Below are 57,671 nucleotides of genomic sequence, written 5' to 3' on the forward strand. Positions count from 1 at the left end.
GTCGGTCATGGTCGCGTGGGCGTGGGCGTGGGCGTGGGCGTGGGCGTGGGCGTGGGCGTGGGCGTGGGTGTGGGCGTGGGCGTGGGGGTCACTGCGCCGTCGCGGCCTGACGCTCGACGGCCTGGACGAACACCTCGGTGGGTTGCGCGCCGCTGATGGCCTCGTTGCCGATGAGGAACAGCGGAACGCTGTTCGGGGCGCCCAGGCGACGGGCGTCGGCGAGGTCCCGGCTGATCTCGGCCGCCACCTCGACCGAGCGCATGTCGGCGTCGAACTTCTCCAGGTCGGCGACCCCGGCCCGGCGGGCGAACGCGGTGAGCTTCTCCGGGGACACCTCGAGATGGCCGCGTTCGGGTGCCGCTCCGTAGACGACGTCGTAGAACGGCCAGAATCGTCCCTGCCGCGCGGCGGCGCGACCGGCACGCGCGGCGAGTTCGGATTCCGCACCGAAGATCGGCATGTCGCGGTACTCCATGCGCAAGGTGCCGTCGTCGACGTACTTCTGCAGCTCCGGCCGGGTGGTCCTGGCCCATTGGGCGCAGAAGGGGCACCGCCAGTCGGAGAACTCGATGAGCACGACGGGGGCGTCGACACGCCCGATGGCGAGGGGGTCGTCCTTCTCCCGTCGCTGCATCGACGCGATGAGCGCCTCGGTGTCCCCGGGCGCCGTGGTGCTGCCGTCCGCCGTGGTGCTGCCGGGAGTCGCCGGGGCGGTGGGGGTGGTCGTGGCGGCCGAGTCCGCGGCCGGTGCCGGATCGCGTTGCAGGGTGCCGAGAGACAGGGCCCCGACGAGCACCGCCGCGCCCACGACCCCCGCGATCAACGGGGCGCGGCCACGGCGGGGTCGCTGCCGAGACGCGTCGGTGCGGACCTGCGGCACCCCCTCCTCCGAGGTCGAGGACGCCCCGGGCGCGCCGTTCTCCACCCGGTCCTGCGGTCGACCCGAGAGGTCGTGGGGGCCGTGTCCGCCCCGCGGGTCGGAGCCGGGGAACGGGTCGTTCACCCCCGCTCCTCCGTGCGGACCCGGCGGACACCGAGGACGGACCGGGCGATCGCGACGGCGACGTCACGGTCGCGGGTGGAGCCGGTGCCGCGGATCGTGACGACGCCGTGCTCGACGTCGAGCGACCACGACTGCTGGCCGTAGTCGGCGAACACGGAGAGGAGCTCGTCACGCAGTTCCTCGTCGCTGCGCCACAGGGCCCGGATGATGTCGCTGCGGCTCACGATGCCGACGAGTTGCTCGCCGCGCACGACGGGGATGCTCTTGATCGAGGTGTCGACGAAGACGTCGACGAGATCGGCGACGTCGGCGCCCTCCGAGGTCGTCACCGGGTCCGTCGTCATGATCTCGGTGATGTGCCGCGGCAGGGGAGGGCTGTCGGGCAGCTGGCTCGCCCGCGCCCGTGCGTCCGGCTCGACGGCCCGGCGCAGGACGTCGATCTCGCTGAGGACGCCCATGAGGTGGTCGTCGTCGTCGACGACGGGCAACAGCGTGACGCGCTTGCTGGCCAGCAGGGTGATGGCGTCGTCGAGTGCGGCCTCCGCGTGGATGCGGACGGCGGGCGCGGTCATGATCTCTCGGACCAGCATCGGTGTCTCCTGTCGGGTGTCGGGAGGGCGGCGCGGCGGTCGGAGCCCCGGGGCCACCCCCCGGCCAGTCTGTCACCAAGGTCGCCGTCGTTACGCTTGCTCGTGCGAGTCGTGGCGAGGCGCCGCGGCCTCCACACACCACCCCCCACACGAGCCCCCGGGTGACGGCACCCGTGCGGCCGGTGGCAGGACGAGAAGAGGCAGGTCATGAGCGACGGATGCGGTAGCGGTGAGGGCGGCAACGGCGGCGGAGGGTGCGGCGGGTGCGGGGGCGCGTGCGGCGGGCCCTACGTCCCCGAGCTCGACGCCCGTGAACTCGACCCGGTGATCCGTCAGTCGGCCATCTTCGGCGTGCTCATGGGGCTGCCGCCCCAGGGACTCGTGCGCGTCGTGGTCAACTCCGACCCCTCCGGCATCGCCGATCTCCTCGAGGAGCGACTGCCGGGGCAGTACTCCGCCGACGTCGACCCCGTCTCCGAGGACGAGTACCGCGTGCTGTTCGCGCGCGTCTGAGTGGCATCCCCTGCCGCCGAACGACATTCGCGGCGGGGAAGCTCGCCCCACTGCGCCCACGGCGCTGGAGGTCCCCCCGGCGGGTGAGACGGACGTGCGACTTGAGGGTGACCCGGCTTCATCCGGAAGTCGGATGACGAGCCCCCGGGTGGCCGCCGTAACGTCTGTCGTGCGGTGGCAGGCCGCACCGAAACGGTTCGACATCTCGAATCGACGGGGAAGTCGTCCGGGCGTGGAATCAGGGGTCACGCCCGGTCGCTTCCCCGTTCTGGTTTTCGAACGGCGAACGGCCGGTGCCCGGAGTGGGGAGTTCCTCCCTCGTCCGGGCACCGGCCGTTTCGTCATCCTCGACGCCTTCTCGACGCTTCCTCGGTCGAGTTCGCGTCGATCAGCTCGGCTTCGGCGCTCCCTTCCGCGCGTACCGCATCCATGTGATCCCGATGCACATGAGCGCGAAGACGATCCCGATGACGTAGAACGCGACGGGGCCCAGGGTGCTGACCCCGATACCGAAGAAGAACGGGCCGAACGCCGCGATGGCCGCGGTCCAGCCGATGACGCCGCCGGCCTGGCGCTTCTCGAAGATCATCGGCATCTGCTTGAACGTGCTCGCGTTGCCGATGCCCGAGAACAGGAAGATCGCGAGCATGCCCCACAGGAACTGCATGAACCCGGCGTGGAGGGTGTCGGCGGAGGTCGTGTCGGGCGTGAGCGCCGGGATCGTGAACGCGATGGACGCGACGAGACCGATGCCGGAGACGAGGGTCCAGATCGCGCCGCCCATGCGGTCGGTGAGCGGGGCGAACCCGAACCGGGCGAGCGCACCGATGAGCGGGCCGAGGAAGACGAACGAGGCGACCTCGGGCACCGAGTACCCCGGGATGAGCACCTGGGTGGCGGCGCCGGTGCCGGAGACGATCTCCGGGTTGCCGATGCCGTACAGGTTCGACATGAGCAGGCCGAACTGCGCGGACAGGCCCGAGAACGTGCCGAACGTCATGATGTAGAGCAGCGTCATGTACCAGGTGTCGACGTTGCCGAAGATGTCGAACTGCTGACGCACGTTGGCCTTGATGGGGACCGACTTGAGCATCGTCCAGGCGAGGATCGCGCCGACGACCATGAGCGGGATCCACACGAACGCCGCGTTCTGGAACCACACCTCCTTGGGTGCCTTGCCCGGCACGGCCATCTGCTGGCTGCCCCCGAACACGGCAAGGGCGCCGATGGCGATGAGGTAGGGCGTGAGGAGCTGCACGATGGAGACGCCGAGGTTGCCGAGCCCGGCCTGGATGCCGAGGGCCGTTCCCTGCATGCGCTTGGGGAAGAAGTAGGACGTGCTCGGCATGAAGCCGGAGAAGGCGCCGCCGCCGATGCCCGCGAGGAACGCGAGGACCATGAGCTCCCAGTAGGGCGCGCTCGGGTGCTGCACCCGTACGCCCCAGCCGAGGGTGGAGAACACGAGGAGCAGGGTGGTGAGGGACACCATCTTGCGGGTGCCCATGATCGGCGGCAGGACCATCCACACGATGCGCAGCAGACCGGCGGCGAGGCCCGGCATCGCCGCCATCCAGTAGAGCTGGTTCTTGGTGAAGGAGTATCCGAGGGCGTTGAGCTTGGGGATGATCGCGCTGGGGAGGAACCAGGCGATGAAGCACAGGGTCAGGCAGAACGTGGTGACCCAGAGGGTGCGCCACGCCAGACCGGAGTCCCAGGTCGCCTCGTCCTCGGGATCCCAGGACTGCAACCATTCCCCGCCGGCGCGGGAGCCCGAGGTGGAGGCCTCGGACGGAGTGCTGCTCATGAGCGGACCTCGCTGTCGTGAAGGGTGGGGGTGGTGGTGAGGTGGTCGTCGATGTCGCGGGCGATCTCCGGCGCGTGCCGCTCGTGCATCTGCAGGATCGTCACGTGCATCCAGGTGGCGCAGATCGCCGTGAGGACGAAGATCACGAAGAAGGTGGAGGTGGGAAAGCCCGACCATTCCTTGGTGTAGGCGAACAGCGGCGGCAGGAAGAAGCCGCCGAGGCCGCCGAGCATCCCGACCAGGCCGCCGACCGAGCCGACGTTGTCGGGGTAGTACTCCGGGATGTGCTTGTACACCGCGGCCTTGCCGATGCCCATCGCGCAGCCGAGCACGAACACGAGCAGGACGACGGGCACGAGGCCGATGGCATAGGCGAGGTGCTGGGTCTGGCTCCCGTCGGCGTGGCTGATGACGACGTGCCCGTTGGGCATCATGAGGACGCCGCTGCTCAGCAGCATGAGCCCGAACGTCAGGTACATCACCCTGCGGGCGCCGAACCGGTCGGACATCCAGCCACCGACCGGCCGAAGCAACGAGGCGGGAAAGATGAAGGTCGCCGTGAGCAGCGCCGCGGTCTGCAGTGAGACGCCGTAGTTGGAGACGTAGTACTTCGGCATCCATGCCGACAGGGCCACGTAGGCGCCGAATACGGCGACGTAGTAGAGGCTGAAGCGCCACACCCGCACGTGCCGGAGCGGGGCGAGCATCTCCGAGAGCGGCTTGCTCGCCCCCGACATGCGGTCCTGACGGGGGACGATGAGGAACGTCGCCACCGCGAGGACGACGAGCAGCACCGAGTAGATGACGGGGACGAGCCGCCACCCGCCCTCGATGAACCCGAAGTAGGTCACCCCGGCCGTGCCGGTGATGAGGGCGGGGCCGATGAACTTGGTCACCGAGGCGCCGACGTTGCCCGCGCCGAACAGGCCGAGGGCGAAGCCCTGCCGCTGTCGCGGGAACCAGGCTGCGTTCCAGGCCACGCCCACCGTGAACAGGTTGCCGGCGAAGCCGACGAGGAACGCGAGGAGCAGCAGCATCCCGTAGGAGTTCGCGTGGGCGACGAGGTAGGCCGGGATCGCGGTGAGCAGGAGGAAGGCGATCATCACCTTGCGGCCGCCGATGCGGTCGGTGAGCATCCCGGCCGGCAGGCGCCACAGTGACCCGTTGAGGACGGCGACGGCGGAGATCCACGCGAGCTCGGGGTCGGTGAGGCCGAGCTCCTTCTGGATCGGGATGCCGAGGATGCCGAACATCAGCCACACCGCGAACATCACGGTGAAGGAGATGGTCGACATCGTCAGCACCCGGGCGGCGCCGGGGTGCCGACCCTGTGTCGGGGGTGCGGCGCTGGGGTTGTCGGTGGCGTCGTGGCCGTGCGTCATGGGGTCCTTCCCGGTCCGTGCTCAGGGTCTCGACTGGTTATACCCGATATTCTCCTGCAAAAATGAGCGGTGGTACCTCAGATCGCACGGGCGAGTCCGCCCGACGGGAGTACCGTTTCTCAGTGCGGCGTGCGCAGGGCAGGGTCGTGAGCTGCTGGAAGAGGGAGGGCCGACGTGTCGACCATGAGCGTCCAGTCCCATGAGGACGGCCCGAGCGTGCTCCCCGTCGCCGACGCACTCCGTCGCGTCGCCCGGTTGAGCCCCGCACAGCGCACGATGCTGACCCGTCTCGGCGAGGCGGGGGAGCCGGTGACCGTCGCCACGATCGCGACCGACGTCGGGGTGCGGGCGAGCACGGCCCGCGAGACCCTCGACGGGCTCCTCGCCTCCGGGCTGATCCGCCGGGAGCGGATGCCGATCACGGGGCCCGGACGGCCGTCGTTCGGCTACGTCGCCGCCGCGCCCACGGGGATCGAAGGGCCGATGGGGATGTTCGTCGGCCTCGTCACGGCGACCGCGGACACCCTCCGAGACGCGGTGCCGGACCCGGTCGAGACCGCCGGCGCCATCGGCGAGGCGTGGGCCGATCAGATGGTCGGCGGCGCGTTGCCCGACCATGCCACCCACCCCGACCAGGCCTACGCCGATCTCGACCTCGGGGAGCACCTCGACAAGATCGCGTACTTCTTCACCGCGCTCGGGTTCGGCGCGTCGGTCGGCGACACGCGGCAGGACATCTGCCTGCGGAGTTGCCCGTTCCTGCGCGACGGTGTCGTCGACCCCCTCGTGTGTCAGATGCACCGGGGCATGACCCGCCGGGTCATCGACCGCACCTCCCGGGGCCGCGTCCAAGCGGACCTCCGCCCCTGGGTCACCCCCGACACCTGCCTCGTCGAGTTCACCGACGCGGACGGTGAGAGCACGACACCCTGAGGCGAAGCCGCCCAGCCCACACCCCGCCGCCTGGTCCCGAGCCCGCCGCAATTCCGAGACGGCAGATGGGATGGCAGGGGGAGTACTGCCCAGGCGCTAGCTGAGCCGCCATCCCATCTGCCATCTCGGGTTTCGGGGTGGGTGAGGGGAAGGGTTTCTCCCCTCGCTGGGAGTGTGCGCCGCGGCGGGTCCGTGCTCGGCTCCATGTCGTAGCCCATTTCGCCGGTCCCTGCCTGTAATATCGAGGCGGGTCGTCCCCGACGAAGGAGTCACCGTTGAGCACCACATCCGCCCCGCGCCCGTCCGCGGGAATGGACACCTCGGCCACCGATGCCCTGCTGCGGATGGGACGGAGGTTCCACTCCAAGGCCACCGTCGCGCAGGACCTCCGCACGATCACGCGCGAGGGTGGGCGCGACGCCGACGTCTTCTACCGCGACCGGTGGAGTCACGACAAGGTCGTCCGCTCCACGCACGGCGTCAACTGCACGGGCTCGTGCAGCTGGAAGGTGTACGTCAAGGACGGCATCATCACGTGGGAGGCGCAGCAGACCGACTACCCGAGCGTCGGCCCCGACAGTCCCGAGTACGAACCCCGCGGCTGTCCGCGCGGCGCCGCGTTCTCCTGGTACACCTACAGCCCCACCCGGGTGCGCTACCCCTACGCCCGCGGGGTCCTCCTCGAGATGTACCGCGAGGCCAAGGCCGCGCACGGCGGCGACCCGGTCGAGGCGTGGCGCTCGATCGTCGAGGACCCGGCCAAGGCGCGCCGCTACAAGCAGGCCCGCGGCAAGGGTGGTCTCGTGCGGGTGACGTGGGAGGAGGCCGTCGAGATCGCGGCCGCCGCGCACGTCCACACGATCAAGGCCTACGGCCCCGACCGCCTCGCCGGGTTCTCCCCGATCCCCGCGATGTCGATGGCGAGCTACGCCGCCGGCTCCCGGTTCTACTCGCTGCTCGGCGGCACCGTCCTCAGCTTCTACGACTGGTACGCCGACCTGCCGCCCGCCTCCCCGCAGATCTTCGGCGACCAGACCGACGTGCCGGAGTCCGGCGACTGGTGGAACTCCGCCTACCTCATGATGTGGGGCTCGAACGTCCCCGTCACCCGCACGCCCGACGCCCACTTCATGACCGAGGTGCGCTACCGCGGCACGAAGGTCGTCACGGTGAGTCCCGACTACGCCGACAACGCCAAGTTCGCCGACGAATGGCTCTCGGTGCAGCCCGGCACGGACGCGGCGCTCGCGATCGCGATGGGCCACGTCATCCTGCGGGAGTTCTTCGTCGAGACCACGACGCCCGAGTTCGCCTCGTACGTCGCGACGTACACCGACCTGCCGTTCCTCGTCCACCTCGAGGAGCGCGAGATCGACGGGCGACAGAGCCTCGTCGCGGGCAAGTTCCTCACCGCCTCCGACCTCGGCGACACCAGTGAGCACGCCGACTTCAAGACCGTCCTCCTCGACGGCGCGGACGACCCGGCCGGTCGGCCCGTCGTCCCGCCGGGCTCGATGGGCTACCGGTACGGCGAGGAGGGCGAGGGGCAGTGGCACCTCGACCTCGGCGACATCCGGCCGCTGCTCACGGCCGCGGCGGGCGAGTCTCGCGGCGTCGAGGTCACGCTGCCGCGCTTCGACACCCTCGACGGCGCCCCCGGCACCGTGACCCGCGGGGTCCCGGCGCGCGAGGTCGACGGACACCTCGTCTGCACCGTCTTCGACCTCCTCCTCGCCCAGTACGGCGTCTCCCGGCCCGTTCTGCCCGGGCAGTGGCCCACGGGCTACGACGACCCCGAGGGCGTCGGCACGCCCGAGTGGGCGGAATCGGTCGCCGGCGTCCCCGCCGCGCAGACCATCCGCATCGCCCGCGAGTTCGCCTCCACGGCGAGGGACTCCGGCGGTCGCTGCATGATCCTCATGGGCGCCGGCACCAATCACTACTTCCACTCCGACACGATCTACCGCGCGTTCCTCACCCTCACCAACCTCACGGGGTGTCAGGGGAAGAACGGTGGCGGCTGGGCGCACTACGTCGGCCAGGAGAAGGTGCGCCCGCAGATGGGCTTCGCCCAGATGGCGTTCGCCCTCGACTGGCAGCGCCCCGCCCGCCAGAACATCTCCGCGGCGTTCTTCTACCTCCACACCGGCCAGTGGCGCTACGACGCGTTCGGCGCCGACGCGACCGCCGCCGCGACCGGCAGGGGCCTGTGGAAGGGCAAGTCGCCCGCCGACCTGCTCGCCGCCTCCGCGCGCATGGGCTGGATGCCGAGTTACCCGACGCTCTCGGGCAACATCCTCGACCACTGCGACGCGGCCAAGGCCGAGGGCATGGCGCCCAAGGACTACGTCGTCCGGGAACTCACCGAGGGTCGGATGCGGTTCGTCGCCGAGGACCCCGACGGCCCCGACAACCACCCCAAGGTGCTCACCGTCTGGCGCTCCAACCTCATGGGCAGCAGCAGTAAGGGCAACGAGTACTTCAACAAGATCCTCCTCGGCACCGACCACTCCCTGCGCGCCACCCCGGCACCGGAGGGGCGACGCGGCAGCGAGGTCCAGTGGAACGAGGAGCTGCCCGAGGGCAAGCTCGACCTGCTCACCTGCCTCGACTTCCGCATGACGAGCACGACGCTGTTCTCCGACCTCGTCTTCCCGGCCGCCACCTGGTACGAGAAGTACGACCTCAGCAGCACCGACATGCACCCGTTCGTCCACAGCTTCAACCCGGCGATCCAGCCGCCGTGGCAGGCCAAGAGCGACTTCGCCACGTTCCAGCTCCTCGTCGAGAAGTTCAGCGAACTCGCCCGCACCCACCTCGGCACGCGCACCGACCTCATCCTCGCGCCGCTCCAGCACGACACCCCCGACGAGCTCGCGGTGCCCCGCGGCGTCGTCAAGGACTGGCGTCACGGTGAGTGCGATCCGGTCCCCGGGCGCACGATGCCCAAGATGATCGAGGTCGAGCGCGACTACCCCGCCGTCGCGGAGAAGTGGGCCGCGATCGGTCCCCTCGCCGAGTCCCTCGGGCTGCCCGTCAAGGGCATCAACGTCAAACCCACCGAGGAGGTCGAGGTCCTCAAGGGGCGCAACGGCACCGTGCGGGGCGGGGTCGCCGACGGGCGCCCCTCCCTCGCCCGTGACGTCGACGTGTGCGAGGCGATCCTCGCGTTCTCCGGGACGACCAACGGCCGCATCGCCACCGAGGGCTGGACGCAGTACGAGAAGCGCACCGGCCGGCGCCTCGCCGACCTCTCCGAGGACGAGGCGGGCAAGCGGATCACGTTCCGCGACACGCAGATCGCGCCGCAGCCCGTCATCACCTCACCCGAATGGTCCGGCAGCGAGCACGGCGGGCGCCGATACTCCGCGTTCGTCGTCAACGTCGAGCGGCTCAAGCCCTGGCACACCCTCACCGGGCGCATGCAGTTCTACATCGACCACGACTGGCTCATGGAGACCGGCGAATCGCTGCCGGTCTACCGCCCGCCGCTCAACATGAACCTCCTCTACGGCGAGCCGCGACTCGGCGAACCCGGCGAGGACGGACTCGGTCTCACCGTGCGGTTCCTCACCCCGCACAACAAGTGGTCCATCCATTCGGAGTACCAGGACAACCTCCTCATGCTCAGCCTCGCCCGCGGCGGCCAGGCCATCTGGATGAGCGACAAGGACGCGGCCAAGCTCGGCATCGCCGACAACGACTGGATCGAGGCCGTCAACCGCAACGGCGTGCTCGTCTCCCGTGCGATCGTCTCCTCCCGCATGCCCGAGGGCACGGTGTACATGCACCACGCCCAGGACCGCACCGTCGACGTCCCCCTCGCCGAGGCGAGCGGTAAACGCGGTGGCATCCACAACTCCGCCACGCGGATCCTCTTCAAGCCGAGCCACGTCGCCGGCGGGTACGCGCAGATCTCCTGGGCGTTCAACTACTACGGCCCCACCGGCAACCAGCGCGACGAGGTCACCGTCATCCGCCGCCGTTCCCAGGAGGTGCAGTACTGATGGCCGCCACCACCGCCAGGACCGCTGGCCCCGGCCACCCCTTCGACCTGCGGTTTTCCCCCTCTATCGATGACGTCATCGCGGTGGGCCGCTCCTACCCCACGGAGGTTCTCCCATGCGCGTGATGGCACAGATGGCGATGGTGATGAACCTCGACAAGTGCATCGGCTGCCACACCTGCTCGGTCACGTGCAAGCAGGCGTGGACCAACCGTTCCGGCACCGAGTACATCTGGTGGAACAACGTCGAGACCCGCCCCGGCCTCGGCTACCCGCGCACGTACGAGGACCAGGAACGCTGGCAGGGCGGCTGGGTGCTCACGAAGAGCGGCCGGCTCAAGCTGCGCGCGGGTGGCCGGCTCAAGAAGCTGCTCCAGATCTTCGCCAACCCGGTGCTGCCGAGCCTCGAGGACTACTACGAGCCGTGGACCTACGACTACGACACCCTCGTCAAGGCGCCGCTTCAGGAGCACACCCCCGTCGCGCGGCCGTACTCGCTCATCACCGGCAAGCCGATGAACATCGAGTGGTCGGCCAACTGGGACGACAACCTCGGCGGCAACACCGAACTCCTCCAGCGTGACGTCGTCCTCAACCGGGTGCAGAACGACGTGAAGATGGAGTTCGAGAAGACGTACATGTTCTACGTCCCTCGGATCTGCGAACACTGCCTCAACCCCAGCTGCGCGGCGAGCTGCCCGAGCGGGGCGATCTACAAGCGCGAGGAGGACGGCATCGTCCTCGTCAATCAGGACGCATGTCGCGGCTGGCGTCAGTGCATCACCGGCTGTCCCTACAAGAAGGTCTACTTCAACCACCGCACGGGCAAGGCCGAGAAGTGCACGTTCTGCTTCCCGCGCATCGAGGTCGGCATCCCGACCGTGTGCTCGGAGACGTGTGTCGGGCGGCTTCGCTACATCGGACTCGTGCTCTACGACGCCGACAAGGTGCTCGAGGCGGCGACGGAACCCGACGAGACGCGTCTCTACCAGGCCCAACGCGAGTGCTTCCTCGACCCCCACGACCCGGCGGTCATCGAGGCGGCCCGCCGCGCCGGCATCGCCGACGACTGGATCGAGGGCGCTCAGCGCTCCCCGGTCTGGCGGCTCATCCACGACTACGAGGTCGCGCTGCCGCTGCACCCGGAGTACCGCACGATGCCGATGGTCTGGTACATCCCGCCGCTGTCGCCCATCGTCGACGAGGTCGCCCGCGCGGCCGACGCCTCCGTCGACGTCGAGTCGACCGACGTGCTGTTCACCGCCATCGACACCCTGCGGATCCCGACCGCCTACCTCGCCGAGCTCTTCACGGCCGGCGACGTCGAGATCGTCGAACGGGTCCTCAAGAAGCTCGCCGCGATGCGGTCCTACATGCGCGACATCAACCTCGGTCGCGACCCCCGGGCGGAGATCCCCGCGTCGGTCGGCATGAGCGAGGAGGCGATGTACGACATGTACCGCCTGCTCGCGATCGCCAAGTACGACGAGCGGTACGTCATCCCCAGTGCCCACGTCGAGGACGCCCACCGTCTCGAGGAACTCGCGACCGACTGTTCGGTCGCCGAGTACGGCGGCGGCGACTCCCCCTTCGGTGCGGACTCCGGCCGTGGTGGGCCGGTGCCCGTCGCCATCCAGACGCGCCGGGAGATCGCGACCCGCATGTCCTCCGACGAGATGGGTCACCCCGCCGACCGGGAGCCGGGGTTGACGCAGTGAAGATCTCCCTGCCGCTGTTGCGTCGCCGCCCGAGTCTCGGCGCGGACGACGCCGACAACGCCGCTGACACCCCCCTTGCCGACGGGGGTGGGGTGCACGCCGGTCTCGGTCTCGGCATGAGGCCCTCGCCGTTCCCCCGGCCGACGCACGAGGACGAGGGGCTCGGCACGCCGTGGATCCCGTCGACCGGCGACGGCGGCCCGGCGCTGCCCCCGAGCGCGACGGTCCTCGAACGCTCGCACGGGGTGCGGGTGGCCGAGTCCGATCGGATCGTGCACCAGGCCGCCGCGCTCCTGCTCGACTACCCCGACGAGGAGCTCCTCGCGCAGGTGCCGGTCATCCGGGACGCCGTCGCGCACGAGGTCACGGGGGCCGCCGCCGCCCACCTCCTCGCCCTGGCGGACCACCTCACCGCGACCCCGCTCGCGGAGGTGCAGCAGCAGTACGTCGAGACCTTCGACATGCGCCGCCGCTGCTGCCTGCACCTCACGTACTACGCGTACGGGGACACCCGCCGCCGCGGCATGGCGCTGCTCGACCTCAAGCAGACCTACCAGCGCTGCGGGGCGACGCTGCGCGAGGACGAGCTGCCCGACCACCTCTGCGTCGTGCTCGAGTTCTCCGCCGCCGTGCCCGCGGTGGGTCGCACCCTCCTGCTCGACCACCGGCCGGGACTGGAGTTGCTGCGCCTCTCGCTCACCGACCGCGACTCGGTGTACCGCCACGGCGTCGAGGCCGTGTGCGCCACCCTGCCGACCCTCGTCGGCCGGGATCTCGACGCCGTCCGCACCCTCATCGCCTCCGGCCCGCCCGACGAGCAGGTCGGCATGGAGGCGTACGTCTCGGGTGGACACATGACCGGAATGAGGAGCTGACATGGGTGTGCTGTTGTGGGTGGCCGTGCCGTACCTGGCCATGGCCGTCTTCGTCGTCGGGCACTGGTGGCGGTACAAGTACGACAAGTTCGGGTGGACGACCCGTAGTTCGCAGATGTACGAGAGCCGCCTGCTGCGCATCGGCAGCCCGCTGTTCCACTTCGGCCTGTTGTTCGTCATCGCGGGTCACGTGCTCGGCCTCGTCATCCCGAAGACGTGGACGGAGGCCGTGGGCGTGAGCCAGGAGGCCTACCACGTCATGGCCGTGTCGGTCGGCGCCGTCGCCGGCGTGTGCACCGTCGTCGGGATGCTCATCCTGCTCGCCCGGCGTCGCTTCACCCCCGCGGTGTTCAAGGCGACGACGGCGAACGACAAGATCATGTACCTGCTGCTCGCGGCCGTGATCCTCCTGGGGCTCGCGAACACCGTCGTCGGCAACATCGTGTCGCACTACGACTACCGCGAGGGCGTCTCGATCTGGTTCCGCCAGCTGTTCGCCTTCCGGCCCGACCCCGGGCTCATGTCGGCCGCGCCGCTCACCTTCCAGCTGCACGCCCTCCTCGCGTTCCTCCTGTTCGCGCTGTGGCCCTTCACCCGCCTGGTCCACGTCTTCAGCGCCCCGCTCGGATACCTGTGGCGGCCCTACGTCGTCTACCGTTCCCGGCCCGGCACGCGCCTCGGCGCTCGTGACTCCCGTCGCGGCTGGGAGCGCAGCAGCCTTCCCGAGTCCCGCGCGGGCGGCTCGCACCCCGCCTCCCGCCGCTGACGGAGCAGGATCGCAGATGAGGATGTGGCCTCGTGGTTGCCCAGGCAGCCGCGAGGCCACATCCTCATCTGCATCGTTGCCGGTGGGGTCTCGGGGTGTCTCAGCGGATGAGGCCGGCGTCGCGCGCGGCGGCGACGGCGGCGGTGCGTGAGTCGACGCCGAGCTTCTCGAAGACGTGGACGAGGTGGGTCTTCACCGTCGCCTCGCTGATGAAGAGCTCCTTGGCCGCGGCCCGGTTGGACAGGCCGCGGGCGACGGCCTCGACGACGGCGAGCTCGCGGTCGGTGAGCTGCGCGTGGGGAGACTGCATCCTCGTCATGAGCCGCCCCGCCACCCGGGGGGCGAGTGCGGTCTCGCCGCGGGAGGCGGTGACGACCGCGTCGATGAGGTCCGCGGGCGGGGCGTCCTTGAGCAGGTAGCCCGCAGCACCGGCCTCGACGGCGCGGACGATGTCGCGGTCGGTGTCGTACGTCGTGAGGATGAGGACAGGCGGCCCACCCGCGGCGCGGATCCGCCGGGTCGCGGTGACGCCGTCCATGCCCGCGCCCATCTGCAGGTCCATGAGGACGACGTCGACAGACAGCGACCGCAACAGCTCCAGGGCGCGCTCGCCGTTCTCCGCCTCACCCACCACGGCGAGGCGGCCCGACGTCGAGAGCAGCGCACGCAGCCCGGCTCGGACGACGGGGTGGTCGTCGACGATGAGCACCGCGATCGGCGGTGAGTCCGCGGGGATGGTGGGGCCGGCGGGGCTGGCTGGGTCGGAGGGGTGGGTCATCGCGAACTCCCGTGGGTGGTCGTGGGATCGGGCCCCGACGTCACGGGAGCTCCCTCGTGAGGGCGCCTGTCAGGTGCGGCCGTGGGCCCCGGCAGCGGGAGCGTCGCGGTGAGGGTGGTGCCCTCGCCGGGGGCGGAGTCGACGACGAGGGTGCCGCCGAGGGTGGCGAGGCGCTCGCGCATCGCCCGGAGCCCGAAACCGGTACCGCCGAGCGGTGCGGCGTCGAGCCGGGCGGGGTCGAACCCGCGGCCGTCGTCGACGACGTCGAGCATGACGGCGTCCCCGGTGTTCGTGAGCGACACCGCGACTCGGTTCGCCCCGGCGTGCAGCCGCACGTTCGACAGGGCACTCTGCGCGACCCGCAGGAGAGCGACCTCCCCGGAGGTGCCGAGCGAGGTCATGTCGCCGTCGACGTCGATGCCGGTCGTGCTGCCGGTCTGCTCACGCATCCGGTCCAGGAGCCGCCCGAGTGCGGTCGGCAGCGGCGCCTCGTCGAGCGAGGCGGGGGTGAGCGCGTGGACGACTCGGCGCGCCTCCTCGAGGTTGTCGGCGGCCGTCACCTCGATCTGCCGGAGGACGTCGACGCGGGCGTCGGCTCCGCCCGCGAGCCCGGCCCGAGAGAGCAACACGATCGAGGACAGCCCCTGGGCGAGGGTGTCGTGGATGTCGCGGGCGAGGCGGTGCCGCTCGGTGAGGATTCCGGCCTCCCGTTGTGTGGCGGCGAGTTCGTCGTGGACGGCGACGAGATCGTCCTGGGCCGCGACGAGTTCGGCGACGAGGCGGCGGCGCTGCTCGCTCTCGGCGAGGATGCGCCGGTAGATGAGCCCGGCCCCGGCCGCGACGACGGCCCCGACGATCGGGCCGATGACCCGCCCCGGGCCGGAGACCCCTGCGGCCATCTGCGACACGATGACGACGCCGGTGATCCCTGTGATGGCGGCCAACGCGGCCGGCGTCGGCAGCAGGTGGATCGCGAGGAGGAACAGCGCGAACGCCACCCACGAGAAGTCGGGCGACAGTCGCAGGAGTCCCACCCAGCACAGGATGAGGACGACGAACCACGCGAGGCCGCCGCGGGCGCTTCGGGCGGTCTCGGGGACGGAGTCCTCGTCGTCGGTCTCGCGGCGCCGCCGCACCCGCTCCTGACCGGCGCGGCTCATCACGGCTCCGACGACGTACCAGACCGCCGTGAGCGCGGCGCCGACGAGGGCGCTCGGTCCTCGCCCGCCCGAGGGATCGTCGAGGTGCACGGTCCGTGCCGCGCCGAGCACGAGGAGCAGCGCGAACAGCAGGTGCTGGCCGTACTCCAGGTACCGGGACGCGCTCGCCTCCAGCGTCGGCACCCCGTCGCGCTCACCCGTCACGCCTTCATTGTCACCTGCGAGAACCCCCTCGAACCGGAGGGGAACGCTCACGCCGGAGCCCCTCGCCTCCGGTGTGAACGTCAGCCTCCGGTGTGAGGGGATCGTCGGGGGCTCGTCATCGGTCACGGGCGTGGAGCGACGTCGTGGCGGGCGATGAATCGGAACCGGTCGCCGCGGAACACCGACCGCGTCCGTTCGATCGGCCGGCCGGTCTCGTCCCACGCGGTGCGGTGGATGAGCAGCATCGGCAACCCCACCTCCACGCCGAGCAGGTCGGCCTCGACGGGGTCGGCGAGGGCCGTCTCGATGATGTCCTCGACCTGCGCGAGGCGACGTCCGTACGCCTCCGCCAGGGTCGCGTACAGCGACCCACGCCGGGCCAGCTCCCCCTCGAGATCAGTGAGCGGTCCTGGCACGTGGGCGATCTCGTGCGCGATCGGCTCGCCCGCCACGGTGCGGAGCCGGTCCACCCGATGCAGGATCGCTCCCGGGGCGACGTCGAGATGGGAGGCGAGGTCGGCGTCGGCGGGGATCTGCGTCACCGACAGGACGATGCTCCCGGGGCGTCGTCCCTCGGCCTCGAGGTCCTGGCTGAAGGACGTGAGAGGGCGGATCTGCAGGAGTTTGGGGCGCCCGACGAAGGTGCCTCGCCCCTGCGTGCGCTCCAGTCGCCCCTCGGCGACCAGCTCGGCGATGGCCTGACGCACCGTCGTGCGGGACGTCGAGAACCGTTCGGCGAGGTCTCGTTCGGTGGGGATCGCCATCCCAGGAGGTGCGCCGTCGATGAGGGCCAGCAGGTCCTCCTTGACCCTGTAGTACTTGGGGACTCGCATCTGGCGCCGCCCTCCTCCCCTCGTCTGGTGCCGTGTCGACGCCGACCGCGTGTCGCGCGGGCCGCGGGTGCTGTGGGTGCCGTCGGCGGCCGGCTCGTGAGTGTCCCACGGGCGTGGAGTGGCGACGGGCGGCGGCTGTGTCCTGGCGTCGGGACCAACGTCCGCGATGTGTGTGGGTCATTGACCGCTCATTGGTCTAGACCAATAATCGCATGACGGAGGGCCTTCACGGCCTCCCTTGCCACGCCGGAGGCATCGATGCGACCGATTTCATGTGGGCGCGATCACACTCGGTGTAGCAGGCACCTACTGACAAGGAGGTCGACGTGGCCACGACACCCGTGACGACGACAGAACCCGCCCGCCGGCGCCGAGGTTTCGCCGGCCTCCAGCGGCTCGGCACGAGCCTCATGCTGCCCATCGCGTTGCTCCCGGCGGCCGGCATCCTCCTGCGGCTCGGTCAGGACGACCTCCTGGGCGCGATCGACACCCCGGTCATCGGGCCGTTCTTCGACGCGATGACCGCGGGCGGGCAGGCGATCTTCACCAACCTGCCGCTGCTGTTCGCGGTCGGCGTGGCGATCGGGTTCGCGCGCAAGGCCGACGGGTCGACCGCGCTGTCGGCCGTCGCCGGGTACCTCGTGCTCGACGCGGTGTTCACGGCGATGTCGCCGATCATCCTCGCCGGGGAGGTCGACCAGGCCGGTGAGCAGGCGGTGATCAACTACAGCGTCCTCGGCGGCATCATCGTCGGTCTCATCACCGCCAAGCTGTTCGACCGCTACCACGACATCGAGCTGCCCACCTACCTCGGATTCTTCGGCGGCCGCCGGTTCGTGCCGATCGTCGTGTCGTTCGCCGCGCTCGTCGTCGGGTTCGCGATGAGCTGGTTCTACCCGATCTTCGAGACCGGCCTCACCGCCGTCGGGGCGTTCATCGCGGGATCGGGAGTGATCGGGGCGTTCGTCTACGGGTTCGCCAACCGGATGCTCATCCCGTTCGGCCTGCACCACATCATCAACGTCTACGTCTGGTTCGTGTACGGCACCTACCCGACGGCCGACGGCGTCGTCTCCGGCGAGCTCGCCCGCTTCGCCGCCGGCGACCCGACCGGTGGCCACCTCACCGCGGGCTTCTACCCGATCCTCATGTTCGGTCTGCCCGGGGCCGCCCTCGCGATGATGCACGTCGCCCGCCCCGAGCAGAGGAAGGCCGCCGCGGGCATCCTCGGCGCCGCGGGCCTCACGGCGTTCCTCACGGGCATCACCGAACCCCTCGAGTTCTCCTTCATGTTCGTCGCCTTCCCGCTGTACGTGCTGCACGCGCTCCTCACGGGCCTGTCGCTCGCTATCGCCTACGCGCTGGACATCCACCTGGGGTTCTCGTTCTCCGCCGGCCTCATCGACCTCCTGCTCTACGGGCGGGCGCCCGCCGCGAGCAACATCCCGCTGCTCCTCGTCATGGGCCTCGTGTTCTTCGTCGTGTACTACCTCGTGTTCCGGTTCGCGATCGTCACGTGGAACATGCGGACGCCGGGTCGCGGCGACGTCGACGTCGTCACGGCGAACACCGGCGCCGTCGAGGACCCGTCGGCCTCCTCGGCGAGCGGCGCGGGCCTGGCCGGGGCGCTCATCGAGGCGTTCGGTGGGCGGGAGAACATCCGCCACGTCGACGCCTGCATCACCCGGCTGCGGATCGAGGTCGCGGATCGGGCGCTCGTGTCCAAGGACCGGTTGCGAGGGCTCGGCGCCGCCGGGGTCGTCGAGGTCGGCGACAACGTCCAGGCCGTCTTCGGCCCGCAGGCGGACGCGCTCAAGACCGACATGCGCGCCGCGCTCGCCGGGACCCCGTCGACGGCCATCGCCCCGACCCCCACGGCCGTCGCCGCGCACCGGGAGGCCGCGCATCCCGGCGCGGTCACCGTGCTCGCTCCCGTCGACGGTCGCGTCGTCCCCCTGTCGCAGGTGCCGGACACGACCTTCGCGCAGAGCATCGTCGGTCACGGCCTCGCGATCGAGCCCGTCGAGGAGAGCGTCGACGTCGTCGCGCCCGTGAGCGGCACGATCGTGCAGTCGTGGCCCCACGCGTTCGCCGTCCAGACCGAGGAAGGCACGGGCGTCCTCGTCCACCTCGGCATCGACACCGTCAGCCTGGAGGGCGAGGGATTCACGCGGCACGTCGACGTGGGTGCGACGGTGCGCGCCGGTGATCTCGTGACGACGTACGACGTGCCCGCCGTTCGCGCCGCCGGTCGGGCGACCGTCGTACCGGTCGTCGTCCTCGACGCCGCGGCCGAGGACGTCGAGGGCGAAGCCGACCGCACCGTCGAGCGCCTCGACGAGTTGTTCACGGTGCGTCGCCGTTGACCCCCGCCTCCGCCGGGACGTCCCGCACGTCGGGAATGCCCCGGTGGAGGCGCCACCCCGTGGCGCGTCGCGGACGCAGGAGAGTCGGGAGAACCGAGGAGGAGTCAGGAGAGCCATGGAGACCGTCATCCTCGACGACCCCGCCGCGCTCGGCCGGGTGGCGGCCGACGCCGTCGTCGCGTTGCTGGAACGCCGCCCCGACGCGGTCCTCGGGCTCGCGACGGGATCCTCGCCGCTGCCGGTGTACGAGGAACTCGTGCGCCGCCATGAGGCCGGGAAGGTGAGCTTCGCGCGGGCCCGGGCCTTCACGCTCGACGAATACGTCGGCCTGCCGGAGGACCATCCCGAGCGGTACCGCACCGTCATCGAACGCGAGTTCACGAGTCGCGTCGACCTGCGGGCCGACGCCCTCCACAGCCCCGACGGCACGGCGGAGGACATCCCCGCCGCGTGCGCCGCCTACGAGGACGCGATCCTGGCCGCCGGGGGAGTCGACCTCCAGATCCTCGGGATCGGCTCCGACGGACACATCGCGTTCAACGAGCCCGGTTCCTCCCTCGCCTCCCGCACGCGGATCAAGACCCTCACCCGTCAGACCCGCAGCGACAACGCGCGGTTCTTCGACGACGACGTCGACGCCGTGCCCACCCACTGCCTCACCCAGGGCCTCGCGACGATCATGGCCGCCCGCCATCTCGTCCTCCTCGCGACCGGACGCGGCAAGGCCGAGGCCGTGCACCACCTCGTCGAGGGGCCGGTCAGCGCCATGTGGCCCGCGACGATCCTCCAACACCACCCCCACGTCACCGTCCTGCTCGACCCCGCCGCCGCCGGGCGTCTGCAGCTCGCGCCGTACTACCGCGAGACGTGGGCGAGCAAACCCGACTGGCAGGGGATCTGATGGACCTCGGCACCTCCGCTCCGACCCGTCCCGCTCATGGTGGCGTACGTCTCGTGCTCACGGCCGAGGCCGTCGTCACCGGCACCGAGGTCCTCCGGCCCGGGTGGGTCGAGATCGACGGGCCGCGCGTCACGGCGGTCGGCTCGGGACCCGCCCCGGCCGCCGCTGCGGGGTCTGCGAGCCCGGCAGGCCAGTCCGCCACGAGGCCCGCCTCGGCGCCGGAGGGCCATGACGCGGGCGTCCAGGTTCTCGATCTCGGCGCGGTGACGATCGTCCCGGGGTTCGTCGACATGCACTCCCACGGCGGCGGCGGGGCGGCCTACACCGAGGCCACCCCGGAGGCGGTGGCGGTCGCGACGGGCCTGCACCGACGCCACGGCACGACGCGGACGATGGCCTCGCTCGTCTCGGCGCATCCGGACGAACTCCTCCGGCAGGTCGTCGGGCTCGTCGACCACGTGCGCGCGGGGGAGATCATCGGCATCCACCTCGAGGGGCCGTGGATGGCGCCGACCCGGCTCGGCGCCCATGACCTCGCGACCTTGCGCGCACCGGACCCCGCCGAGATCGACCGTCTCCTCGACGTGGGCGAGGGCACGATCCGGATGGTCACGCTCGCGCCCGAGCTGCCGGGCGGCCTCGAGGCGACGCGACGCCTCGCCGAGGCCGGTGTCGTCGTCGCGGTCGGTCACACCGACGCGACGTACGAGGAGACCCGCGCCGCGATCGACGCCGGCGCGACCGTGGCCACGCATCTGTTCAACGCGATGCGGCCGATCGAGCACCGTGCTCCCGGTCCGGTCGTCGCCCTGCTCGAGGACCCCCGCGTCACCGTCGAGACGATCGCCGACGGTGTCCACCTCCACCCGGCGGTCTACGCCACCGTCTGCCGAGAGGCCGGCGGTGACCGGGTCGCCGTCGTCACCGACGCGATGTCGGCGGCCGGGATGCCCGACGGCCGTTATCTGCTCGGCTCCCTCGACGTCGACGTCGTCGACGGCACCGCCCGGGTCTCGGGCACTCCGACGATCGCGGGGAGCACCGCGACGATGGACCGGCTCTTCCGCTTCGCCCTCGCCCACGGGGGAAGTGCCGGCGACGTGGCGTTGCTGCAGGCCGTGCGGCAGTCGGCGACCGTTCCGGCCGCGACCGTCGGCGCCGACGGTGGCAGCCTCGCCGTGGGGTCGCCGGCCGATCTCGTCGTCCTCGACGCCGACGCCCACGTGGTCCGCGTGATGGTCGCCGGGTGCTGGGTCGGGGCCCCGTGAACGGGGCGACGACTCCACGGCCGGGGCGAGGACGGGACGTCGAGGAGACGGTGGGAGCCACGCCGGCCGGGGCGTCGGACGGCCGTGGCGGGTGCCGCGAGGTGTCGGCGCGGTATCGATGGGGTCTCGATGAGTCCTCGCCGTGGTGGGGCCGGGCGAGAAGCCCACGCGCGCGGTGCGTGTTCGCCCGTACGATGAACCGGGCCTCGGAGCATCCGAGGCGCCCTGTCAGACACGTGAAAGGTGCCCCGTGCGTCGCAGTCGACTCGCCCTCCTGTCCCTGACGACCGCCCTGGCACTGGGCGCCTGCGGAGGCATCCCGCCCGAGCCGTCGGTGTCGGGGGGCACGCCGCAGGGCGGTCAGGCTCAGATGACCGAGCCGTCCCCCACGCCCACGCCGACCCCCAAGGAGCTCCCGGGAGGTGGTCGGGAGTTCTTCCCCACCTACCGGCTCGTCGGCTACTCCGGTGTCAAGGGCACGGGTCCGGGCCTCGGGCGCGCGGGCGTCGGCAACATCGACGACCGCATGCAGGAGATCCTCGAGCGGTCGAAGCCGTACGCCACGGACGGCAAGAAGATCATGCCCGTCCTCGAGGTCATCGCGACGACGGTGCAACCGTGTCGTCTTGCGCCCAAGTGCCGCACGGTGAGCAGCGACGAGAAGATCCAGGAGCACCTCGACGCGATCCGCAAGGTCGACGGCGTGCTGCTGCTCGCGATCCAGCCCGGCCGCTCCGACTTCCTCACCGAGGTCAAGAAGTACGAGAAGTTCCTCAAGGAGCCGGACGTCGGCGTCGCCCTCGACCCGGAATGGCGCATGGGGCCCGACCAGGAGCCCATGCGGACGTTCGGCAGCACCGACGCCAAGGAGCTCAACTCCGTGAGCGCCTACCTCGATCAGCTCATCGAGGACAACGGCCTGCCGGAGAAGATCATGCTGTACCACATGATCCGGGTGAACTGGGTGCGCAACCATGACGCGCTCGAGGACCGCAAGAACCTCGCGTTCGTGCTCAGTGTCGACGGCATCGGCGACCAGCAGCTCAAGGAGGGCACCTGGAAGGTGCTCATGGGTGTCAAGCCGGCGTTCGTCCACCCCGGGTTCAAGCTCTTCTACCAGGAGGACACGGCTCAGAAGGGCTGGAAGCTGATGACCCCCGAGCAGGTGCTCGCGCTCACCCCGACCCCCGACTACGTGCTCTACGAGTGAGGCCGAGACGGGTCGGTCGCCCACCGCCCGTTCGCGCACGATCCAGACCCCGGCTCGATACGTCGAGCCGGGGTCTCGTCGTGTCGAAGAGCGCGTCGGAGGGTACCCGGCGTGCGTTCGCCGGCCCTCGACGGTGACGACGCCGTCGGTGGGCGCGACGTCCCCGCCGGTACCGACCGCCTCGGTGGAGCCGTCACGAGCCTCGACGAGGGACGTCCACGAGGGGCCCACGACCAGGGGCCCACGACGAGGGGCGGGGGAATCGACGGCGTCAGAGGAGACCGAGGAGGTCCATGCGAGGGGCCTCGGCGGCGACGACGGCCTTGGCGACCTCGGGATGTCCCCGGTACCAGGCGATCTGGGCGTCGCGGATCTCATCGAGCGTGAGTTCCTTGCCGTTGACGCGCCAGGTGTCGGTGTCCGGCTCCGGCGTGCCGAGGGCCTCGGCGATGCGGGGGTCGACGGGGGAGCGGTACTGGCCGTACAGCAGCGTGGTGGGGTCGACGACGGTGTCGTCGACGCCGAGCGCCGCGAGGATGTCGCGGGCGAGCCTGAGCAGCAGTGTGTTGCCGGGGCGGTCGACCGTGTGCACCGCCTCGAGGCCGGCCCCGCGCACCGACCCGGCGATGGCGCAGTCGGTGTGCGACTCCTCCCGGCGGATGCGGAGGAGCTGCCACGCCGCGAACTCACGGATCACCTGAGCGGAGGGGAACGTGTGCCGGGCCTGTTCAGGTGGGACCGTCTTCTCCGCCGCCGCCACCGAACGCAGGTCGTGGTAGGGCACGAGCGGGGGGGCGGGCAGTCCGGCCGCGGGGTCACGACCGACCTGGAACGGATGCAACCCGGCGTACCCGACCCGCGGGAACGTGACGATCGGGATCCCGGGCCGCAGGTGCTTGAGCAGGTCATCGAATCCGATGGGCAGTCCTCGGTATCCCCGTGGCAGCCGTTCACAGATGAACGCGTCCGCGTGGTTGAGCAGACGAGCGAACGTCGGGAGGTCGGCCGCGGTCAGATCGTCCGCGGACGTCGCACTGACCGCCACGTAGGGGGCATCCGCGTCCGAGACGAGCAGGCGCCGCAACGGGTCGGCCTGCGGACCGCCGTGGATGACCCACAGCGGCCTCACGTCACGGTGCGCGGAGGGCGCAGCGCGACCTGGCTGCGAGTCCACGTCGACCGGAGCGTTCATGGGGCGAAATTACCCCGGTGGGCGAAAGCGTATGCACCGCATGTCCCCGAGGGTCGAGGCGTGGTCACCCACGCGGGAGTTCGCGCACCCACCCCGACGCGCTCGACGGCGCCGCGTGCCGCGACGTGGCGGCCGGCCGTCGGTGGCGCCCGTGGGTGTGGCTGCGGTGTGGGGGCGTTTCGCCGGTGCGGCGAAAGCGCAGCCGGGGGCGTCTCGGTGCGGCGGGGGTGTCGGTGGCGAAGGGGGCGTCTCGCCGGCACCGCGGGACGCCTGTGCGCCGTGGTGGCGTGGGGCATCACGCCCGGCGCCCTCCCGGCGAACTCCCGGACCGCCTCTCGGGGGATCGGTGCCGCTCGTATGGTGAGGTCATGCCCGTCGACACCCCTCTGCCCGGCCACCGCCCCCACCCCGTCCGCGGGTCCCTCGACGCCCACGCCCGTGGACTGTGCGAGTTGATCGACGCCGCTCCCTCTCCGTATCACGCGGCCGCCGAGGTGACGCGGCGCCTGGTTCAGGCGGGGTTCATCGAGGTCCTCGAGACCGACGCCTGGCCCCGCGAGCCCGGCCGGTACGTCGTGCGCCGCGGCGGGTCGGTCGCTGCGTGGTCCACCGCGCACCTCGAGGCGGACGCGCCTGCCTCCACGCCGTTCCGCGTCGTCGGCGGCCACACGGACTCGCCCAACCTCCGCATCTCCCCACGCCCCGACAAGGGCGTGCTCGGGTGGGAGGAACTCGTCGTCGAGGTCTACGGCGGGCCGCTGCTCAACTCCTGGCTCGACCGCGACCTCGGGCTCTCCGGGCGGGTCGCCGTGCGCGACGCCACCGCGCCCCTCGGGGTCTCCGAGCGTCTCGTGCGCGTCGACGAGCCGGTGTTGCGGGTGCCGCAGCTCGCGATCCACCTCGACCGGGAGGTCAACTCCGGCCTCGCCCTCGACCCACAACGGCACCTCACCCCCATCTGGGGCGCGAGCGGGGAGGCGCCGTCGTTCCACGCGTGGCTCGCCGCGCTGCTCGACGTGGCCGATCGCGACGTCCTCGGTTTCGAGGTGATGACCCACGACCTCACCCCGTCGGGGCCCCTCGGCCGTGAGGGCGACCTGCTCGCGGCGCCGCGGCTCGACAACCTCGGGACCTCCTACGCCGGCACGGTCGCGCTCGTCGATGCCGTGGCGGCCATCGAGAGCGCCGGAGGAGCCGGCCACGTCCCGCTGCTCGTGCTGTTCGACCACGAGGAGATCGGGTCGACGACGTCCTCCGGCGGCGACTCGACATTCCTGCCCGCGGTCCTCGAGCGCGTCGTCCTCACCCGCGGCGGTGACCGCGAGGACCATCTGCGCGCGCTCGCGGGGACTCTCGTCGTCTCCGCGGACATGGCCCACGCGACGCACCCCAACTACGCCGAGCTGCACGAGCCCAACCACCGGATCACGGTCGGCGGCGGCCCCGTGCTCAAGGTCAACACCCGCGGCCGGTACGCCTCCGACGCACCGGGATCGGCGGCGTTCGCGCTCGCCTGCGAACAGGCCGGTGTCCCGATGCAGGTGTTCCGCAGCCGGGGCGACATGCCGTGCGGGTCGACGATCGGCCCGATGTCCGCCGCCCTCACCGGCGCGACCACCGTCGACGTCGGGGCCCCGATGCTGTCGATGCACTCCGCCCGCGAGCTCACCGGCGCGACGGACCCCGGGATGTACGTCGCGGCCCTCACCGCCTGCCTCGATCCCCACTGACCCTCGCCCTCCGGCCCTGCCCCCGAGCCCAGCCCAGCCCACCTGGGACCGGACCGGATGACGTCGTCGCCCCCGGGGGGAGCTGGGTCGAGGTCGGGAGGGGCGGGGTGGATGGTGGGGGCGTCGCCGTCGGTCCTCCCGCCGGACGACCTGGGTGCCGGACCCCGGGACCCGGGATCCCCGCCGTGGGGTGGGCGGCAGAATGGCGGCGTGACGCCCTCGACCGACCCTGCCCCGCCCGCCCTCCCCACCGAGGAGGTGACACGGCTGCTGGCGTTCGACCGGTCGCACGTGTGGCATCCGTACTCCTCGGCCCTGCGGCCCTCGGTGATGACGTTCGCGGAGTCGGCCTCCGGGGTTCGTCTGCGGTTGCGCTCGCCCGAGGACCCGTCCCGCTCCGTCGAGGCGATCGACGCGATGGCGTCGTGGTGGTGCGCGATCCACGGGTACGCGGTGCCCGAACTCGACGCCGCGGCGCGGGCGCAGCTCGACGCGATGAGCCACGTGATGTTCGGCGGGCTCACCCACGCGCCCGCCATCTCCCTCGCCGAACGCCTCCTCGCCCTCGCCCCTGGCGCGGACGGCACGATCGGCGGCACCGGGGCCGACGGGGATCCCGGGCTGCGCGAGGTGGGGGAGGGCGAGCGCCTCGAGCATGTGTTCCTCGCCGACTCCGGGTCGGTGTCGGTCGAGGTCGCGCTCAAGGCCGCGTGGCAGTACCACGCCCTCACGGGACGACCGCGCCGGCGGATGTTCACGATCCGTGGCGGCTACCACGGCGACACGTTCGGCGCGATGAGCGTGTGCGACCCGGTGGGCGGCATGCACTCCCTGTTCACCGGAGTCCTGCCCGAGCAGATCTTCGCGCCGCGCCCGCCCGCCGGGGTCGACCGTGCCCCCGACGACCCCGGGATGGTCGCGTGGGAGCAGCAGACCCGCGCCCTGTTCGCCGCCCACGCCGATGACATCGCGGGGGTGATCTGTGAACCCGTCCTCCAGGGCGCCGGTGGCATGTACGCCTACAGCCCTCACGCCGTGCGGGTGCTCGCCGACCTCGCCCGCGGCAACGACTCCGTGCTGATCTTCGACGAGATCGCCACCGGGTTCGGACGCACCGGGACCTTCTGGGCGGCGGACCGCGTCGGCGTCGTGCCCGACGTCCTCTGTGTCGGCAAGGCCCTCACGGGCGGCTACGCGACGATGGCCGCGACGCTGTGTACCGCCCGGATCGCACGGGGCGTGAGCGCCGAGCCCGCCGGTGCCCTCATGCACGGACCGACGTTCATGGGCAACCCCCTCGTCGCCGCCGTCGCCGGTGCGAGCCTGGACCTGCTGCAGCGCGACGATCCCCTGCCGCGCGTCGCCCGTGTTGAGGAGGGACTGCGGGAGTCCCTCGCTCCCGCCGCGTCGTTCGCGTCCGTCGCGGACGTCCGGACCCTTGGTGCGGTCGGCGTCGTCCAGCTTCACGAGCCCGTGCGGGCCGCCGAGGTCGCCGCCGTGGCCCTCGATCACGGGGTGTGGGTGCGTCCGTTCCGCGACTGCGTCTACACGATGCCGCCGTTCGTCACGGACACCGGCGACGTCGCGCGCATCGGCCATGCCCTCGTCACCGCCGTCGCGGAGGTGCACGGGCGATGAGGACCGACCCGACCACCACGTCCCCCGTGACCGACGGCGCGACGACGATCGCCGCGTCGGCGACGGGCGATGCTCCGATCGTGCCGGCGACGACGGACCAGGCGAGGACGGACCGCGCGACGATCGGCCCCATGACGACGGAACCACCCATGACGAGCCCGGCGTCGACCGGGCCGGCGAGGACCGACCCGGCGGCGCCGGACCCGTCGGGCGCGAGCACGACGACGATCCGCCCGACGCGGGGCGGCAATCCTGCTCTCGAGGACTTCCTCGCCGCACACGAGGACCGGCGTGAGCGCCTCGGACTCGTGCGGACACTCGTCGCGCGGCCACCCCGCCTGCCGGCGCCGGAGCAGGGTGAGGGTCTCCTCGACCTCGCGGGCAACGACTACCTCGGCCTGCTCACCCACCCCGACGTCGTCGAGGGTGCGGTGGCCGCGGTGCGGGCCTACGGGGGAGGCGCGGGGTCCTCCCGCCTCGTCACCGGGCACCTGGAGATCCACGACGAGCTCGAACACGCGCTCGCGGCGCACCTGCGCGCGCCGTCGGCGCTCGCGTTCTCGACCGGCTACCACGCGAACCTCGCTGCGCTGTCGGCCCTCACCGACGCGAACACCCTCGTCGTCTCCGACGCGCACGCGCACGCCTCGCTCATCGACGGTGCGCGGCTCTCCCGTGCCCAGGTCGTCGTCGCGCGGCACAACGACGTCGCGCACGTCGCCGACCTCTGCGCGGCGCGGGGTGATCGGCGCGTGCTCATCGTGGTCGAGTCCGTCTACAGCGTGCTCGGTGACGCCGCCCCGCTCGCCGACCTTGTGGCCGTGGCCGAGGAGCACGACGCGACCCTCCTGGTCGATGAGGCCCACGGCGTCGGGGTCGTCGGAGACGTCGGTGAGGGGCTCGTCGCGGCAACGGGATTCGCCGGACACCCGCGCGTGGTCGTCACGCTGACGATGTCGAAGTCGCTCGCCGCCCAGGGCGGTGCGGTCCTCGCCGACCCCCGGGTGCGTACCCACCTCGTCAACGCCGCCCGCCCGTTCGTGTACGACACCGGTCTCGCGCCCGCCGCGGCCGGCGCCGCGCTCGGCGCCCTCGGTGTCCTCGCCCATGGTTCCGACCTGCCGTCGCGGGTGCGGGCGAACGCCACGATGCTCGCCGACGCGTGCGGGATCGAGCCCGTCGCGGGCGCCGTGCTCTCGGTCCCCATGCCGGGTCCCGACGAGGCGCTCGCCGCCGTCGACCGTGCCGCATGCGCGGGCGTCCGCATCGGCTGTTTCCGGCCGCCGTCGACCCCCGACGGGGACTCCCGCCTCCGCTTCACCGCGCACGCCGATCACACCGCGACCGACCTGGCTCCGGCGCTCGCGGTGCTCCGCGAGATCATCGACGCGTGACGGCACGGGTCCTCCTCATCGCGGGAACGAACACCGACATCGGCAAGACCGTGGCGGCGGCGGCGATCGTCGCGGTGGCGCGTGCGGAGGGAGCGCGGGTCGTCTACGTCAAACCCGCCCAGACGGGTCTGCGGCCGGACGAACCCGGCAGCGACGCCGACGAGATCCGTCGTCTCGCAGGCGAGGTCGAGACCCATGAGTTCGTGCGTCTGCCCGACCCCCTCGCGCCGGCGGCCGCCGCGAGGGTCGCCGGGGTGGACGTCCCGACCGTCGCCGAACACGCGGCCGCCGTCGTCGAGATCGCCCGGCGCGACGATGTCGACCTCCTCGTCGTCGAGGGGGCGGGCGGTCTGCTCGTCCACCTCGATGCCGCCGGCGGCACGCAGGCCGACCTCGGCCGCGCGATCCTCGACGCGGGCATCCGGGCCGCGTTCGTCGTCGTCGCCGACCCGGTGCTCGGCACGCTCAACCTCTGCGCGCTCACCCAAGAGGCACTGGACTCTCGCGGACTTCCTTGCGAAGGCTATGTTTTCGGCACCTGGCCACCCGGTGACGAGGTTCCTCTCGTCCTCGAGCAGAACGTCCGCGACCTTCCCGAGGTCACCGGGCGCCCCCTCCTCGGGCGCCTTCCCGCCGGCGCCGGCCGCCTCGAGACGACCGACTTCGTCGCGCGGGCCCCGGCGTGGTTCGTGCACCACCCGGGGCGCACGTCGGACACCTGATCGCGACGCTCATCGGTCGCCTGACGCGCCCACGCGTCGGGCGCCCGAGGAGGGCGCTCGTCGCTCGCGCGAGGAGGACACCGCACCGACCGTGTACCCGGTCGATCAGCCGCGGCGTCCCTTCACCCGGCGCGGGCGGCCTGCACCATTGCGCGGGCGGCGATGCGGTCGTGCTTGCCCGGGCCAGTGAGGGGGAGCGCCGCGACGGGGAGCACGAAGCGAGGCCGGGCGTACCCGGGTAGGTCCAGTCGCGCGCGGATCTCCGCGCACGACGGCGCCGGCTGCGAGCCCTCGTCAACGACGATCGCGGCGGCGACGATGTCCCCCCACTCGGGGTCGGGGAGGCCGACGACGAGGACGTCCTGGACCTCGGGGCAGGCGTGGGCGATCGCCTCCTCGACGACGCGGGGTGCCACCTTGAGCCCACCGGTGTTGATGACGTCGTCGAGGCGGCCGAGCACGAGGAGCCGTCCGTCGTCGGTGAACTCGCCGGCGTCGTCGGTGCGGAACCACCGGGACCCGTCGTCGCGCACGGGAAAGGCCGCCGCGGTGAGGTCGGGACGCCCCGCGTACCCCGATGCGACGACGCGACCGCCGACGAGGATCCGTCCGTCCTCGAGGCGACCGTGAGCGCAGTCGAGGAAGCGGCCGTCGTAGAGGCATCCCCCGGAGGTCTCGCTCGCCCCGTACCCCAGGGTGACGCGCAGGCCGGCGCGGCGGGCGCGCTCCGCGGTGGGGCCGGGCAGCGGGGCGCCGCCGACGAGGACCCGGGTGAGGGATCGGGCGGCCTCGGTCGCGACCGGGTCGGCGAGGATCCGTACCAGCTGGGTGGGGACGAGCGTCGTGTACCGCGCGGGCGCGTCCGGGAGCCGAGCGACCCCCGCGACGAAGGCGGCGGGGGTGAACGGGCCCGGGTCGAGGCACACGGGCTCGTGTCCCGCGGCGAACGACCGCTGGATGCCCTGGAATCCCGTGATGTGCGTGGGCGGCACGCACAACAGCCACGCCCCGGGCCCGCCCATCGTCCTGTGCACCCCGTCGACCGAGGCTCGCAGGGAGTCGGCCGTGAGCTGCGCGTACTTGGGGGTGCCGGTGGAGCCCGACGTCCCGAGCAGGAGAGCGACGTCGTCGGGGATCTCGCACTCGGGCAGGTGCGAGGGATCGGGGCACACCGCCGGGCCGTCGCCCCTCAACGCGGATTCGACGACGGGCCACGAGGCCACCGCCTGTGCCCACGTCCCCCCGGGAGCGGGCCACGTCTGCACCTGCGCCGATCTCACCGCGGCACTGTATCGGGGAGGCCGCCCGGCGGGCCGGGAGGCCGGCGCAGGCGGCATCGTCCCCGCCGTGCACGGCACCGCAGGAGCGGTCCGGGCAGCGTCTCCCGGCCGCGAACCGCGCCCCGACCGTCGCCCCGGGGGTTGCCGTCGACAGATTCCGGGAGCCCGACGGCCTCACGGACGCGGTTGCGGCGCTACGGTCGTCCCGACACGCCACGGTGCTCACCGCGGCGTCATCACCGGCCTCCCTCGGCCTCGGGACCCGACTCCCGGCCCCGCCGAGGAGCACGTCGGTCGGGACCTCCGTCACCCCTGCAGGGGCGATCGGACCAAGGGCCCTGACGTCGCAATCGCGCGAGTCTAGGCTGACCTCGTATTCCTGTCCGTTGCCGCACTGGGAGGCACCACTCCATGACCAAGTTCGTCTACGCCCTCTCGGAGGGCAACCGCGACCTCAAGGATCTTCTCGGAGGCAAGGGGGCGAACCTCGCGGAGATGCACAACATGGGGCTTCCCGTGCCCCCGAGCTTCACGATCACCACCGAGGCCTGCAAGGCCTACCTCGAGAAGGGCAGTGAGCCCGAGGAACTCGCCCAGCAGATCGACGAGCACGTGGAGCGCATCGAGGCCGAGATCGGCAAGAAGCTCGGCGACCCCACCGACCCGCTGCTCGTCTCCGTCCGCTCCGGGGCCAAGTTCTCCATGCCCGGCATGATGGAGACCGTCCTCAACATCGGCCTCAACGACGAGAGCGTCCAGGGGCTCGCCACGGTGACCGAGAACCCCCGGTTCGCCTACGACTCCTACCGCCGACTGCTGCAGATGTTCGGCAAGACCGTGCTCGACATCGACGGCGAGAAGTTCGAGTCCGTGCTGGATCAGGCCAAGGACGCCAAGGGCACGAACAACGACCTCGACCTCGACGTCGAGGACCTGCAGAAGGTCGTCGAGAAGTTCAAGGAGATCATCGCCGAGGAGACCGGCACGCCCTTCCCGCAGGAGCCCAAGGAGCAGCTGCTCGAGGCCATGCGGGCCGTGTTCCGGTCCTGGAACTCCGAGCGCGCCGTGCTCTACCGCCGCCAGGAGCGCATCCCCGCCGACCTCGGTACCGCGGTCAACGTCTGCACGATGGTGTTCGGCAACCTCGGCATGGACTCCGGCACCGGCGTCGCGTTCACCCGCGACCCCGCGTCCGGCAGCCAGGGCGTCTACGGCGACTACCTGCAGAACGCGCAGGGTGAGGACGTCGTCGCGGGCATCCGCAACACGATGAGCCTCGCCGACATGGAGGGCGTCGACAAGAACGCCTACGACGAGCTCATGGACATCATGAGCAAGCTCGAGGAGCACTACAAGGACCTCTGCGACATCGAGTTCACCGTCCAGAACGAGAAGCTCTGGATGCTCCAGACCCGCGTCGGCAAGCGCACCGCCGAGGCCGCGTTCAAGATCGCCTGCCAGCTCGTCGACGAGGGCGCGATCAGCGAGGACGAGGCGCTCTCACGCGTCAACGGCGACCAGCTCGTGCAGCTCATGTTCCCCCGCTTCGACGAGGGCGCCACCAAGGAACTCATCGGCCACGGCATGAACGCCTCGCCGGGTGCCGCCGTCGGTGAGCTGTGCTTCTCCTCGCCCAAGGCCGCCGACCTCGCCGAGCAGGGCAGGAAGGTCATCCTCGCTCGGCGCGAGACCAACCCCGACGACCTCGTCGGCATGATCGCCGCGCAGGGCATCCTCACCAGTCGTGGCGGCAAGACCTCCCACGCCGCCGTCGTCGCCCGCGGGATGGGCAAGACCTGCGTCTGTGGCGCAGAGGAACTCGTCATCGACGTCGCCGCCGAGACCATGACATTGCCCGACGGCACCGTGATGAAGGCCGGCGAGGTCGTCTCGATCAACGGCACCACCGGTGAGGTCTTCAAGGGCGAGGTGCCCGTCGTCGACCCGCCCGTCGTCAAGTACTTCGAGGGCCAGCTCAGCGAGGCCGAGATCGAGGAGGACGAGCTCGTCCGCGCGGTGCACCGTGTCATGAGCATCGCCGACGCCAAGCGTCGCCTCAAGGTGCGCGCCAACGCCGACACCGGAGAGGACGCCGCCCGCGCTCGCCGCTTCGGCGCGCAGGGCATCGGTCTGTGCCGCACCGAGCACATGTTCCTCGGCGACCGCCGACCCTTCGTCGAGAAGCTCATCCTCGCCGAGACGCCCGAAGAGAAGAAGGCCGCGCTCGACGCGCTCGCGCCGCTGCAGAAGGGCGACTTCATCGAGATCTTCGAGGCGATGGACGGGCTGCCCGTCACCGTGCGTCTGCTCGACCCGCCGCTGCACGAGTTCCTGCCCAGCCAGATCGAGATGGCCGCCCAGGCCGCGGTCTCGCAGGCCAAGGGCACCGACATGACCGACGACCAGAAGAAGATCATGGCCGCGGTCGAGCGGATGGCCGAGCAGAACCCGATGTTGGGTCTGCGCGGTGTGCGCCTCGGCATCGTCATCCCGGGTCTGTTCGAGATGCAGGCCACCGCGATCCTCGAGGCCGCGGCCGAGCGCCGCAAGGCCGGTGGCGACCCCAAGCCCGAGATCATGATCCCGCTGGTCGCGGCCGTTCAGGAGCTCGAGATCATGAAGGACGCGATCCGCGAGGTCGCCGACCAGGTCAGTGAGTCCACCGGCGTGGACCTGCGCGACACCCCGATCGGCACGATGATCGAGCTGCCGCGCGCGGCCGTCACCGCGGCTCAGATCGCCGAGTCGGCCGAGTTCTTCAGCTTCGGCACCAACGACCTCACCCAGACGACGTGGGGCTTCAGCCGCGACGACGTCGAGGGCGCATTCTTCAGCCGCTACATCGAGCGGGGCATCTTCGGCGTCTCCCCGTTCGAGACGCTCGACGTCACGGGCGTGGGTGCGATGGTCGAGATGGCTGCCAAGGCCGGACGCGAGACCCGGCCCGACATCCACCTCGGCGTGTGCGGCGAGCACGGCGGCGACCCCGCCTCCGTGCACTTCTTCGAGGAGGTCGGGCTCGATTACGTGTCCTGCTCCCCGTTCCGCGTGCCGGTGGCCAGGCTCGAGGCCGGCCGCGCCTCCAACGACGCGGAGGGCAGCGACTTCCGCTGATCCTGCGGTTCGGACAGACGGCGGGGCCGGGAGCACACGCTCCCGGCCCCGCCGTCGTCCGCCCGCCGACGGGAACGCGGTCGACGTCGCAGGGTGCCCCCAGGCGACGCCGGGTGCCGCGACTCCGACCGTGCACCGCGTCGCCGTGTGGTGCACCGCCGACGGGAGGTGCACCGCCGGAAGTCGCGGTGCATCGAGGACGGTGTGCGCGCGGGATCGCCGCCCACCCGTGATTCACTACCCGGCATGGCCACCGACGCTGCCCAGGACCAGTCCGCCCCGGTGCCCCGCCAGAGTTGGAGCATCATCGGGCCCGGTCTCGTCGTCGCCGCCACGGGTGTCGGCGCCGTGGACCTCGTGGCCACGCTCATCGCCGGCAGCAAGTTCGGCTACGGGCTGTTGTGGTGTGTGGTCGTCGGATGCGTGATGAAGATCGTCCTCGTCGAGGGCGCGGGGCGGTTCAGCCTCGCCACCGGCAAGACGATCTTCCAAGGCTGGTCCAGCCTCGGCTGGTGGCCCTACCTCTACTTCGGGCCCTACATCGTCATCTGGGGCTTCGTCTACGGCGCCGCGGCGATGGCGGGCACCGGGTTGCCCTTGCATTCGCTGTTCCCGCAGCTCAGCGTCACGTGGTGGGGAATCCTCTCCGGGCTCGCGGGCCTCGCGCTGGTGTGGTGGGGCCGGTACGCGATCCTCGAGAAGGTGTGCGCGGCCCTCGTCGGCGTGATGTTCGTCAGCATGGTCGGCGCTGCGCTGCTGACGCTGCCGAACATCCCCGATCTCCTCACCGGCCTGGTGCCGTGGATCCCCGAGGGCGGGCTCGTCAACGTCCTCGCACTCGCAGGCGGCGTCGGCGGCACGATCACCCTCGCCGCGTACGGCTACTGGCTGCGCGAGAAGGGCTGGGACACCCCCGGCCACATGCGGGTCATGCGGCTCGACAACACGACGGCGTACGTCGTCACCGGCATCTTCGTGCTCGCCACCCTCATCGTCGGCGCCGAGCTGCTCTACTCGGCCGGGATCGCCGTGAGCACCGGCGACAAGGGGCTCCTCGACCTCTCGACCGTCCTCACCGACCGGTACGGCCCGTGGGCGGGGAAGGTCTTCCTCGTCGGGTTCTGGGCCGCGGCCATGAGTTCGCTCATCGGTGTGTGGAACGGCGTCTCGCTCATGTTCGCCGACTTCGCGGGGATGCTGTTCAAGCGTCCGCAGGACCACCCCGACCGACGCGCCGGCGGTCGCTTCTACAAGCTCTACATCCTGTGGTTGACGTTCCCGCCGATGGTGATGATGTTCGGGTCCAAACCGGGCGAACTCATCCTCGTCTACGGCGTGCTCGGCGCGTTCTTCATGCCGTTCCTCGCCATCACGCTGTTGTGGATCCTCAACACCGACCGCGTCCCGCGCGAGTGGCGCAACGGCCCGGTCTCCAACGTCCTCATGGGGCTCGTGGCCCTCGCCTTCGTCGCCCTCGCCGTCACCGAGTTCAGCAAGGCGGTCGGCGGGTGAGGCCCGACCCGTCCCCGTCGCCCCCGCGCGAGGGCGACGTCGCGGACCACCCCCGGTGCGTGCTCCCTCCGCACGTCGCCGACGACCGATCGGGGAGATGCCGATGAGTGGCGCAGTGGTCACGGGAGCGGGGCGTGGACTGGGCGCACTCCTCGCCGAGGTGCTCGTGAACCGCGGGCACACGCAGCCTCCACGTCGATGGTGCGCCCGACGTGGAGGCTGCGTGTGCCGACATCGTCGCCCGCGCGGGTCGGCTCGCGGTGTGGGTCAACAACGCCGGGGTGTTGCACACGGGCCCGGCATGGGAGCAGGACGCGGCGACGCGTGACTTCATGCTCGACGTCAACGGCCGCGGCGTCGTCAACGGCACCGTCGCCGCGATCGACGCGATGCGGCACACCGGCGGCGGGCACATCGTCACCACCGTGTCACTTGCGGGCATCACGGGCGAGGCGGTCTACGCCGCGTCCAAGCACGCGGCCATCGGATTCAGTCTCAGCACCCTCGGGGATCTGCGGCAGGCAAGCATCCACGACATCGACATCTCCTGCCTGTGCCCGGACGGCATCTGGACCCCGATGCTGCATGACGAGCTCGACGACCCGGGCAGCGCCGTGTCCTTCTCCGGGCGACTGCTGCAGCCCGGGGAGGTGGCGCGGGTCTTCGAGCGCATCCTCGACCGTCCGCGTCCCGTGACCGTGTTCCCCTGGTGGCGCGAACCCCTTCTCCGCGTCGGCGACATCCTCCCCCGGGCGTTCCTCGCCCTCGTGCCGCTGCTCGTCGTGCAGGGCCGGCGCGTCCAACAGCGCATGCTCCGCGAGCGCGACGGCGCCGCCCGACCCGGCTGGACGACGAGCCCTGCCCCCGCCGTCCCCTGAACGCCGGATCGCCGGGCCGCAGGGCCGCAGGGCCGCAGGGGAGGATGATCGAGGGAGCCGGCCACGCGAAGGGAGCGGCCTCCTCACCGCCTCTCACCCTCAGCCTGCGCGGCCCCGGTGCGTACGCTGGGCCGCATGGCCGTGACGCTCGTGAGACTCGACCCCGCCGGCGCCGACCGGGAGGCCCTCGTCGCGTTCATGACCACGCACGAATGGCCGTTCCACGTCGGCACCCGTCGTACCCGCGAGCAGGTGGACGCGGCGATCGACGACGGGGCCTTCCACGACGAGGACCACGACACGTTCTGGATCGACCATGACGAGTACGGACGCCTCGGCGTCGTCCGCCTCGAGGACCTCAGCGACGGCGCGCCCCTGTTCGACCTGCGGCTCGCCACCGAGTTCCGAGGGCGCGGACTCGGCGAGGAGGTCCTGCGGGCGGTGACCCGACACGTCTTCACGACGCTGCCCGACGTCGACCGGTTCGAGGGCCAGACCCGCGAGGACAACGTCGCGATGCGCGTCCTCATGCGGCGATGCGGGTTCGTCAAGGAGGCCCACTACCGCGAGGCATGGCCCGTCGAGGGCGGCGCGTCCCTGGCCTCCGTCGCCTACGCGATCCTCCGCCGCGACTGGGAGACCGGCACCATCACGCCCCTCGTCTGGGACGACCTCCCGATCGGCTGAACCCACGAGATCGCAGCCGAGGATGTGGCCGTGAGGTCGCTCTGACGACCGTCTGCCCACGTCCTTGGCTGCGATCTTGCGTGGGGTGGGCGCGCCGCCCGCGTCAGAGCTTGCTCACGTCGCGGACGGCGCCCTTGTCGGCGCTCGTCGCGAGGAGGGCGTAGGCCTTGAGGGCGGTGGTGACGCGGCGCGGCCGGGGGGCGTGCGGAGTCCACGCGTCGGCGCCGCGGGCCTCCTCGGCCTCACGGCGTCGGGCGAGTTCGGCGTCGTCGACCGCGAGGTTGATCGAGCGGTTCGGGATGTCGATCTCGATCGGGTCGCCGTTCTCGACGAGCGCGATGGTGCCGCCGGAGGCCGCCTCGGGGGAGGCGTGGCCGATGGACAGGCCCGAGGTGCCGCCGGAGAACCGTCCGTCGGTGAGCAGTGCACACGCCTTGCCGAGCTTGCGGCTCTTGAGGAACGTCGTCGGGTAGAGCATCTCCTGCATGCCGGGCCCGCCGCGCGGTCCCTCGTAGCGGATGACGACGACGTCGCCCTCCTGGACGTCGCCGCCGAGGATGCCCTGGCAGGCGTCGTCCTGGCTCTCGAACACGACGGCCCGCCCGGTGAAGGTGAGGATCGAGGAGTCGACGCCCGCGGTCTTGACGATGCACCCCGCCTCGGCGAGGTTACCGTAGAGCACGGCGATGCCGCCGTCGGCCGAGAACGCCGACTCGACGGTGCGGATGCAGCCGTTCTCGCGGTCGGCGTCGAGGTCGGTGTAGCGGGCGCTCTGCGAGAACGGCTCGGTGGTGCGCACCCCGCCGGGGGCCGCGCGGTACATCTCGCGCACCTGCTCCGACGCGGTGCCCTGTGTCGTGATGTCGTGGGCGGCGATGACCTCGGCGAGCTTGCCGCCGGTGACCGTCGAGGTGCCGCCGTCGAGCAGTCCGCCGCGGAGAAGCTCGGCCATGATGCCGAGCACGCCGCCGGCGCGGTGCACGTCCTCCATGTGGTACTCGGCCGTCGCCGGTGCGACCTTGCACAGGTGCGGCACCCGCCGGGACATCTGGTCGATGTCGGCCATCGTGAAGTCGACCCCGGCCTCCTGAGCGGCGGCGAGCAGGTGCAGCACCGTGTTGGAGCTGCCGCCCATCGCGATGTCGAGGGCCATCGCGTTCTCGAACGCCGCCCGCGTCGCGATGCCGCGGGGGGTGACGCTCACGTCGTCGTCCTCGTAGTACGCGGTGGCGAGTTCGACGATGCGTCGTCCGGCCTTCTCGAACAGGCGACGGCGGTCGCTGTGCGTCGCGAGCAGCGAGCCGTTGCCCGGCAGCGAGAGACCGAGGGCCTCGGTGAGGCAGTTCATCGAGTTCGCCGTGAACATGCCCGAACACGACCCGCACGTCGGGCAGGCGGAGGCCTCGAGCTGGGAGACCTCGCTGTCGGAGACCGTGTCGTCGGCGCCCGCGATCATCGCGTCGACGAGGTCGAGGCTGCGGGTGCCGTCGGGGGAGACGATCTTGCCCGCCTCCATCGGCCCGCCGGAGACGAAGATCGTCGGGATGTCGAGTCGCAGCGCGGCCATGAGCATGCCCGGCGTGATCTTGTCGCAGTTGCTGATGCACACGAGCGCATCGGCGGTGTGAGCGTTGACCATGTACTCGACGGAGTCGGCGATGAGGTCGCGGCTGGGCAGGGAGTACAGCATCCCGTCGTGACCCATCGCGATGCCGTCGTCGACCGCGATCGTGTTGAACTCCTTGGCCACCCCGCCGGCGGCCTCGATCTCCTCCGCGACGATGCGGCCGACGTCACGCAGGTGCACGTGGCCGGGGACGAACTGGGTGAAGGAGTTCGCGACCGCGATGATCGGCTTGCCGAAGTCGGAGTCCGTCATCCCCGTCGCGCGCCAGAGGGCGCGGGCGCCGGCCATTGTGCGGCCGGAGGTGCTCGTGGCGGATCGGAGAATGGGCATCGGGGCCTCCGTGGCTCGAGGGGACGTCGGACCGGCGTGCTCGTGCTGCCGTGGCTCCCATGATCCCGCGGCACCCGGTCGGCTCCGTCGTCGGGGTCCATCCTTCGGGCAGGCGTTCTGCGATGTGGGATCGCGAGACGTCTCGCACATCCCCTCGCGCGTCTTGGCGCCCACGGGTCCTCCGCGGCTAATCTCGGCGCCATGTCACCGAAGACGCCGAGTCCGGCCTACTCCATCCGCATCCGCTGCCAGCTCGCCGACCGCCCCGGCGCCCTCGGACGACTCGCCGTCGCCATCGGAGAGGTCGGCGGCAACATCAACTCTCTCGAGGGCTTCACCGTGCGGACGGCGTACCTCGAGGAGGACGTCATCGTCTACTGCTCGGGGACCGAGCACCAGCAGCAGGTGTTGAAGGCCATCGAGGGCATCGACGACGTCACCGTCCTCGAGTGGGAGGACCGCACCCACGCCCTGCACGAGGGCGGCAAGATCCAGGTCACCTCCGACATCGAGGTCGACTCGATGAACGTCCTCGCGATGGCCTACAGCCCCGGCGTCGCGCGCGTGTGCACGACGATCGCCGAGGACACGAGCAAGTCCTTCGACTACACGATCCGCAAGAACACCGTCGCGGTCGTCTCCGACGGCACCGCCGTGCTCGGCCTGGGTGACATCGGCCCCGAGGCCGCGATGCCGGTGATGGAGGGCAAGGCGCAGCTCTTCAAGCGGTTCGGCGGCGTGGACGCGTTCCCCATCTGCCTGAACACCAAGGACCCGGACGAGATCGTCTCCATCGTCACGGCACTCGCCCCCACGTTCGGCGGCATCAACCTCGAGGACATCTCCGCGCCCCGCGCGTTCGAGATCGAGGAGCGGCTGTCCGCGGCCCTCGACATCCCGGTGTTCCACGACGACCAGCACGGCACGGCGATCGTCACGGTCGCCGGGCTGGAGAACGCCCTCAAGATCGTGGAGAAGAAGCACGAGGACCTCAAGGTCGTCGTCGCCGGCGTCGGCGCCGCGGGTGTGGCGGTGAGCAAGATGCTCCTCAACGCCGGCGTGCGGAACCTCATCGGCGTCGACCGTCACGGCGCTGTGCACACCGGCCGTGAGGACCTCAACTCGAGCAAGCAGTGGTTCGCCGAGAACACCAACCCCGAACTGCTCGCGGGCACGATCACCGAGGTCATTGAGGACGCGGACGTGTTCCTCGGCCTCGCCGGGCCCGACCTGCTCACCGTCGACGACGTCAGGTCCATGGCGTCCGACCCGATCGTCTTCGCGATGGCGAACCCCGACCCGGAGATCCGCCCCGAGCTCATCAAGGACATCGCGGCGGTCATCGCGACGGGTCGCAGCGACTTCCCCAACCAGATCAACAACGTGCTCGCGTTCCCCGGCATCTTCCGTGGCGCCCTCGACGCCCGCGCCACCTCGATCACCGAGAACATGAAGCTCGCCGCGGCCCGCGCCATCGCCGACGTGATCGGCGAGGACCTCCACCCGCAGTTCATCGTGCCGACGGCCTTCGACCACCGCGTCGCTCCCGCCGTCGCCGAGGCCGTCCGCGCCGCCGCCGTCGCCGACGGGGTCTGCCGCTGACCCACCCCCACCGGCCGGCCCCCCAGGGGCGGACGACGTCGTCGACGACGTCAGCCGACACGGGGCCATGACCTCCGATTCGATGACGCCGTCGACGACGTCATCGAATCGGAGGGGGGCCGCGTCCGCGGGGCCGGGTCGAGCTCGGGCCGGATGCCGGAGGCGGTACGGCGGTGGGTGGGGTCAGAGGGGTTGGCGGCCGACGGTGCCGATGAGGTGGCGGCGCCACTCCTCGCTCGCGAACTTCTCCACCTCGGCGCGGGCGGCGGAGATGCGGGACTCGATGTCGAGGCGGGCGGAGGGCTCCTCGTTGCCGGGCGTCGCGGCGAACTTCTCGATGGCGGCGCAGCCGGCGACCGACCGGGCGTGTGCGGCCTCCGCCTTGGCCGTGAGCCGTTCGGCGTACCAGTCGGCGTCGAGGACCGACTCCCGAGTGAACAGTTCGCGGAACTCCGGGGTCTCGAAGGTCCATCCCTCGGCCGAGGACCCGTTCGCCATGATCTCGAGCAACGCCCGCAGCGGCGGGACCGCCATCTCGATCGTCCCGTCGTCGATGTAGGCCTGCGCGACGCGGCGGTGGGTCTGGACGATGACGTCGACGGAGTCGGCGAAGATCGCCGGGTCCTGCAGCTCCGGACGCAGCATCTCCTCGGGGAACACGACGTGCGGGTGCAGGAAGATCCGCCCGAAGTACGTGCGCGCGAAGGTCTTCGTCATCCGGTATCCGAGGCGCCCGGCGAGGATCGTGCGCCCCTCGTACTCGTAGTCCTCGAGCTTCTCCAGACACCCGGCCTCGACGAGTCGACGGGCGTCGCGCTCCTCCGCCGTCATGCGGCTGAACACCTCGGGCACGAGCAGCGAGATGTCGTGGTCGACCCGCATGTGCGGTCCGACGTATCCCGCTGCGGACAGCCACCCGTCGTAGGTGCCGAGGGCGAACGACAGCAGCGCCGCGTTGAGGTCGATGACGGCGGGCAGGGGGTTGAACGGGCCCTTGGTCATCGCGCCCTCGGAGCCCGCGCCCGTCGTCGACGGCGACTTGCCGGTCATCGAGGAGATGAACTCGGCGAGCAGCTCGGGCAGCTCCATGTAGTGCAGGGGGTTGTAGGCGCACAGCGCCGGCACGCCCTTCTCCGGGGGGTTGTTGCGGCGCCCCGCGGCGACGACGTCGACCGGCAGCGGCATGTCCTCCGTCGTCGACCGCTTCTCCCACAGGTGGGAGGCGAGGTCGGCGACGGCGGTGGCGTCGGCGTTCATCCGGTCGGGCCGTTGCTGCAGGTAGCGCGGGTTCTTGCTCGGCGTTCCGTTGACGAGGCGGGGGTGGGCCGAGCTCACGATGTACTCGGGCCCGGAGGCGCCGTCGGCCCCGTCCGCGCCCGTGGCCCCATCGGTGGCGTCGGCGAATCGCTCGAGCATCGAGCCCATCGGCTCGGTGAAGTGGCTGAAGTGCACCGCGTCGTCGCGGAGCCGCACGACGTCGTCGTGGGTGAGCGGCTCGAAGTTCGAGAGGAACGTGTCGGTGCGGGTGAGGTCGCGTTCGGTCTGCTTGTCGTACCCGCGGTGGATCGCCTCGTCGGGGCGTTGGAACAGCAACTCCTCGCAGTTCTGCACGAGCTTGTACGACCGGTCGGGGTCGCGTCCGAGCAGCGACCCGGAGACCACCGTGGAGGCCGTGATGTCGTCCTCCGTCTGCACCTTGACGGCCGGGTGGAAGTCGTGCCGCAGCCCGAACACCCGCCAGGAACCGTCCTGTTCGAAGCCGACGCGCAGCATGCTCACGGTGATCTTGTTGCCGTCGACCCGCAGGTTGTTGCCCTGACGCCCGTTGATGATGCCGACGCTGAAGTGGCTGCGCCAGTCCTCGCCCCACTCGGGGCGGTGGTACCGCTTGACGACGTAGACGAGTTCGCGCACGTGGGCGGGGATCGAGCCGAGCCACTCGTTGTACTCGGTCGTGTAGTCCTCCGACGGGGTGAGGAGCTTGATGACCGAACCGATCGAGCGCGACTCGTCGAGGACGGGGCGGTGGTCCGGCTCGTGGTCGGGGTCGGCGAACCGCTGGGAGTAGTCGCCCTCGACGATGCGGGCGACCTCGTCGAGGTCACTCTCGATGTCGGGGGCGTAGGCGTTGCCGTTGAGGATCGCGTCGGTGATCGCCTTGCTGATCTCGGACTTCCCGCCGCCGGAGACCGTCGCGGGCTTGTGGCACGACGTCACGGACGGGGCCGTGCCGACGAGCGTCCACCGGGTGCGGTCGGACCTCGACTGCACGAGCTCCACGCGGTACCCGTTGGGGCTGACGTACACCCGGTCGGCGCGCAGCCGGATCGAGCCGGAGGACCCGTTCGGGTTCGTCCACGTCGCCGTGAGGTCGCGCAGGGAGTACCGCGTGTGGGCAGGCACGAGGACGACGTTCGGCAGGACCGTGTCGAGGGCGTGCCCCTCGGCCTGGCGGCGGAAGCGGTCGGGGTCGCGGGCGAGGACCTGCGCGAGGGTGTACTCCTCGCCGCAGGACTTCTCGAGGTACTGCGGCCCGAGGTCGTAGGCCGGGTACACGAGGGCGCCGCCCGCGTGCTCCTCCTCGGCGTTGCCGAACAGGTTGGCGGAGTACGAGATCTGCGACTTGACCTCCTTCTTGCAGTACCCGAAGTAGTTGTCCGCGATGACCGTGACGATGACGCCGCGCGCGTCGCGTGCGCACACCTTGAAGGCCTGACCACCGTTGTAGCGCTCGTCCTCGGTGTCCCAGCACATGCCGTCGCGGCGCTGGCGCTCGGTCGCCTCACTCGTGTGCGGCAGGCCGAGGTCCTTCTTCGTCACCGCGGTCAGGTGCGGCGCGAGGACGACGAGACCGGTGTGTCCGGTCCACGTCGCAGGGGCGAGGGAGGAGTCGTTCTCGGGCAGGTGCGGGTCGCCGGCGTTGCCGAAGATGCCCTCGACGAAGTCGAGGTTCGCGACGAGCCCGCCGGGGACGATGAACCGCGTCTCCATCCGCTTCTCCGGCACCCACCCGGGCACCTCCGGCGCGACGAGGGGACGCAGCAGCAGCGACACGAAGCAGCCGATGCCCTCTTCCTGGTTGCCCGTGTAGGGCAGGAGCATGTCGGCCTCCGGTGGCGCGAACGCGCGGTCGAGCAGGCGCGCGAACACCGCCTTCGGCACGGCGATCTTGTCGTCCGGGATCGGCAGGCCGCCCTCGGCGATGTGGAACACGCCCGCGGTCGTCCGTCGGTCGTTGGCGGGGTTGTGCAGGACGCCGTTCGCGAGCCGGTAGGAGCTGAGCAGCGGTGAGGTGAACGTGTCCCCGTCGTGGGGGAGGGAGAGCTCTCGCGCGAGACCGGCCTCGTCGAGGATGAGCGTGCGTCGGGGTAGCCCCGGGGTGACGCCGGTGTCGGCGAGGAAGTCGTCGAGCCACGTCTGCACCCGCTCGTCGGCCGCACACAGGCGTTCGGAGAGACGGCGGTTGAGTTCGCGTTCGCGCGCGAGGACCGGACGGACGAGGCGGCCGGTGTCGGTCTCGTCGAAGTCCGGGGTCGGGTGCCCCGCCTGCGCGAGGCGCAGGCCGATGGCGACCCTCCTGGACTCGGCGGCGTTCAGACCCGGCAGGAGCGTGTCGGTGTGAGTCGACGACGGGGTCGCCGTCTGCGGGTTCCCGGTGGGGTGGGCATTGGTGTCGGCGGCGGTCGGGAGCATGGGGTCACCCTTCTGCGTGAGGCGAGCGGGTGCGTCGCCCCCGCTGCTGACGCTTCTGTGGTCGGTCCCACCGAGACGGCGTACCGGCCACGGACGAACGCGCCGCGACCGCACCGTTCCTCCCGCCCCGGCCTGGGCTTGGTCGTCATGCTATCGGCCGGGTCCTCCGGCGGTGAAGGGCCCTTGCCGCCCGTCCGCTCGACCCGGGACCCCCGTGCGCACGTGGCAGACCGGGACCGGGGTGGGCCGTCGAAGGCCCACCCCGGTCCCGGTCTGCCACCTGGTGATCTGCCGCGCGGTCCCCGCCGCGCTCCCCGGCCGAACAGCTGAGGCGCCGTCCCCACGGCGCCCACGCGGCCGTCCCCACGGCCGGTGTCCATCTCACCGTCACACCTGCGCCGTCCCCCGACGGCGAACTCGTCCCCGAGGCCGTCCCCACGGCCTGACGCCTTCCTCCCGGGCCGTCCCCACGGCCTGTCGTGTCCTCTCCCCGGCCGTCCCCTCGGCCCGTTGCAGCCGTCCCCACGGCCTGTGTCCCCCGGCGGTCGTCCCCACGACCGGCCGCCGGATCCCCACGGTCATCGCTCACCGACCGTCCCCACGGTCGCGGCCCCGACGACCGTCCCCACGGTCGTCGTGCCTGTCTCCTGCCCCCGACGTCCTCCCCAGGATGTCGTCGGCACACCGACTGTATCGACCGTCCAGGTCGCTTATCAAGACGTCTGACCTGGTCAGGTGTCCTGAGAGGGCATCCGTTGCATCCAAGGAGGTCGGCGACGTTGCCGCGCAGTCCCTTTCGAACGGCGAGAAATCGTCGGCAGGACGGTCCGCAGGGTGATCCCGGCCGGGCACGGTCCGAGGGAGGGGGCCGCCGGGCGGTGATCCCGCGCCGGAGGGCGGGTCGGGCCGGTCGGTGAACGTCCGGTGAACCCCCCGCCGTCTCACCCCGCCGCCGCGCGTGCGTGCGTAGCGTGACTCGGACTCGACCCTGCCGCGCCGCGAGAGGGCGGGGTTCGAACGGACACGCGCCGAGGGGTACGGGGGTACCGAAGATGTCGAGACGTCGTCGCATCGCCAAGGGCTGCGGGATCGGATGCGGTGGGCTGATCGCGCTCGTCGTCGTCACCGCGGCCGTGCTCGCGATCTGGAAGCCGTGGGCGCCGGAGATCGTCGTCACCGATCCGTCGGCGGGCGGGACGCGGATCACCGATCAGGGCCTGACGGGCAACTACTACCCGGCCGCCGGGGGGAAGCGAGCGCCGGGTGTGCTCGTGCTCGGGGGCTCCGAGGGTGGGATCGGCGTCGCCGCCGACGCCATCGCCCGGCAGCTCTCGCGGGAGGGCTTCTCGGCGCTCGCGCTCTCGTACTGGGGGGCACCCGGCCAGCCGAAGCGGATGGAGGAGCTCCCCCTCGAAACCTTTGACACCGCCCTGTCGTGGCTGCGGAGTCAGTCGACGGTGAACCCCGACGGGACCGCGGTGGTCGGTGCCTCCAAGGGCGGCGAGGCGGCGGTGCTCCTCGCTTCACGACACCCCGACGTGTCGGCGACCGTGGGGTACGTGCCCACGCACGTCGTCTGGGGCGGCTTCGACCAGGCCGAACCGTGGCGCATGGTCACCGGGATGGGGTCCACGTGGAGCGCCGGCGGTGCACCCGTCCCCTACGTCCCCTACAGCGACGGGTTCCGTGGTGGTGACCTCGTGGAGCTGTACCGCATGTCCCTCCGGGAGAACCTCGCCTCGCACCAGGATGCGATCATCCCGGTCGAACGCGCCTCCGGGCCGATGCTGCTCGTCTGCGGTGAGAAGGACACGATGTGGGCCTCCTGCGAGATGTCACGGGAGATCGAGAAGCGCGCCCGGGCGAAGGGCGGCCCCGAGGTCACGGTCCTCGCCTACCCCGAGGGCGGGCACATGATCGCCGGACCGCCCATCCCGTCGGGGGTTCCGCCGTGGGAGCAGCTCGGTGCATTCGGCGGCACACCCGACTCGAACGCCGCCGCCATGGCCGACGGCTGGCCCAAGGTCGTCGCCTTCCTCCGGCAGAACCTCACCCCTTGATCGACGTGCTCGGCTCTTGATCGACGGGTTCAACGGTCGATCGACGTGCTCGGCGTTCGCGCTCATCGTGCGGGGCGTCCGACACGGTGTGGCGACACGCTCGGGTGCCGCGGAGGCGGTGAAGATGGGGGCCACTCACCCCGGTGCCGGTGACGAAGGAGCAGTGTCATGGAAGGCAGCGACCCCCGCCCCGACAGCGACGAGAACGCCGGGGAACACGGTGACGCGCCCGTCGCGGAGAACGCGGACGCCGGCGCCGCCACGGTCGAGGTCGGCGGGGTGGAGCAGCGCCTGGAGGAGGAGTTGCACGCCGAGTTCGAGAACACCGTCAGCGAAGGGGAGGAGCGGCTCCACCGCACCACTCGGGCTCTCGTCATCACCGGGCTCTTCGGTGGTGTCGATGTCGGCCTCGGCATCATGGCCATGCTCGCGGTCAAGCACGCCACCGGCAACGAATTGCTCGCGGGGATCGCCTTCGGCGTGGGCCTGCTCGCCCTGCGCCTCGCTCATTCGGAGCTGTTCACCGAGGACTTCATGTTGCCGGTCAACGCTGTCCTGGCCGCGCACGGCACCGTCGTGCAGCTCTTCCGGCTGTGGTCGGTCACCCTGGTCACCAACCTCGTCGGCGGATGGCTGTTCATGTGGCTCGTCGTCGCAGCCTTCCCCGATTACCGGGCGGACCTGCGTACCACCGCCGCGTCCTACGTCACGGCCGGGTTCACCATGGAGACGGCCGCCCTGGCGCTCCTCGCCGGCAGCACCATCACCCTGATGACCCGCATGAGTCAGAGCGCGACCTCCGACGTCATGCTCGCCGTCATCTCGATGATCGGAGGGCTGCTCGTCGTCGGCCTGGGGATGCACCACGGGGCGCTGCAGTCGATCCTCGTCTTCGGGGCGATGCAGGCCGGAGCCGAGATCAGTGTCGGTTCGTGGCTCGGCTGGTTCTGGTGGGTGACTCTGCTCAACATGGTCGGCGGGATGATCCTCATGACGGGACCCCGCATCGTGCGCACCTGGGAGCTGGTCCGCCGGGAACGCCGCCGGCAGGGTGCGCAGCGTCATTGAGCAGCGAGGTCTCCACATCGGAGACGCCGCGCCGGATCACTTCCCGAGTTCGGCGGCCTTGGCGTCCCAGTCGTCCCAGATCTCCTGCTTGTGCTGTTCCATCTCGGCGAGGGCGACGGCGCGACCCTTCTCGCTGAGGTGGTCGACGTAGAGGATGCCGTCGAGGTGGTCGGTCTCGTGGAGGAAACAGCGGGCGAGCAGGCCGGTGCCCTCGAGGCGCAAGGGGTTGCCGCGCTGGTCGACACCCCGGACGACGGCGTAGTCGGCGCGGGCGAGGTCGTACCCGCCGCCGGGGACCGACAGGCACCCCTCCCACCCGGTCTGACGACCGGCGACGTCGTCGGGGAGCTTCTCGATCACCGGGTTGCACACGTGCCCGACGTGGCGCACGTCGTACTTGTCCGTGCAGTCGTAGACGAAGAGCCGCAGGTCGACGCCGATCTGCGTCGCCGCGAGGCCGGCGCCGCTCGCGACGGCGTTCGTCGCGAACATGTCGTTGACGAGGTCGCGGAGCTCCTTGGTGCCGAACGCGGTGACCTCCCGCGTGGGGCGGTGGAGGACCTCCTCGCCGATCACCGTGATGCGGCGCCGCTTGCCGCGCTTGACCTCGGGGAGGATCTCCGGCAGCCGGTCGACGGGCACCCCGTCGAGACGCGGACGCCGATCCACCACCGGTCGGTCCGCCTTGGGGCGACGCACGAACGAACCGAGACCACCGAAAGCCGACATGGGCGACATCATCGCGCAGGCCGCGCCCGGTGGGGAAACACGGGGGGTTCCACGTCCGCGCGGGGCTTTCGGCGACCCCGCGAGGCGAGACCGTCCGAGCGCGACCGGGTGGCCGTCGATCCGTGGGGCGGGCGGAACGCGCCGACGCCGCCCCGATCCGGGGGCGGCGTCGGCAGGTGGGACCTCGCTCGCGCCTTGGCTCAGACGGTGAGGAGGACCTTGCCGATGTGGCTGGACTCGTCGAGGACACGGTGGGCCTCACGGACCTCGGCCAGCGGCAGGGTGCGGTCGATGATCGGACGCACCTCGCCGCGCTCGACGAGCGGCCACACGTGCTCACGGACGGCAGCGACGATCGCGCTCTTCTCCTCGAGCGGTCGTGCCCGCAGGGACGTGGCGTGGACGGCGCCGCGCTTGGCCAGCAACAGGCCGATGGGCAACTCGCCCTTGACCCCGCCCTGCATCCCGATGATGACGAGGCGTCCGCCGGTGGCGAGCGCGGCGACGTTGCGGGGGAGGTACTTCGCGCCGATGACGTCGAGGATGACGTCGGCCCCGTGGCCGTCGGTCGCGGCCTTCAGCGCCTCGACGAAGTCCTCCTCCTTGTAGTCGATGAGGATGTCGGCGCCGAGGTCGCGGCAGGCGTCGAGCTTGCCGGGCGACCCGGCGGTGACGGCGACCCGCGCGCCGAGTGCCCGAGCGATCTGGATCGCCATCGTGCCGATACCGCTGCCGCCCCCGTGCACGAGCAGCGTCTCGCCCTCGGCCAGGCCCGCGGTCATGACGACGTTCGACCACACGGTGCAGGCCACCTCGGGCAGTGCGGCCGCCTCGACGAGGGAGAGGCCGCTCGGCACGGGCAGCAGCTGGCCGGCGGGCACGGCGACCTTCGCGGCGTACCCGCCGCCGACGAGCAGGGCACAGACCTCGTCGCCGACCGACCAGCCCTCGACCCCCTCGCCGAGGGCGCTGATCCTCCCGCTCACCTCGAGGCCGGGGTAGGGGGAGGAGCCGGGCGGGGGGTCGTAGTGACCCTGCCTCTGGAGCAGGTCGGCGCGGTTGACGCCGGCGGCGACGACATCGACGAGGACCTCGCCCGCGGCGGGGGTGGGATCCTCGACCTCGGCGAGCACGAGCGCGTCGAGGTCTCCTGGCGTGGGGATGGTGACGGCCAACATGTCGCCAGCCTAGGCGCCGCCCCTCGCGTCGGGCTCCACCCGGCCCCCGGTGCCCACCTGCTCGGCACGCGAGAGGTCGGACGGGGTGTCGATGTCGAGTGTCGAATGCTCGGGGACCTCGATCCGGTCGAGTCGCAACGGGTCGACGGTGCGGTGGACGCCGCACCCGGTCGGGTCGCCGGGGACGACCCCACGGAGGGCGGTCGTGCGGTAGGCGGCGAGGAGGGGTTGACCGCGTCCGTCAGCCTGGGTCGCGAGGACGCCGTCGACGTCGGCCCGTGCGCCCTCGAGCGCCTCGGCGACGTGCCTCGCGGCCGTCGCCGCCAACGGTTGGTCGCCGGCGAGGACGACGACGAGCGGGGAGTCGACGTACGTGAGTCCGGCGGCGATTCCCGCGACGGGGCCACCGCCGCCCGGTGTCTCCCGCGTCCAGGTGACGGCTCGACACGTGGGACGGGCCTCGCCGACGCAGACGAGATCCCAGTGCGCGGGGAGCCCGGAGAGCAGGGTGTCGAGAACGGTGCGGTCCCCGAGGCTGAGAGCGGTCTTGTCACCGCCACCCATGCGCGCCGACGTGCCACCGCACAGGACGACCGCCGTGACGCGCGCGGGCACGGGCCGCTCCTCAGGCCCAGAGCGGGCCGTGGGCCGCGACGAGCAGGGCTCGGCGTCTCAGGTTGTGGGTGAGGGCCGCGGCGACCCCCCACAGCACGCAGACCGGCACGACGAGCAGGAACGCGACGACCATCCACGGCGGAAAGAACAGGGCGATCGGCACACCGATGACGAGGACGGCCACCGCGGTGACGATCGCCCCGACCACACTGCTGTAGGCGAGGCCGATGGGGCCGAGGAGCATCGGCAGCAGGGCGGCGAGGAACACCGACTTCCGTGCCGGGACGCGGACGAGACGCGGCGCGCGCGGAGGTCGGCCGTGCGAGGTGGGCGTCTGGAACGTCGGGGAGGTGCGCACGCGATCCTGCGGCGCGGCCGGCGTCGGTGCACCCAGCGGCGGGATCGGGGCCTGGTAGCTCGCCATCCTCACCACCCGCGCACGGAGGCGAGGAGCCGCTGGCGCTCGTTGTAGCGGTGGCCCGACCACACGCCCCAGATCATGCACAGCGGCCACACGACGGGGAGGCCCTGCCCGAGGGTGACGATCGCGACGAGGGTGACGATCACGGCCATGACGAGGGACCCGAAGATCGTCGTGTAGATCATCCCGAGGGGGCCGAGGAAGAACGTCAGCAGCGCCGAGAGCAGCAGCGACTTGCGCTTCGGCGGGCGGCCGAGCGTCGTGACGGACTGGACACGGTGCTGGTCGAGGGGCGACACGTCAGGCCTCCTGTCGGCGGCCCACGAGGCGTGGGCATTCACCCCTCACAACGTCAGGCCGCACCCGGACGTTCCCTTCCCCGAGGACGCAGTCGTGATCGCAGCCAAGGATGTGGCCGGGTGGTCGTCGGGGCGACCACGAGACCGCTTCCTCGGCTGCGACCTCGGCCGGGCCGGGCTCAATCGTCGGATTTGTCGATGACGGTGAAGGTGCCGACGCCGTGGGCGATGGCCGCGTCGTCGGAGACCCGGGTGATGTCGCCCTCGACGAGGACGAGCGTGCCGCCGCGCTTGCGCACCTCGGCGCTGGAGCGGAGTTCGTCGCCCTCCTTCGCGCCGGCGAGGAAGGTGACCGTCATCGTCACGGTCACCGTGCCCTGGCCCTCCTCCAGCCCGGCGCGCACGGCGTCTCCCATCGTCGCGTCGAGCATCGTCGAGATGACGCCGCCGTGCAGGCCGCCGTTGACGTTGACGAGCTCCTCGCCGACGGTGAGCGCGCGGCCGGCGTCGTCACCGGGGCGGGCGGTGTCGGTCGCGGGGGCGTCGGTGATGCCGATTCGTTCGGGAAAGGTCGTCATGACCGTTCCCTACCCGCATCGCGTCGTCGGCACGCCTCCCCGGTGGGAGCATCGGAGAATGCGGTCTTTCGCGGCGATCATGCCCCCGGAGGGCGTGCGGGAGGACCTCGACGAGTTCTGCGAGTCGCGACGTCTGGCCCTGCCCGACCTGCGGTGGAGCGACCCCTCGCAGTGGCATCTCACCCTCGCGTTCCTCCCCGACGTGGCCGACGCCGACCTCGACGACCTCACGGAACGACTCGGTGAGGCGGCGGCGCGGCGGCGTCCGATCGAGATGCGGCTCGCGGGCGGCGGGGTGTTCCCCGACGCCACGCGCGCGAAGGTGGTGTGGGCCGGAGTGCGCTCTGCCGAGGAGGGCCGCACGGAACTCGACCGACTGGCCGTGGGGTGTCGCCACGCGGCCGTCGCGGCGGGGACGACCGTCGAGGGTCGGACCTTCACGCCGCACGTCACCCTCGCGCGCCTCGGGCGTCCTCGTGACGCGAGCGGGCTCCTCGAGGTGTTCGACACCTACGCCGGCCCGCCGTGGCGTGCGACGGCGGTGCAGCTCGTCGCCTCGTTCCTCGGGGAGGGGTCGCGACGGCGCCCGCGGTACGAGACTCTCGCCGAGTTCCCCTTGGGCTCTTCGTGATCGCGATCGCCGGGTCGGTCGCGACCCCGAGTCGTCGTCGCCGCGGCCGACGCGCCGCGGGGGTGTCGGGGGCGTCACCACGCCCGGACGTACCCTGGAGGTCGAGCCCGGTGGGGGCAGGGAGAACGAGTGGAAGCGTCGGGGAGTCATGATGTCTGGGTCGAATCGTCCTGAGGTGAGCCGTCGCACGGTGCTCGGTGCCGCACTCGGGGGTGTCGCCGTGTTCACCGCCGCCTGCGGTGCGCCCTCGATCCCGGCCGACCCCGCGACCAAGGCCGATCCCACGGGCCAGGGGGGCACCTCCGGCGCCCCGACGACCCCCGAGGGGACGGCCACGTCCGGCGCCGCGACGAACGCGGCGCCCGCGGACATCATCGCCCGCGCCACCGTGCCCGTGCTCTGCTACCACCAGGTGCGGCCGTGGACGGGCGACGACAGCAGCTACACCAAGCAGGCCCTCGTCATCCCACCGGAGAAGCACCGCGAGCACCTCGACGCGATCAAGAACGCGGGCTACACGACGATCACGCCCGACCAGTACCTCGCGCACATGACCCAGGGGGCGCAGCTTCCCGCAAAGCCCGTCATCCTCAGCTACGACGACGGCAAGGACAACCAGCCCGAGGTCGCGTTCGCCGACCTCAGCGCCCGCGGCATGACGGGGACGTGGTTCATCATGACCGTCGTCATCGGCAACGACGGCTGGACCACCAAGGACCAGATCAAGCAGGTCGCCGACGCCGGGCACGTCATCGGCAGCCACACCTGGGACCACCACGACGTGCGCAAGTACGGACCCAAGGACTGGGCGACGCAGTTCGAGGAGCCGCGCGCGCTGTTGCAGAAGATCTCGGGGCAGCCCGTCGACACGTTCGCCTACCCCTACGGCGCATGGAACGAGGCCGCCCTGCCGCACCTCGCGAAGGCGGGATACTCCACGGCGTTCCAGCTCGAGGAGAAGCCGTTGGACCGCACGCATCCGCTGCTCACCCTGCGGCGCGCGCTCGCGGTCTCCACGTGGACCGGTGACGAGGTCGTCGGCAAGCTGCAGACGCTCGCCAAGGCCTGACCGCTCCGCGGGGCCAACGGCGGGAGCCCACCTCCGCCGACCGTGCCCCTCAGCCGGTCGGCCGGTCGTAGCGTGGAGTCATGGCCTTCTACGTCGTCAACTACCACTACCGCAACGACCCTCGGCTGGAGGAGGTCCGTCCGCGGCACCGCGAATTCCTCGCCACCCTCGTCGAGCGCGGCGTGCTTCGCGCCTCCGGACCCCTCGTCGGCGTGGCCTCCCCCGCCGCGGTGCTCATCTGCGAGGCCGACGACGCGGCTGCGGTCGAGAACGCACTCGCCGACGACCCGTTCCGCGCCGAGGACCTGCTCGACCGCGCGGACATCACCGAATGGAACCCCGTCCTCGGCGTGTTCGCCTCCTGATCACCGGTCGCCCCTTCGGTCCCAGGGCCTCCACACCGACGGCGCCGCCACCCCTCGCCGGGGTGGCGGCGCCGTCGGTGTCCGCAGTCGCTGCGGTCGGTGCATGTCGTGCACGCGCCGGCACGTCGGTCAGGCCGCTCGGCTGGCCGACGCCGCCGTGGCACGCGCCCCTCGCCGACGCGGGCCCGCGCCGGCGTGATCCGAGCCGCCGGGTCGGTCACTCGGCTCCGGAAGCGGAGTCCGTCGCCCGGGAGGAGTCGGGGTCGGTGTAGTCCTTGGGGCCCTCGTGAGGGGCGTGCTGGGTGTCGGCCGCGGCCGGCGTCGCGTCCTCGGTGCCGGGGACGCCGTCGGCGCCGCCCTCGGGGGTCATCTGCGAGACCTCGGAGACCTGGCCCTTGTCCTTGCCCATGACGTGTCCTTTCCTCGCGCTGATCGGTCGGTTCCACTGTGGCACGCCGGGGGAGCGTCGTCGCGTCGGCGTGCGCCACCGGGAGCGCGGGACGGATCTCCGGGCGGTCGCGGCGAACCATCTGCGAGCGGTAGCGCGAAACACGGTCGGGGCCGCCGGTGCCGGGCCGGTAGCCTGGTGGACGTGCTGACCATGCAAGACGCCCTCCGCCTCCTGTCCGACTACTGGACCTCCCGGGGCTGCCTCACGTGGCAGCCGTTCAACACGGAGGTCGGTGCGGGCACGATGAACCCCGCGACCGTGCTCCGCGTGCTCGGCCCGGAGCCGTGGGACGTCGCCTACGTCGAGCCCAGCGTGCGCCCCGACGACTCGCGCTACGGCGAGAACCCGAACCGCCTGCAGACGCACACGCAGTTCCAGGTGATCCTCAAGCCCGAGCCGGGTGACCCGCAGGAGCTCTACCTCGGCAGCCTCGAGGCCCTCGGCATCGATCTCGACGCCCACGACGTGCGGTTCGTCGAGGACAACTGGCAGCAGCCGGCGATCGGCGCGTGGGGCCTGGGCTGGGAGGTCTGGCTCGACGGCATGGAGATCACGCAGTTCACGTACTTCCAGCAGGTGGGCGGCCAGGACCTCGACCCGATCCCGGTCGAGCTCACATACGGCATGGAACGCATCCTCATGGCCCAGCAGGGCGTGACGCACTTCAAGGACATCGCGTACTCCCGTAAGCCCGACGGCACGATCGTCACGTATGGCGAGGCGTTCGGCCAGCAGGAGTACGAGATGAGCCGCTACTACCTCGACGACGCCGACGTGGAGGCCAACCAGCGCCTGTACGAGACCTACGTCGCCGAGGCGACCCGCATGGTCGAGGCGCGCCTGCCGGTGCCGGCGCACCAGTACATCCTCAAGAGCAGCCACGCGTTCAACGTCCTCGATGCGCGCGGCGCGATCAGCACGACCGAACGCGCGCAGGCGTTCGGGACGATGCGCCGCCTCATGCGCGACACTGCGACCCTGTGGGTCGAGCGGCGCGAGGAGCTCGGGTTCCCGCTGCTCAAGCAGGAGTCCGATGCCGCCGCCGGGGCCACGGGTGACGCCGACCGCGCGTCGGCCGGGGTCGCGGAGGCCGCCGTGCAGATCGCCGCCGACGCGGCGCCCCGCACCTTCGCCCTCGAGATCGGCGTCGAGGAGCTGCCGCCCCACGTCCTGCCGCAGACCGTCGCGGCCGTGCGCGAGGCGCTGACCAGCGGCCTGGGCGCGACTCGGCTCGAGCACGGCGCGATCACCGTCGATGGCACGCCGCGGCGCGTCGTCGCGGTCGTCGAGGGCGTCGCGGCCCGCGAGCCCGATGCCACCCAGCTCCGCAAGGGCCCCAAGTGGTCGGCGGCGTTCGACGCCGACGGCAACCCCACGAAGCCCCTCGAGGGATTCATGCGCGGCCAGGGAGTCACCGCCGAGCAGGTCGTCAAGGCCGAGGTCGGTGGGAACGAGCACGCCTGCGTCGAGATCGAGGTGCCCGGCCGCGACGCCGTCACCGTGCTCTCGGGCCTCGTCGAGTCGTGTGTGAGTGGGCTGCGCGCCGAGAAGAACATGCGCTGGAACGACCCGGAGCTCTCCTTCTCACGGGCGCTCCGGTGGCTGGTCGCGCTGTGGGGTGACGTCGTGGTCCCGGCCCAGGTCTCGCAGGTCCGTGCCGGCCGCACGACTTACCTGCAGCGCCTCACCGCGAGCACGACCGGGCCCGACGGGATCTCCGGTCGTCGGGCCGACGGGGCCCCCCTCGGGCACGTCGAGGTCACCTCCGCCGACGAGCTCCTCACCGCGATCGAGCACGGCGCGATCGAGTGGCGCACGGCCGCGCGTCGTGAGGACGTCGTGCGGCAGGCCGTCGCGCTCGCGCAGGCCGAGGGCGGGCGCATTGACATCGAGGGCAACGCCGCGCTCGTCGACGAGATCACCAACCTCGTCGAGCAGCCCCACGGGATCCTCGGCCGGTTCGACGAGCGCTACCTGGAGCTGCCCGACCGCATCCTCACGTCGGTCATGGCCAAGCACCAGCGCTACCTGCCGGTGCGGGACGCCGAGGGCAACCTCATGAACGCCTTCGTCACCATGGCCAACGGCCTGTGCGACGACGACGTCGTGCGCGCGGGCAACGAGTCCGTCATCCGCGCCCGCTACGAGGACGCCCTGTTCTTCTGGAACGCCGACCTGCAGGCGAACTCCGTCGACGACTTCGTGCCCGGTCTCGACACGCTGACGTTCGAGAACCGCCTCGGGTCGGTCGGGCAGCGCGCCCGCCGCATCGCCGCGGTGGCGACCCGCCTCGCCGAGGGCGTCGACCTCGACGCCGCGCAACGTGAGACCCTCGCCCGCGCCGGTCAGCTCGCCAAGTTCGACCTCGCGACGCAGCTCGTCGTCGAGATGAGCAGCCTCGCCGGGTTCGTCGCGCGCGAGTACGCGATCCGCAAGGGTGAGCCGCAGGCCGTCGCCGACGCCCTCGCCGAGATGGAGCAGCCGCACACCGCGGTCGACGCCGTGCCCGCGTCGGTGCCCGGCGCACTCCTCGCCCTCGGGGACCGGTTCGACCTGCTCATGGCCATGTTCGCGCTCGGCGCCAAGCCCACCGGCTCCTCGGACCCCTACGGTCTGCGTCGTGCGGCCCTCGGGGCCGTCCGCATCCTGCGGGAGGCGCACGTCGACGGTCCGCTCGCCGCGTTGAGCGGGGTCACGGTCACCGCCGGTCTCGACGCCGCGGCCGAGAGGCTGCGGGAACAGGGCCTCACGGTCGCCGACGAGGCCGTCGCCGCCGCCGCCGAGTTCACCGTCGGTCGCCTCGCGCAGCTCCTGCGCGACGAGGGCGTGGGTGCCGACCTCGTCGCCGTGGTCCTCCCCGCCGCCGAACGGCCGGGCTCCCTCACCCGGGCCCTCACCGACGTCACGACGCTGCGCGAGGGCGGCGACGTCGCGTCGCTCACGGCCCTCGTCGAAGGACTCGTCCGAATCGAGCGGATCGTGCCGGGCGGGACGGAGCCCTCCTACGACGCGGCCCTGCTCACCGAACCCGCCGAGGTCGGGTTGCGCGAGTCGCTCGAACGGCTGGGCGCCGACCACGAGGACCTTCCCGGTTACCTCGCCGCGGCCGACGACGCCGGCCTCGTGCCCGCGATCGCCCGGTTCTTCGATGAGATCCTCGTCATGGCCAAGGAGGAGGACGTCAAGGCCGCCCGCCTCGGGCTCCTCGCCGCCGTCCGGGCCTCCGCTCCGAACGGGGTGGACTACAAGGCGTTGGACACACTCCTCACGTGACAGTCGGCTGAGGACGGAGCGAGGACCCCTGGGAGCAGAGCGGCCCGGGGGCCTCGCGTGACGACGCCGTCCATCGGTGAGGGTCGCCGGCGACCCGCCGGGTAGCGTTCGCCCATGCCGTCGTGGGAACGCCGCGTCGCTCGGGCACTACGCCCCTACGTCTCGGGCTGGGTCGCGTACGACTACCGCCTGCCCTCGACCGCGCTGCACCACGGGATGCCGTCGGCCTCCCTCACGGTCGTGGTCGCCTTCGACGAGGGCCTCGACTGCGGGTGGCTCGACGGCTCGGGCCGCGGCCGTTTCGACGTGTTGGTGGCCGGGCTGCACACGAGGCCGTCGCTCATCCACACCCACGGTCTGCAGAGGGGCATCCAGATCGACCTCACCCCGCTGGGGGCGCGGATGCTGGTGGGCGTGCCGTCCGGCGCACTCGCGCGGAGGATCGTCGAGGGCACCGACGTGGGCTGGCCCCGGTCGCTGCACCACGCGATGCAGGACGCGTCGTGGCCACGGCGATCCGAGATCCTCGAGCGGTTCCTCCTCGCCCGCCTCGCGCATGCCGATCCCTGGGCGCTCCGCTCCGAACTCGACGAGGCCTGGCGCGTCCTCATCGCTGCCGGAGGTCGCACCCGCGTCGCGGATCTCGCCGCCCACGTCGGCTGGTCACGGCGGCACCTGCTCGCACGGTTCCGGGAGGAGTTCGGCCTCACCCCGAAGGAGGTCGCCCGCGTCGCCCGGTTCGAGCACGCCCGCACCCTGATCCGGGCCGGCCACCCCCTGGCGGAGACCGCCTACGACGCGGGGTTCGCCGACCAGTCCCACCTGCACCGGGAGTTCACGTCGCTCGCGGCCCTCACCCCGACCCAGATCCTGGGGGAGTTCCCATTCGTCCACGACGCCCACACGTCGTCGTCGTGAGGCTGGGGACATGAACCCACAGCTCCATCACTGCCTGCGCTACGACGACGTCGAGGTCGCCCTCGACTTCCTCCACGCGCTCGGATTCACCGACCGCCTCATCGTCCGCGACGAGAACGACCCCTCGGTCGTCGTGCACGGAGAACTCCGGTGGCGCGACAACGGTGGCCTCATGATCGGCTCCACCCGGGACGACGGGAAGGGGGAACACCTCGACACGTCGCATTCCGTGGCCAACCTCGTCGTCACCAGCGACGAGGAGGTCGACGCCACTCTCGCCAGGGCGGTCGCCGCAGGCGGCCGCGTC

The 57,671-nt window shown here is 71.4% G+C and carries 45 protein-coding genes (1 of these 45 running past the window's edge); 27 read left to right on the plus strand and 18 right to left on the minus strand.

Going from position 1 to position 57,671, the window contains the following annotated elements; all coding sequences use genetic code 11:
* Positions 1-88 precede the first annotated feature (88 nt).
* Both RT054_RS15505 and RT054_RS15510 read right to left on the minus strand, forming a co-directional pair.
* On the minus strand, positions 89-1,003 hold the full coding sequence (locus RT054_RS15505; protein WP_313025376.1) for a thioredoxin domain-containing protein: 915 nt from the start codon (positions 1,001-1,003) through the stop codon (positions 89-91).
* Positions 1,000-1,593, minus strand: coding sequence for a CBS domain-containing protein (locus tag RT054_RS15510; protein ID WP_313025379.1), 594 nt, complete (start codon positions 1,591-1,593; stop codon positions 1,000-1,002). The genes RT054_RS15505 and RT054_RS15510 overlap by 4 nt, the downstream gene beginning before the upstream one ends.
* Before the next feature lie 207 nt (positions 1,594-1,800).
* On the opposite strand from RT054_RS15510, the gene RT054_RS15515 reads away from it, so the two are divergent.
* On the plus strand, positions 1,801-2,106 hold the full coding sequence (locus RT054_RS15515; RefSeq protein WP_312719233.1) for a DUF2249 domain-containing protein: 306 nt from the start codon (positions 1,801-1,803) through the stop codon (positions 2,104-2,106).
* A 388-nt stretch (positions 2,107-2,494) separates the two neighbouring features.
* Here the strand turns inward: RT054_RS15515 and RT054_RS15520 are convergent, their stop codons facing one another.
* Together RT054_RS15520 and RT054_RS15525 are read right to left on the minus strand one after the other, a co-directional pair.
* Positions 2,495-3,910, minus strand: coding sequence for an MFS transporter (locus RT054_RS15520; protein ID WP_313025382.1), 1,416 nt, complete (start codon positions 3,908-3,910; stop codon positions 2,495-2,497).
* Positions 3,907-5,292, minus strand: coding sequence for a nitrate/nitrite transporter (locus RT054_RS15525; RefSeq protein WP_312719230.1), 1,386 nt, complete (start codon positions 5,290-5,292; stop codon positions 3,907-3,909). Before RT054_RS15525 ends, RT054_RS15520 begins: the two co-directional genes overlap by 4 nt.
* 183 nt (positions 5,293-5,475) lie before the next feature.
* On the opposite strand from RT054_RS15525, the gene RT054_RS15530 reads away from it, so the two are divergent.
* From RT054_RS15530 to narI, 5 genes are all read left to right on the plus strand, one after another.
* Positions 5,476-6,225, plus strand: coding sequence for a MarR family transcriptional regulator (locus RT054_RS15530; RefSeq protein ID WP_313025386.1), 750 nt, complete (start codon positions 5,476-5,478; stop codon positions 6,223-6,225).
* A 311-nt stretch (positions 6,226-6,536) separates the two neighbouring features.
* Positions 6,537-10,232, plus strand: a complete 3,696-nt coding sequence (locus RT054_RS15535) for a nitrate reductase subunit alpha (RefSeq protein ID WP_313025475.1) — start codon at positions 6,537-6,539, stop codon at positions 10,230-10,232.
* Positions 10,233-10,347: 115 nt separating this feature from the next.
* Entirely contained in the window at positions 10,348-11,949 is a 1,602-nt protein-coding gene (gene narH / locus RT054_RS15540) for a nitrate reductase subunit beta (RefSeq protein ID WP_312719226.1), read from the plus strand.
* A complete protein-coding gene (gene narJ / locus RT054_RS15545; protein ID WP_312719224.1) occupies positions 11,946-12,824 on the plus strand; it encodes a nitrate reductase molybdenum cofactor assembly chaperone in 879 nt (292 codons plus the stop codon). Before narH ends, narJ begins: the two co-directional genes overlap by 4 nt.
* Before the next feature lies 1 nt (position 12,825).
* Positions 12,826-13,590, plus strand: a complete 765-nt coding sequence (gene narI / locus RT054_RS15550; RefSeq protein WP_312719223.1) for a respiratory nitrate reductase subunit gamma — start codon at positions 12,826-12,828, stop codon at positions 13,588-13,590.
* Positions 13,591-13,690: 100 nt separating this feature from the next.
* On the opposite strand, the gene RT054_RS15555 is transcribed toward narI, so the two are convergent.
* The 3 genes from RT054_RS15555 to RT054_RS15565 all read right to left on the minus strand — a co-directional run bounded on the left by RT054_RS15555 (position 13,691) and on the right by RT054_RS15565 (position 16,565).
* A complete protein-coding gene (locus RT054_RS15555) occupies positions 13,691-14,368 on the minus strand; it encodes a response regulator transcription factor (protein WP_313025391.1) in 678 nt (225 codons plus the stop codon).
* Entirely contained in the window at positions 14,365-15,783 is a 1,419-nt protein-coding gene (locus RT054_RS15560; RefSeq protein WP_313025394.1) for a sensor histidine kinase, read from the minus strand. The genes RT054_RS15555 and RT054_RS15560 overlap by 4 nt, the downstream gene beginning before the upstream one ends.
* 71 nt (positions 15,784-15,854) lie before the next feature.
* Complete coding sequence (locus RT054_RS15565; protein WP_313025397.1) at positions 15,855-16,565, minus strand: GntR family transcriptional regulator; 711 nt, start codon at positions 16,563-16,565, stop codon at positions 15,855-15,857.
* Between the two features lie 326 nt (positions 16,566-16,891).
* On the opposite strand from RT054_RS15565, the gene RT054_RS15570 reads away from it, so the two are divergent.
* The 4 genes from RT054_RS15570 (at position 16,892) to RT054_RS15585 (ending at position 22,310) form a co-directional block, all read left to right on the plus strand.
* Positions 16,892-18,931: a glucose PTS transporter subunit IIA gene (locus RT054_RS15570; protein ID WP_313025400.1), complete on the plus strand. Its 2,040-nt coding sequence runs from the start codon at positions 16,892-16,894 to the stop codon at positions 18,929-18,931.
* A gap of 115 nt (positions 18,932-19,046) precedes the next feature.
* Positions 19,047-19,832 carry a glucosamine-6-phosphate deaminase gene (nagB, locus tag RT054_RS15575; RefSeq protein WP_312719215.1) on the plus strand — a complete coding sequence of 262 codons (786 nt, stop codon included), beginning with the start codon at positions 19,047-19,049 and terminating at the stop codon, positions 19,830-19,832.
* Complete coding sequence (nagA, locus tag RT054_RS15580; protein ID WP_313025403.1) at positions 19,832-21,100, plus strand: N-acetylglucosamine-6-phosphate deacetylase; 1,269 nt, start codon at positions 19,832-19,834, stop codon at positions 21,098-21,100. Before nagB ends, nagA begins: the two co-directional genes overlap by 1 nt.
* 250 nt (positions 21,101-21,350) lie before the next feature.
* A complete protein-coding gene (locus RT054_RS15585) occupies positions 21,351-22,310 on the plus strand; it encodes a hypothetical protein (RefSeq protein WP_313025405.1) in 960 nt (319 codons plus the stop codon).
* A gap of 271 nt (positions 22,311-22,581) precedes the next feature.
* Here RT054_RS15585 and RT054_RS15590 read toward each other — a convergent pair whose 3' ends face one another.
* Positions 22,582-23,502: a WcbI family polysaccharide biosynthesis putative acetyltransferase gene (locus RT054_RS15590; protein WP_313025407.1), complete on the minus strand. Its 921-nt coding sequence runs from the start codon at positions 23,500-23,502 to the stop codon at positions 22,582-22,584.
* 368 nt (positions 23,503-23,870) lie between these two features.
* Here RT054_RS15590 and RT054_RS15595 point away from each other — a divergent pair, with 368 nt between their 5' ends.
* From RT054_RS15595 to bioD, 4 genes are all read left to right on the plus strand, one after another.
* A complete protein-coding gene (locus RT054_RS15595) occupies positions 23,871-25,232 on the plus strand; it encodes a M18 family aminopeptidase (RefSeq protein ID WP_313025410.1) in 1,362 nt (453 codons plus the stop codon).
* A 210-nt stretch (positions 25,233-25,442) separates the two neighbouring features.
* Positions 25,443-26,870, plus strand: coding sequence for an aspartate aminotransferase family protein (locus tag RT054_RS15600; protein WP_313025417.1), 1,428 nt, complete (start codon positions 25,443-25,445; stop codon positions 26,868-26,870).
* A gap of 131 nt (positions 26,871-27,001) precedes the next feature.
* Complete coding sequence (locus RT054_RS15605) at positions 27,002-28,264, plus strand: 8-amino-7-oxononanoate synthase (protein ID WP_313025419.1); 1,263 nt, start codon at positions 27,002-27,004, stop codon at positions 28,262-28,264.
* A complete protein-coding gene (bioD, locus tag RT054_RS15610) occupies positions 28,261-28,986 on the plus strand; it encodes a dethiobiotin synthase (protein ID WP_313025422.1) in 726 nt (241 codons plus the stop codon). The genes RT054_RS15605 and bioD overlap by 4 nt, the downstream gene beginning before the upstream one ends.
* Before the next feature lie 122 nt (positions 28,987-29,108).
* Here the strand turns inward: bioD and RT054_RS15615 are convergent, their stop codons facing one another.
* On the minus strand, positions 29,109-30,266 hold the full coding sequence (locus RT054_RS15615; RefSeq protein WP_313025424.1) for an AMP-binding protein: 1,158 nt from the start codon (positions 30,264-30,266) through the stop codon (positions 29,109-29,111).
* 411 nt (positions 30,267-30,677) lie between these two features.
* Between RT054_RS15615 and ppdK the strand changes: the two genes are divergently transcribed.
* From ppdK to RT054_RS15635, 4 genes are all read left to right on the plus strand, one after another.
* Positions 30,678-33,380 carry a pyruvate, phosphate dikinase gene (gene ppdK, locus RT054_RS15620; RefSeq protein ID WP_312719202.1) on the plus strand — a complete coding sequence of 901 codons (2,703 nt, stop codon included), beginning with the start codon at positions 30,678-30,680 and terminating at the stop codon, positions 33,378-33,380.
* A 246-nt stretch (positions 33,381-33,626) separates the two neighbouring features.
* Positions 33,627-34,892, plus strand: a complete 1,266-nt coding sequence (locus RT054_RS15625; protein ID WP_312719201.1) for an Nramp family divalent metal transporter — start codon at positions 33,627-33,629, stop codon at positions 34,890-34,892.
* 212 nt (positions 34,893-35,104) lie between these two features.
* Entirely contained in the window at positions 35,105-35,770 is a 666-nt protein-coding gene (locus RT054_RS15630; RefSeq protein WP_312719200.1) for an SDR family oxidoreductase, read from the plus strand.
* Positions 35,771-35,905: 135 nt separating this feature from the next.
* The gene (locus tag RT054_RS15635) at positions 35,906-36,457 is read left to right on the plus strand and encodes a GNAT family N-acetyltransferase (RefSeq protein WP_312719199.1); all 552 of its coding nucleotides are present in this window, start codon (positions 35,906-35,908) and stop codon (positions 36,455-36,457) included.
* Positions 36,458-36,560: 103 nt separating this feature from the next.
* Here RT054_RS15635 and ilvD read toward each other — a convergent pair whose 3' ends face one another.
* Complete coding sequence (gene ilvD / locus RT054_RS15640; protein WP_312719198.1) at positions 36,561-38,414, minus strand: dihydroxy-acid dehydratase; 1,854 nt, start codon at positions 38,412-38,414, stop codon at positions 36,561-36,563.
* A 201-nt stretch (positions 38,415-38,615) separates the two neighbouring features.
* On the opposite strand from ilvD, the gene RT054_RS15645 reads away from it, so the two are divergent.
* Positions 38,616-40,016, plus strand: a complete 1,401-nt coding sequence (locus RT054_RS15645; protein WP_312719196.1) for an NAD-dependent malic enzyme — start codon at positions 38,616-38,618, stop codon at positions 40,014-40,016.
* Between the two features lie 183 nt (positions 40,017-40,199).
* On the opposite strand, the gene RT054_RS15650 is transcribed toward RT054_RS15645, so the two are convergent.
* Positions 40,200-43,709, minus strand: a complete 3,510-nt coding sequence (locus RT054_RS15650) for a hypothetical protein (RefSeq protein WP_313025434.1) — start codon at positions 43,707-43,709, stop codon at positions 40,200-40,202.
* Between the two features lie 1,052 nt (positions 43,710-44,761).
* On the opposite strand from RT054_RS15650, the gene RT054_RS15655 reads away from it, so the two are divergent.
* Both RT054_RS15655 and RT054_RS15660 read left to right on the plus strand, forming a co-directional pair.
* Positions 44,762-45,769 carry an acyl-CoA thioester hydrolase/BAAT C-terminal domain-containing protein gene (locus tag RT054_RS15655; RefSeq protein ID WP_313025437.1) on the plus strand — a complete coding sequence of 336 codons (1,008 nt, stop codon included), beginning with the start codon at positions 44,762-44,764 and terminating at the stop codon, positions 45,767-45,769.
* 168 nt (positions 45,770-45,937) lie between these two features.
* Complete coding sequence (locus RT054_RS15660; protein WP_313025440.1) at positions 45,938-46,837, plus strand: formate/nitrite transporter family protein; 900 nt, start codon at positions 45,938-45,940, stop codon at positions 46,835-46,837.
* Positions 46,838-46,873: 36 nt separating this feature from the next.
* Here RT054_RS15660 and def read toward each other — a convergent pair whose 3' ends face one another.
* The 6 genes from def to RT054_RS15690 all read right to left on the minus strand — a co-directional run bounded on the left by def (position 46,874) and on the right by RT054_RS15690 (position 50,657).
* Positions 46,874-47,566 carry a peptide deformylase gene (gene def, locus RT054_RS15665; protein WP_313025443.1) on the minus strand — a complete coding sequence of 231 codons (693 nt, stop codon included), beginning with the start codon at positions 47,564-47,566 and terminating at the stop codon, positions 46,874-46,876.
* 200 nt (positions 47,567-47,766) lie between these two features.
* Positions 47,767-48,744 (minus strand): NAD(P)H-quinone oxidoreductase, encoded by a 978-nt coding sequence (locus RT054_RS15670; protein ID WP_312719188.1) that lies wholly within the window; start codon positions 48,742-48,744, stop codon positions 47,767-47,769.
* Between the two features lie 9 nt (positions 48,745-48,753).
* On the minus strand, positions 48,754-49,359 hold the full coding sequence (locus tag RT054_RS15675; RefSeq protein WP_313025447.1) for an NTP transferase domain-containing protein: 606 nt from the start codon (positions 49,357-49,359) through the stop codon (positions 48,754-48,756).
* A 10-nt stretch (positions 49,360-49,369) separates the two neighbouring features.
* Positions 49,370-49,783 carry a hypothetical protein gene (locus tag RT054_RS15680; protein ID WP_313025449.1) on the minus strand — a complete coding sequence of 138 codons (414 nt, stop codon included), beginning with the start codon at positions 49,781-49,783 and terminating at the stop codon, positions 49,370-49,372.
* 2 nt (positions 49,784-49,785) lie between these two features.
* Positions 49,786-50,079 (minus strand): hypothetical protein, encoded by a 294-nt coding sequence (locus RT054_RS15685; RefSeq protein ID WP_312719182.1) that lies wholly within the window; start codon positions 50,077-50,079, stop codon positions 49,786-49,788.
* Positions 50,080-50,258: 179 nt separating this feature from the next.
* Positions 50,259-50,657 (minus strand): PaaI family thioesterase, encoded by a 399-nt coding sequence (locus tag RT054_RS15690; RefSeq protein WP_313025452.1) that lies wholly within the window; start codon positions 50,655-50,657, stop codon positions 50,259-50,261.
* A gap of 58 nt (positions 50,658-50,715) precedes the next feature.
* Between RT054_RS15690 and thpR the strand changes: the two genes are divergently transcribed.
* From thpR to RT054_RS15705, 3 genes are all read left to right on the plus strand, one after another.
* On the plus strand, positions 50,716-51,288 hold the full coding sequence (thpR, locus tag RT054_RS15695) for an RNA 2',3'-cyclic phosphodiesterase (protein WP_313025454.1): 573 nt from the start codon (positions 50,716-50,718) through the stop codon (positions 51,286-51,288).
* 175 nt (positions 51,289-51,463) lie between these two features.
* Entirely contained in the window at positions 51,464-52,357 is an 894-nt protein-coding gene (locus tag RT054_RS15700; protein ID WP_313025455.1) for a polysaccharide deacetylase family protein, read from the plus strand.
* Between the two features lie 80 nt (positions 52,358-52,437).
* Complete coding sequence (locus RT054_RS15705; protein ID WP_313025457.1) at positions 52,438-52,722, plus strand: YciI family protein; 285 nt, start codon at positions 52,438-52,440, stop codon at positions 52,720-52,722.
* A gap of 217 nt (positions 52,723-52,939) precedes the next feature.
* Here RT054_RS15705 and RT054_RS15710 read toward each other — a convergent pair whose 3' ends face one another.
* Positions 52,940-53,131 carry a hypothetical protein gene (locus RT054_RS15710; RefSeq protein WP_313025459.1) on the minus strand — a complete coding sequence of 64 codons (192 nt, stop codon included), beginning with the start codon at positions 53,129-53,131 and terminating at the stop codon, positions 52,940-52,942.
* Between the two features lie 192 nt (positions 53,132-53,323).
* Here RT054_RS15710 and RT054_RS15715 point away from each other — a divergent pair, with 192 nt between their 5' ends.
* From RT054_RS15715 to RT054_RS15725, 3 genes are all read left to right on the plus strand, one after another.
* Entirely contained in the window at positions 53,324-56,446 is a 3,123-nt protein-coding gene (locus RT054_RS15715) for a glycine--tRNA ligase (RefSeq protein WP_313025478.1), read from the plus strand.
* A gap of 114 nt (positions 56,447-56,560) precedes the next feature.
* On the plus strand, positions 56,561-57,364 hold the full coding sequence (locus tag RT054_RS15720; RefSeq protein WP_313025461.1) for a helix-turn-helix transcriptional regulator: 804 nt from the start codon (positions 56,561-56,563) through the stop codon (positions 57,362-57,364).
* Positions 57,365-57,374: 10 nt separating this feature from the next.
* Positions 57,375-57,671: the 5' portion of a VOC family protein gene (locus RT054_RS15725; protein ID WP_313025465.1), read on the plus strand. It continues 99 nt past the right edge of the window; 297 of the gene's 396 nt are visible here — the first part of the coding sequence; it begins with the start codon at positions 57,375-57,377; the stop codon falls past the right edge of the window.

This window comes from Mobilicoccus sp., assembly GCF_032060985.1.
In the GTDB taxonomy this organism is placed as follows: Bacteria; Actinomycetota; Actinomycetes; order Actinomycetales; family Dermatophilaceae; genus Mobilicoccus.

Excerpts from the sequence above, each read along its gene's own strand:
- RT054_RS15680 (WP_313025449.1), bottom strand. The coding sequence starts at position 49,783 with ATGGCGAGCTACCAGGCCCCGATCCCGCCGCTGGGTGCACCGACGCCG.
- RT054_RS15645 (WP_312719196.1), top strand. The coding sequence starts at position 38,616 with ATGTCACCGAAGACGCCGAGTCCGGCCTACTCCATCCGCATCCGCTGC.
- RT054_RS15635 (WP_312719199.1), top strand. The coding sequence starts at position 35,906 with ATGGCCGTGACGCTCGTGAGACTCGACCCCGCCGGCGCCGACCGGGAG.
- ppdK (WP_312719202.1), top strand. The coding sequence starts at position 30,678 with ATGACCAAGTTCGTCTACGCCCTCTCGGAGGGCAACCGCGACCTCAAG.
- def (WP_313025443.1), bottom strand. The coding sequence starts at position 47,566 with ATGTCGGCTTTCGGTGGTCTCGGTTCGTTCGTGCGTCGCCCCAAGGCG.
- ilvD (WP_312719198.1), bottom strand. The coding sequence starts at position 38,414 with ATGCCCATTCTCCGATCCGCCACGAGCACCTCCGGCCGCACAATGGCC.
- RT054_RS15595 (WP_313025410.1), top strand. The coding sequence starts at position 23,871 with ATGCCCGTCGACACCCCTCTGCCCGGCCACCGCCCCCACCCCGTCCGC.
- narH (WP_312719226.1), top strand. The coding sequence starts at position 10,348 with ATGCGCGTGATGGCACAGATGGCGATGGTGATGAACCTCGACAAGTGC.
- RT054_RS15690 (WP_313025452.1), bottom strand. The coding sequence starts at position 50,657 with ATGACGACCTTTCCCGAACGAATCGGCATCACCGACGCCCCCGCGACC.
- RT054_RS15710 (WP_313025459.1), bottom strand. The coding sequence starts at position 53,131 with ATGGGCAAGGACAAGGGCCAGGTCTCCGAGGTCTCGCAGATGACCCCC.
- nagB (WP_312719215.1), top strand. The coding sequence starts at position 19,047 with ATGGAGACCGTCATCCTCGACGACCCCGCCGCGCTCGGCCGGGTGGCG.
- RT054_RS15720 (WP_313025461.1), top strand. The coding sequence starts at position 56,561 with ATGCCGTCGTGGGAACGCCGCGTCGCTCGGGCACTACGCCCCTACGTC.
- RT054_RS15565 (WP_313025397.1), bottom strand. The coding sequence starts at position 16,565 with ATGCGAGTCCCCAAGTACTACAGGGTCAAGGAGGACCTGCTGGCCCTC.
- RT054_RS15715 (WP_313025478.1), top strand. The coding sequence starts at position 53,324 with ATGCAAGACGCCCTCCGCCTCCTGTCCGACTACTGGACCTCCCGGGGC.
- RT054_RS15650 (WP_313025434.1), bottom strand. The coding sequence starts at position 43,709 with ATGCTCCCGACCGCCGCCGACACCAATGCCCACCCCACCGGGAACCCG.
- RT054_RS15555 (WP_313025391.1), bottom strand. The coding sequence starts at position 14,368 with ATGACCCACCCCTCCGACCCAGCCAGCCCCGCCGGCCCCACCATCCCC.
- RT054_RS15705 (WP_313025457.1), top strand. The coding sequence starts at position 52,438 with ATGGCCTTCTACGTCGTCAACTACCACTACCGCAACGACCCTCGGCTG.
- nagA (WP_313025403.1), top strand. The coding sequence starts at position 19,832 with ATGGACCTCGGCACCTCCGCTCCGACCCGTCCCGCTCATGGTGGCGTA.
- RT054_RS15520 (WP_313025382.1), bottom strand. The coding sequence starts at position 3,910 with ATGAGCAGCACTCCGTCCGAGGCCTCCACCTCGGGCTCCCGCGCCGGC.
- RT054_RS15530 (WP_313025386.1), top strand. The coding sequence starts at position 5,476 with ATGAGCGTCCAGTCCCATGAGGACGGCCCGAGCGTGCTCCCCGTCGCC.
- RT054_RS15670 (WP_312719188.1), bottom strand. The coding sequence starts at position 48,744 with ATGTTGGCCGTCACCATCCCCACGCCAGGAGACCTCGACGCGCTCGTG.
- RT054_RS15525 (WP_312719230.1), bottom strand. The coding sequence starts at position 5,292 with ATGACGCACGGCCACGACGCCACCGACAACCCCAGCGCCGCACCCCCG.
- thpR (WP_313025454.1), top strand. The coding sequence starts at position 50,716 with ATGCGGTCTTTCGCGGCGATCATGCCCCCGGAGGGCGTGCGGGAGGAC.
- RT054_RS15590 (WP_313025407.1), bottom strand. The coding sequence starts at position 23,502 with ATGAACGCTCCGGTCGACGTGGACTCGCAGCCAGGTCGCGCTGCGCCC.
- RT054_RS15535 (WP_313025475.1), top strand. The coding sequence starts at position 6,537 with ATGGACACCTCGGCCACCGATGCCCTGCTGCGGATGGGACGGAGGTTC.
- RT054_RS15515 (WP_312719233.1), top strand. The coding sequence starts at position 1,801 with ATGAGCGACGGATGCGGTAGCGGTGAGGGCGGCAACGGCGGCGGAGGG.
- RT054_RS15605 (WP_313025419.1), top strand. The coding sequence starts at position 27,002 with ATGACGACGGAACCACCCATGACGAGCCCGGCGTCGACCGGGCCGGCG.
- narI (WP_312719223.1), top strand. The coding sequence starts at position 12,826 with ATGGGTGTGCTGTTGTGGGTGGCCGTGCCGTACCTGGCCATGGCCGTC.
- RT054_RS15625 (WP_312719201.1), top strand. The coding sequence starts at position 33,627 with ATGGCCACCGACGCTGCCCAGGACCAGTCCGCCCCGGTGCCCCGCCAG.
- RT054_RS15510 (WP_313025379.1), bottom strand. The coding sequence starts at position 1,593 with ATGCTGGTCCGAGAGATCATGACCGCGCCCGCCGTCCGCATCCACGCG.
- RT054_RS15655 (WP_313025437.1), top strand. The coding sequence starts at position 44,762 with ATGTCGAGACGTCGTCGCATCGCCAAGGGCTGCGGGATCGGATGCGGT.
- RT054_RS15660 (WP_313025440.1), top strand. The coding sequence starts at position 45,938 with ATGGAAGGCAGCGACCCCCGCCCCGACAGCGACGAGAACGCCGGGGAA.